The following is a 55,222-nucleotide window of genomic DNA, read 5'->3' on the forward strand; positions in this document are numbered from 1 at the left end:
GATCAGCGTCACCAGCGTCACCGTGAAGCCGGCGACGATGCCGGGCAGCGCTTCGGGCACCAGCACCTCGCGGATGATCGTCCAGCGGTTGCCGCCCATGGCGCGTGCCGCCTCGATCAGCCCGTGGTCGACCTCGCGCAGCGACACCTCGGCGATGCGCGCATAGTAGGGCGTGGCGGCAATCGACAGCGGCACGATGGCCGCCCACGTGCCGATCGAGGTGCCGACGATCAGCCGCGTCACCGGGATGAGCGCCACCAGAAGGATGATGAAGGGCACCGAACGGAAGCCGTTGATGACGGCTCCGAGCGCGCGGTTGACCCACGGGCTTCCGGCGATGCCGCCGCGATCGGTGGCGACCAGCGCCAGCCCGAGCGGCAGGCCGAAAACCAGCGAGATGAGGCCGGACGCGGCTGTCATCAGCACCGTTTCCCAGATCGAACGCAGCAGAAGCTCAAACAGAATGGGCGACATGGCCAAGCACCTCCACCCGCGCCTGGCGGGACTTCAGGAATGTGATCACTTCGGCGAGATGTCGTGCATCGTCGCCAGGAACTGAAAGGAACAGCGTGCCGACGGGCTGCTCCTGGATGTGGTCGATGCCGCCATGGACGAGGCGGAACGGACCGGGGACCATTGCCGCGAGATCCGAGAGCAGCGGGCCGCGCGCGGCCTCGCCGGCCACGTCGACGCGCAGGATCATTTCCGTGCCGACCCCCGGCGCCAGCCGGGCCGCCAGTTCGGCCGGCAGCTGCGGCCGGATGGTGCCGAGCAGGCTGCGGGTGATGTCAGAGCGCGGATCGGCGAACACCGACCAAACCGGCCCTTCCTCGACGATCCGCCCGGCGTCGATCACCGCGACCCGGTCGGCGATCGAGCGGACTACCTCCATCTCATGGGTGATCAGCAGGATGGTCAGGCCAAGCTGCCGGTTGATGTCCTTCAGCAGGGCAAGGATGGAACGCGTCGTCTCCGGATCGAGCGCCGAGGTGGCTTCGTCCGACAACAGCAGCGCCGGCCGGGCCGCCAACGCCCTGGCGATGCCGACGCGCTGCTTCTGGCCGCCCGACAGCGACGCCGGATAGGCTTTTGCCTTCTCCGACAGACCGACGAGATCGAGCAGTTCGGCCGCACGCCGCAGCCGTTCGGCCGTTGGCCGGCCCTCGATCTTGAGCGGCAGCGCCACATTGTCCTCGACGGTCTTGGCCGACAGCAGGTTGAAGTGCTGGAAGATCATGCCGATGCGCCGCCGCAGCGGCTGTAGGTCGCGCTCCCCGAGCCGGCTGATCTCGCGGCCTTCGATGAACACCTCACCGGAATCGGGTCGCTCCAGACCGTTCAAGCAGCGGATCAGCGTCGATTTGCCGGCGCCGCTGCGGCCGATGATGCCGAGAATCTCGCCCTTGCGCACCGTCAGCGAGACACCGTCGAGCGCCGCCGTCGCGCCGAAGCGGCGCTTCAGCTCGACAAGGCGTACGACGTCCTGCGACGCGTCAGGCCGGCCCTCGGTCGCATCGATGGTGTCCACGGATGCCGTGAAATGCTGGTTCATGCGTGTTCCTGTTCTCGCCATCCGAAAACGCAATCGCGGCCCGCGCTCAAGCGCGGACCGCCATTGCTCTCGAACCGGGCGTCCGGTCGCGGATGCTCTCAATAGGCGCTGAGGCCGGTGCCCTTGTAGACCTTGTCGAACTCGGCCTTCACAGCCTCGTTCTGATAGGAAGCCACCAGCGTCTTCACCCAGGCCTCGTTCTCATTGCCGGCCTTCACCGCGATGAAGTTGCGGTAGGGATTGTCGGCGATGGGCTCCTGCGCGATGCGGTTTTCCGGCGTCAGGCCGCTTTTCAGCGCCCAGTCGGTGTTGACCACGGCGGCATCGAGATCCTCGACCGAGCGGCCGACGATGCCGGCGTCGAGCTCCTTGATCACCACTTTCTTGGCATTCTCGGCGATGTCGGCGGTGGTGGCGAGAATGCCGGTGCCGTCCTTCAGCTTGATCACGCCCTCGTTCTGGAGGACGCGCAGCGCCCGGCCCTCGTTGGAAGGATCGTTCGGCACGCCGATCACCGCGCCCTCGGGCAGGTCGGCGACCTTGCTGTACTTCTTCGAGTAGAGGCCGATCGGCCAGACGCCGGTGTAGCCGACGCGGACGATGTGGTAACCTTGAGTCTTGATCTGGTTGTCGAGATAGGGTTGGTGCTGGAAGGCGTTGGCGTCGATTTCGCCACGCTCCAGTGCCTCGTTGGGCTGGGTGTAGTCGTTGAACACCACGGTCTCGACGGTGAGGCCCTTTTCGGCCGCCTGCGCGTCGACGACCCGCCAGACATCTTCATCCTCGCCGCTGATGATGCCGACCTTGATCGACTTCTTGTCCTCGGCGAACAACGCGTTGGGCGCCAACAGGCTGCCAATCGCCACGGCAGACGCGAACAGCAGAGCAAGACCACCGCGCCGGTTGAGGGTTGACCAAAGGGAAGATGGCAAAGTGTTTTTGAAGTCGGACATGATTGATCTCTGCGGTTGTAAAGTCATGGCAGCCAAACGGATTGCTCAGCCTTGATCGCATCGTCAGATATTCTATCGAATTTATCAAAGAACCGCGTTTCGTGGTTGCCCTCAATACCGGGAATATTCTCTCAAAAATTTCAAGGCAGCGAGCACAAGACACCGCCGGGGTCGACCCGCGCGCACCGTAGCGGCATCGCCTATGAGATCGGCTTCGACAACCCGGCCTATTCTCAAGGGTCTTCCGCGCACGGGTTGACAAGGCTCCGGCCGCGTGGCGCCGGATGCAGGTGGAGCAGGGTTGAGTTGAGCGTAGCACTTTTCCCGCTTGACTGACCCGCCGTACCGAATACGCTAGGGCAAAATACCGGCTCTGATCGCCGGGTGGCAAGAATGCCTCGTATGCCTCGCCTCGCCGGCGGTGGCTGCGGGGCATTGTTATTTTTGGGGATCTGTTTGAAACGGCGTATCGAGATCGGCATCCTCTATTCCCGCTCGGGGAGCTATCAGCTCGTGTCCGATGCGTGCCGGATGGGCGCCATGCGCGCGATCGCCGACATCAACGCCGATCGGAGCTCAGGCATCGAGCTTGTGCCGGTCGAACGCGACCCGCAAAGCAATGCCGATCGCTACGCGACCTTGTGCGAGGACATTTTCAAGACCAGCAGCGCGCGCCATGTCGTCGGCTGCGTCACCTCCTGGAGCCGCAAGGAGACCATCCCCGTCCTGGAGAAAGCCGGCGGGATGCTCTGGTACGCCTGCCCCTATGAGGGGTTCGAGGCCAATGAGCATGTCGTCTACATGCACGCTTGCCCCAACCAGCACCTGGTGCCGCTTATGGCTCATGTCGTGCCGCGCTTCGGCGCCAACGGCTTCCTGCTCGGCTCGAACTATATCTGGGGCTGGGAGATGAACCGCGTCGCGCGCGACCTGATCGCCGATGCCGGCGGCAAGGTCCTGGGCGAGCGCTATCTGCGCATCGGCGAGACCGACGTGTCGCGCCTGATCGGGGAAATCCGGGCCACGCGGCCGAACTTCATCCTCAACAATCTGATCGGCACCTCGTCTTACGCCTTCCTGGCGGCCTATCGCGACCTGGGCGACGAGGATTCCGCCTTCAGCCCCGAAACCTGCCCTGTCATCTCCTGCAACCTCACCGAGGGCGAGCTGCCGGCAATCGGTGAATCCGGCAAAGGGCACTTGTCGGTCGGGCCGTATTTCGCGCCGCGGCCGGCCGCTTTCGGCTCGTCCTTCGAGGCGTCCGCCTATGCGTCGGTGCAGGTGATGGCCGACGTGCTCTCCCGCGATCCCGACGCTGGTCCGGCGGAGTTTTCCAGGGCCTTCGCCGAGCGCCGCTTCTCCACCCGGCTCGGGCCGATCGCCATCGACGCCCACTCCCAGCACGCGACGCTGCCGGTGATCATCGGGCGGATCGCGGATGGCTTCTTCGAGGTCGTCAGCCGCGAGGACGAGGTCGCGCCGGACCCCTATCTGTCGCGTTACGACCCCGCCAGGACATTCGGCCGTCCCCGCCTGAGGGTCGTGTCGTGACCAGGACGCCGCGCATCCCCAATCTCGGTGGCGCCAGGGCCTTCATCCTGCATCGCCCGCATCCGACGGTGCAGGCGATCACCAGGCAATTGTCGGCCATCGGCCTGATCACGCTGGACTGCTGGCCGGAACTGCCGCCAGAAGCGCTGGCCGCCGATTTCGTCTTCTTCGACGCCGATCTCGGCTTCGACGAGCAGTTTCCATGGAAGCCGGGCGAGGCGCCGATGCCGCTGGTGGCGCTGATCGGCTCGGAGGCACCCGGCCGTATCGAGTGGGCGCTGTCGCACAAGGCCGATGCCCAGCTCTTGAAGCCGGTCGGCACTGCCGGCGTCTACAGCGCGCTGCTGATCGCGCGGCAGAGTTTCGAGGCACGCAAGCATCTGGCCAGCGAAATCGCGTCGCTTCGCCAGCGCGTCGCCGAACGCCAGACCATCGTGCGCGCCGTGACGGCGCTGTCGAAAGGCACCGACGACGACCGCGCCTATGCGCAACTGCGCTCGCTGGCGATGAGCTGGCAGATCAGCGTCGAGGATGCCGCGCGCCGGATCGTGGCGATGACAAGCGAAGAAGCAGCGGGGGAAGAAGGCGGCGATGACCAGTCCCATCGCGCCTGATCTCCCGGCCGCCGGGCGCATGCCGGTCAAGCCGCGTGCCGGCGTCTGGCGCCGGCTGGTCAAACGCCGCCTGGCAATGCTCGGCCTGGTGATCGTCGCCATCGTCGTTGCCGGCGCCGTGCTGGCGCCATGGCTGACCGGCTATGACCCCAACGAGCAGATGTTCGACGGCCTGACGCTGGAAGGCTCGCCCTTGCCGCCCAATGCGCAATTCTGGCTGGGCACCGACCTGCTCGGCCGCGACCTCTTGACCCGCATCCTCTATGGCGCCCGCACTTCGCTGATCATCGGCATCGTCGCCAATGGCGTGGCGCTTTTGATCGGCACCCTGGTCGGCGTTGTTGCCGGTTATTTCCGCGGCTGGGTCGGCGGCGCTCTGATGCGCTTCACCGACCTGATGATGGCGTTCCCGGCGCTACTGCTCGCCATTTGCCTGGCGGCGGTGTTCGAGCCCAGCCTGTGGATCGTCGCCATGGTCATCGCGCTGGTCAACTGGGTGCAGACCGCGCGCGTCATCTACACCGAGACCAGCTCGCTCGCCGAGCGCGAGTTCATCGACGCCGAGCGCACCATCGGGGCGAGCGCGCCACGCATCCTGTTTCGCCACATCCTGCCGCATCTCTTACCGACCATCATCGTCTGGGGCACGCTCGGCATTTCGACCACGGTGCTGCTCGAAGCGACGCTCTCCTTTCTCGGCATCGGCGTGCAGCCGCCGACGGCGTCCTGGGGCAACATCATCTTCGAGAACCAGACCTACTTCCAGGCCGCACCCTGGCTGGTGTTCTTCCCCGGTGCGGCGATCCTGGCGCTGGCGCTGGCCTTCAACCTGATCGGCGATGCGCTACGCGACATTCTCGATCCGACGCAGAGAGGCCGGGCATGATCGCCTATCTCGGCCGCCGCCTCATCCAGTCGCTGCTCATCCTGCTCGGCGTCTCGCTGATCACCTTCGCGCTGCTCTATCTGTTGCCGGCCGATCCTGTACGCCAAATCGCCGGCCGCAGCGCCACGCCGCAGACGGTCGAGAACATCCGCCAGCAGCTCGGCCTCGACCAGCCCTTCGTCATCCAGTACTGGCGCTATCTAGTGAAGCTCGCCAGCGGCGATCTCGGCCGCTCCTACATCCAGCGTTCCGAGGTCACCGAACTGATTGTCTCGCGACTGCCGGCAAGTCTGTTGCTGATGATCGGCGCCATCCTGTGCGAATTGCTGATTGGGCTCAGCATGGGGCTGATCGCCGCCGTCAAGCGCGGCACCGCCACCGACCAGACGCTGATGGTCGCTTCCTTCGTCGGCGTCTCGGCGCCGCAATTCGTCGTCGGCCTGCTGCTGCTCTACGTCTTTGCCGTGCGGCTGAGCTGGTTTCCGATCGGTGGCTACGGCACCTGGCGACATCTCGTGCTGCCGTCGCTGACCATGGGCATCCTCGGCGCCGGCTGGTACGCGCGCATGATGCGCTCGTCGATGATCGACGTGCTGCGCCAGGACTATGTGCGCACGGCCCGCGCCAAGGGCCTGGCGCGCGGCGCCATCCTTTTTCGCCATGCCCTGCCCAACGCCATCCTGCCGGTCATCGCCATGATCGGCATCGACATCGGCATCTTCATGGGCGGCATCGTCGTCGTCGAAAGCGTGTTCGGCTGGCCCGGCATCGGCCAGCTGGCGTGGCAGGCCATCCAGCGCGTCGACATCCCGATCATCATGGGCGTCACGCTGGTGTCGGCCTTCGCCATAGTGCTCGGCAACCTGCTCGCCGACATCATCGCGCCCTTCATCGACCCCCGTATCAAACTGAGATGAGCATCAAGCTCAGATGAAACCAAGAAAACAACCAGAGAAAGGGAACACGAAATGAGAAGATTTCTGGCCTCCACGGTAGCGGCATCGGCGCTGGCGCTGATGCTTGGCATGACGAGCGCCCGTGCCGAGGACACAATCGATCCGAACGCCAAGCAAGGCGGCGAAATCATCGCCACCTACAAGGACGATGTCACCACGCTCGACCCGGCGATCGGTTACGACTGGCAGAACTGGTCGATGATCAAGAGCCTGTTCGACGGGCTGATGGATTATGAGCCGGGGACGACCAAGCTGAAGCCCGACCTCGCCGAAAGCTATGACATCTCGCCCGACGGCAAGACCTTCACCTTCAAGCTGCGTCACGGCGTCAAATTCCACAATGGCCGCGAGATGACCGCCGACGACGTGAAATATTCGCTCGACCGCGTCACCAATCCGAAGACGCAGAGCCCCGGCGCCGGCTTCTTCGGTTCGATCAAGGGCTATGACGATGTCGCCGCCGGCAAGGCCGAAAGCCTGGCCGGCGTCACCGTGGTCGACCCCTACACCGTCAAGTTCGAGCTGACCCGCCCCGACGCCACCTTCCTGCATGTCATGGCCATCAACTTCTCGCATGTCGTGCCGAAGGAAGAGGTCGAGAAATACGGCGCCGATTTCGGCAAGCATCCGGTCGGCACCGGCGCCTTCAAGCTCGCCGAATGGACGCTTGGCCAGCGCATCGTCTTCGAGCGTAATCCTGATTATTGGCACAAGGGCCTGCCGCACCTGGACAAGATCACCTTCGAGGTTGGCCAGGAACCGATCGTGGCGCTGCTGCGCATGCAGAAAGGCGAGATCGACCTGCCCCTGGACGGCATTCCGCCGGCAAAATTCCAAGAGGTGATGGCCGATCCGGAGCAGAAGGCACGAGTCGTCGAGGGTGGCCAGTTGCACACCGGCTACATCACCATGAACACCACCATGGCGCCGTTCGATAATGTGAAGGTGCGCCAGGCCGTCAACATGGCGATCAACAAGGCCCGCATCATCCAGATCATCAACGGCCGCGCCGTGCCGGCCAACCAGCCGCTGCCGCCGTCGATGCCGGGCTACGACAAGGAGTTCAAGGGCTATCCCTATGACGTCGCCAAGGCCAAGGCATTGCTCGCCGAGGCCGGTCATCCCGATGGTTTCGACACGCAATTGTTCGCCATGAACACCGATCCCAACCCGCGCATCGCCCAGGCGATCCAGCAGGATCTGGCGGCCATCGGCATCAAGGCCAGTATCCAGGCGCTGGCCCAGGCCAACGTCATCGCCGCCGGCGGCGACAAGGCCGGCGCGCCGATGATCTGGTCCGGTGGCATGGGATGGATCGCCGACTTCCCGGATCCGTCGAACTTCTACGGCCCGATCCTCGGTTGCGCCGGCGCTGTGCCGGGCGGCTGGAACTGGTCATGGTATTGCAACAAGGATCTCGACGCCAAGGCGGCGGAAGCCGATTCGATCGTCGACCCGGCGAAATCCGCGGAGCGCAACAAGATGTGGAGCGCCATCTACGCCAAGATCATGGCTGACGCGCCGTGGGCGCCGGTCTTCAACGAGCAGCGCTTCACCATGAAATCCGCCCGCATGGGCGGCGCCGACAACCTCTATGTCGACCCGGTCCATGTCCCCATCAACTACGACAATGTGTACGTAAAAGATGTGCAATAACTGCGACTACACCATCCACGGGCGCCATCACCATTTCGGCTGGGACAATTCGTTTGTCCCAGCCGAGCGGGTGGCGCCCGGCTCGACCATCGAGTTCCAGTGCCTTGATGCGGGGGGCGGCCAGCTTCAGGCCGACAGCACGGTTGCCGATGTCGCCGGGCTCGACTTCGCCAAGGTCAACCCGGTGACCGGGCCGATCTTCGTCGAGGGTGCCGAGCCGGGCGACGCGCTCAAGGTGACGATCGAGATGTTCAAGCCGTCCGGCTTCGGCTGGACGGCGAACATTCCAGGTTTTGGCCTGCTCGCCGAAAACTTCAAGGAGCCAGCGCTGAACATCTGGAAATACGACGCCGCCTCGCTCGAGCCGGCGCTGTTCGGCAAGAATGCGCGTGTGCCGCTGAAACCCTTCGCCGGCACCATCGGCAACGCGCTGGCGGAAAAGGGCCACCACTCGGTGGTGCCGCCGAGGCGCGTCGGCGGCAATCTCGACATCCGCGATCTCGCCGCCGGCACCACGCTCTATCTGCCGGTGGAAGTGGCCGGTGCGCTGTTCTCGGTCGGCGATACGCACGCCGCGCAAGGCGACGGCGAGGTCTGCGGCACGGCGATCGAAAGCCCGATGGATGTCGTGCTCAAGCTCGACCTGGTCAAGGACGCCAGGCTGAAGACGCCGCGCTTCACCACCTCGGGCCCGGTGACGCGCCATCTCGACGCCAAGGGCTATGAGGTAACGACCGGCATCGGCCCGGACCTGATGGCCGGCGCCGGGGGGCTGTCGCGCAGATGGTCGACCTGCTCTCTGGCCGCTACGGAATAGATCCGGTCGAGGCCTACATGCTGGCCTCGGTGTGCGGCGATCTCCGCATCAGCGAGATCGTCGACATGCCGAACTGGGTGGTGTCGTTCTACTTCCCGCGCTGCGTTTTCGAATGAACGCACGCGCAGGCAAAAAGCGGACCGGAGCCGCCGCTCCGGCGGCGGCCGGGACGGTGCTCGACATCGCCAGCCTCTCCGTCAGCGTACGTGGCGAGGACGGCGAGCGCGAGGTCGTCTCCAACCTGTCGCTGACGCTTAAGCGCGGCGAGACGCTGTGCATTGCCGGAGAATCCGGTTCCGGCAAGTCGATGACCGCCCTGGCGATCATGCAGCTGCTGCCGCAGCCCGCAGCCCGCATTTCATCCGGTACGATCCGCCTCGGTGAGACCGAACTCACGACGCTCGACGAGCGCCAGATGCGCCGCATTCGCGGCGACCGCATCGCCATGATCTTCCAGGAGCCGATGACCTCGCTCAATCCGGTGCTGTCGATCGGCCGGCAACTGACCGAGTCCATCGAGGCGCATACCAGCCTGTCAAAGGCGCAGGCCCGCCAGCGCGCCATCGAGGCGCTGAAGGCGGTGCGCATCTCCGAAGCCGAAAGCCGGCTGAAGCAGTTTCCGCACGAACTGTCCGGCGGCATGCGCCAGCGGGTGATGATCGCCATGGCGCTGGCGCTTGAGCCCGATGCGCTGATCGCCGACGAGCCGACGACCGCGCTCGACGTCACCGTGCAAGGCGAGGTGCTGGAGCTGTTGCGCGACCTGCAGCGCCAGCATGGCACCAGCGTCATCCTCATCACCCACGACATGGGCGTGGTCGCCGAAATGGCCGATCGCGTCATCATCATGCGGCATGGCCGCATGGTCGAGGAGGGAAAGACATCAGACATCTTCGCACGGCCGCAAGCCGACTACACGCGCGAGCTGCTGGCCGCCGTGCCGCGCATCGGCGCCGGCGTCGGCCGGCAGAAATCCAGGGATGCCGAGACGGCAACGCCGGCCAATGTCGCCGTGGTCGATGATCTGCACGTCCGCTTCGATCTGCGCGGCGGCGTCTTTGGCCGGGTAATCCGTCGTGTTCACGCCGTCGAAGGCGTCAGCTTCTCGATCGCGCCCAACGAGACGCTGGCGCTGGTCGGCGAGTCCGGCTGCGGCAAGTCGACCACCGCCAAGGCGTTGGCCGGGCTGGTGCCCTACACCGGCGACATCGTCGTTGGCGGACGCAATTTGTCGGGCCTTGGCCGCGACGAGCGCAAGGCCGTGCGCCGCGACGTGCAGATGATTTTCCAGGACCCTTATGCCTCGCTCGATCCGCGCATGCGTGTCGGCGACCTCGTCGCCGAGCCGCTCGTCATCCATGGCATTGCCTCGAAGGAAGAGCGCAGGGAGCGGGTTGCGGCGCTATTCGAGCGCGTCGGCCTGTCGGCCGACCAGATGGAACTTTATCCGCACGAATTTTCTGGCGGCCAGCGCCAGCGCGTCTGCATCGCCCGCGCTCTCGCCTTGCGGCCGAAGCTGATCATTGCCGACGAAAGTGTCTCGGCGCTCGACGTCTCGGTGCAGGCGCGCGTGCTCGATCTGTTGAAGGAATTGCAGCGCGAATTCGGCGTCGCCTATCTCTTCATCTCGCATGACATGGCGGTGGTCGAAAACATCTCCGACCGCGTCGCCGTCATGTATCTCGGCCAGATCGTCGAGATGGGAACCCGCGACCAGGTGTTTTCCAACCCGCGCCACCCCTACACCAGGCGGCTGATCGAAGCCGTGCCGGTGCCCGACCCGGCCAAGCGAAGAAGCCGCTTCGCCCGCCTCGACCAGGAGATACCGAGCGCGACGCGAAAGATCGGCGAGATCCCACAGAGGCTGGTCCTAAGCGACGTCGGTGGCGGACATCTTGTTGCTGCCGGAAGCTGAGGGTTCTGCCCTGGACCGTCCGAGCCGTGCGTCCGCCTTCGGACGACACGGCTGCAATCACGCGATTGCGATCGCGTCACGCATCATGGCGCACCACGCGGCTGCCGCCGATCAATTCCTGATGAGCCCTTCATACGGCGCCGTATTCAGGATGTAAGCCACTTCGGTGCGATTCCGGGCGCGAAGTTTCTTCATGATATTGCGAACATGCACCTTGACCGTGCTCTCACACATATTGAGTTCATAGGCGATGATCTTGTTCGCTTTCCCGCGACGCAGCGCCTCTATGACCGAAATCTGGCGTGACGTAAAAACGTTGTCGTCTTGCGCCTGCTGTTTGATCGTCTGCTGGCTGTCCTTGGCGTTTTGCGCCGACTGGAAAAGCACACTCGGCGGGATGAAAATCCCCCCTGCCGCCACGAGATGAATGGCCTTGGCCGCAACCTGCAAGCTGACGCTCGTCGGAACGTAGCCGCGCGCACCATTTTCGATCGCCTTGAGAACATCGTCAAGGTTCTCGATATCGGCCAACATGATGGCATTCACCGAAGGTCTGGTCGCCTTGAGGTGGGCTATCCGGGCAAGATGGTGGTCTGCCTCGGAGTTTGACCACATAACGCACATCAAGACCGTCGAGATCCTTTGGGTCTCCTCCAAGTCCGCCGCGTCGAAGGCTTCGATGCTCGAGAAATGCTGGAAACGAAATGCGGGTTCGATTTCCGCGAGACCTCTTGCCAGGCAGTCGCACATCAGAGGTCGATCATCGATAATCGCGATCTCGATATCCGTCGCCGTGGATGCGGGGGGTTATCGGGATCGATATCGAAAGTGCACAGGCTTCGTTGGGCCGTCTCGTATGGTTGAATTGTCATAACTCCACCCCTTCCTGCCCCTCGCACCCATTGAGAACGAGGCCGCTGTTTTAGCTCCTCCTTAGTAAGCGTGGATTCGAGGCCGGCGTATGTGAAACAAGGCACACGGCGGAGCGAAGCCGATTTCGGCCACGATTTCGGCGATCCGAGAAACAACCGGCCCCGATATGCTGGCCCGACAAAGGCAATTGCTCTGCGCTTGAAAACGCCCAAAGCATGGTGAACCGGCTCAGGAATAGCAGCCGCGTTCGATGGCGAGGCGGCGCACCAGCGCCAGCACCGCATCGATGGTCGGGGTAGGCTTGTCCGTCAGCCGGCCGAGTTCCTGGACGGCCGTCACCAGCGCGTCGATCTCCATCGGTCGTCCACGCTCCAGGTCCTGCAGCATCGAGGTCTTGTGCTCGCCGACATCGCCGGCGCCCTTGATGCGCCGGTCGACCGCGATCGGAAAGCGCACGCCGAGGCTCTCGCCGATCGCCTGCGCTTCCAGCATCATGGTGCGGGCCAGCGTGCGGGTGCCCTCGTCGGCGACGATCGCCGCCAGCGTGCTGCCGGTCAGCGCCGAGATCGGGTTGAAGGAGAGATTGCCCCACAGCTTCACCCAGATTTCGCTGCGGATATCGTCGCGCACCGGCACCTGCAGTCCAGCCTTGACCATTTCCTCGGCCAGAAGCGTGACCCGTTCGCTGCGCTCCCCCGAGGGTTCGCCGAGCGAGAAGCGCTTGCCCTCGACATGGCGGATGAGGCCGGGCGCATCGACCTCGACCGCGGGATAGACGACCGAACCGATGACGCGCCGCGGCCCGATCCGCTGCCAGATCGCGCCGCCGGGATCGACCGCATTCAACCTCGTGCCTTCGAGCGGCCCGCCAACGCCGTGGAAATACCACCATGGCACGCCGTTCTGCATGGTGACGACAGCGGTATTGGACCCAAGCAGCGGTACGATCTGGGCCAGCGCTGGGGTGAGGGAATGGGCCTTCAGCGCCAGCACGACATAGTCCTGGGTGCCGAGCTCCTCGGGCTTCGCGGCGGCCCTGACGGCGGCGACCGATTCCTGGCCGTCCTCGATCAGGCGAAGTCCGCTTGTCTTGATCGCTTCGAGATGGGCGCCACGCGCGACGATCGAAAGATCGGTGCGGCCGGCGATCGCCAGCTTGGCCGCGAGATAGCCGCCGATCGCACCGGCGCCAAAAATGGTGATCTTCATCGTCAAAGTCCGAGTTTGGCGGCAAGCCCGATGCGCTGCAGCTTGCCTGTCGCGCCCTTGGGGATCTCGTCCAGGATCAGGATCTTGCGCGGCACCTTGAAGTCGGCGAGCCGCGTCGCGGCATGGCTGCGGATGTCGCCCTCGGTGGCGGTCATGCCCTCGCGCAGCACGACTGCCGCCGCCACCTCCTCGCCAAGCTTGTCATGCGGCATGGCGAAGGTGACGACCTGCGCCACCGCCGGATGGTCCATCAGCACGTCGTCGACCTCGAGCGGCGAGATCTTTTCGCCGCCACGGTTGATGATCTCCTTGAGCCGGCCGGTGACGCGCAGATAGCCATCCTCGTCCAGCACGCCCTGGTCGCCGGTGTGGAACCAGCCATGCGCGAAGGCCGTGGCGTTGGCGTCAGGGTTCTTCTCGTAGCCCGCCGTCACATTGGGTCCGCGAATGACGATCTCGCCGGTCTCGCCGGCTTCCTGCAACCGACCGTCAGGCGCCATGACCGCCACCTCCGGTCCGGCGGCCGCGCCAACGCTGCCCGGCTTGCGCAGGCCCGGCGGCAGCCGGTTCGAGGCCATCTGGTGCGCCGCCTCGGTCATCCCGTAGGATTCGATGACCGGACAGCCGAAAGTCGCCTCGAGCTCGGCCATCACTTGCGCCGGCAGCGACGCCGAGGACGAGCGGATGAAGCGCAGGCGCGCTGCCGCCAGCACTTCTGGATTGCGGGCTGCCCGGGACAGGATGGCCTGGTGCATGGTCGGCACCGCTGTGTACCAGCTTGGTTGTGCCTCGCCCAACCACTGGAAGAAGCGCAGCGCGTTGAAGCCAGGCGTGCAGAAGATGCCGCCGCCTGACGCCAGCGAGGACAGCACGGCCGCGATCAGGCCATGGATGTGGAACAGCGGCATGATGTTGAGGCAGCGGTCCTCGGCCGTCAGGCCGAGTGTCGCGCCGATATGGGTGGCGGAGGCGGCGATGTTGGCATGGCTGAGCGGCACCAGCTTGGGCCGCGACGTGGTGCCCGATGTGTGCAGCAGCAGCGCGATGTCGCTGTCCTGTGCCATGCCAGGCGCTGCCGGCGCACCGATCGCCGCACCCTCGATCCTGAAACTGCCGGCAGGTGCATTAGGCTGCGCGACAAGCCTGAGCACGCCGATGCCGAGGCGCTCGGCCACCATCACCGCCGGTCCGGTTTCGCCTTCGGCGACGAGGATCGCCTTGGCGCCGATGTCGGTCAGGTAGAAATCGAGCTCATCCGCGCGGTAGGCGGGATTGAGCGGCGCCGTCGAAGCAGTGGCCGCCACCGCGACAAAGGCCGTGGCCATCTCCGGCCCATTCGGCAGCACGATCGCCACCCTGTCGCCTCGACCGATGCCGAGCGCGTGCAGCTGTTCCGCCGTGGCGGCGATCAGGCTGCGCAACCCGCCATGAGTGAGCGGCGCCCTGTCGGGGGCCGAAATCGCCGGCGCGTCGTCCGCCCCTGCAACGAGGCGGCGGGAAAGCTCTTTGGGATTCGCAATGTTGGTCATGATCACCGACTGGATTTCGAACTATTGGCGGGAGCGCCGTGGGCGGGCTTGCCTCGATATGGATACGCCATTGGACAACGGATCGCCTCAGTAGCCAAGCGCCATCCCGTCCTTGCGCGGATCGGAGGCGCCGGTCAGCGTCCCCTTCTCCCAGTCGATCAGCACCGCCTGTCCGCCGCCGAGCGGGTGATTCGGTTCGGCTACGCGATGGCCGCGCTGGCGCAGGCCCTCGATCGCCTCGGCGGGAACGCTGCGTTCGGCCTCCACGATATCATCATTGTAGAACACTCTCGGCGCGTCCAGCGCCTGTTGCGGGTCCATGCCGAAGTCGAGCATGTTGGTCAGCAGATGGACGTGCCCAAACGGCTGGTAGCCGCCGCCCATGACGCCGAACGGCATCACCGCGCGGCCGTTCTTGGTCGCCATGCCAGGCATGATCGTGTGCATCGGCCGCTTGCCGGGCGCGATTGCGTTCGGGTGCGCCGGGTCGAGGCGGAAGCTCGAGCCGCGATTCTGCAGCACGACGCCGGTCTTCGGGCTGACCACGCCGCTGCCGAACGAATAATAGGTCGAGTTGATGAAGGAGACCGCATTGCGGTCGCGATCGACGATGGAGATATAGACCGTGTCGCTGCCCGGCAGGTCCACGCGCGGCAGATGCGTCATGGCGCGTTCACGGTCGATCTCGGCGCGCAGCCGGTCGGCATAGGCGCTGGACAGGAGCTGCTTCACCGGCACCGGGACATGGTCCTGGTCCGCAACGAAGCGGTCGCGGTCGCGATAGGCCAGACGCCCGGCCTCGATCTCCAGATGCAGGCGTTCGGCGCCATTGGGGTCGAGCCCGCCAAGCTCGAGCCCCGACAGCACATTCAGCATCAATAGTGCCGTCAGTCCCTGGTTGTTCGGAGGCATCTGATGAATCTCATGGCCGCCATAGGAGACGCTGACCGGTGCCACATAGTCGCCCCTGGTCACCGCGAAATCCTCGCGCGAATGAAGTCCGCCCAGTTCGTTGAGCCGGCTGACGATATCGTCGGCGACGGCGCCTTCGTAAAAACCGGCGCGCCCCTGTTTGGCGATTATCCGCAAGGTGGCGGCGAGTTCCGGCTGGCGGTGGACATCGCCGGCCTTGGGTGCCTTGCCGCCCGGCAGGAAGATGCGCGCGGCGTGCTCGTCGGCCGAAAGGTCTGTCTCCGGCTCGGCCCAGTCGAAGGCGACGCGGTCATGCACGACATAGCCGTTCTCGGCGTAATGGATGGCCGGCGCCAGCGCATCGGCAAGGCCCTTGCGGCCATGGTCCTCCAGCAGGCGGCACCAGGCGTCGACGGCGCCCGGCACGGTGACCGCGTGCGGTCCCTGCAGAGGGATACAGTCGAAGCCTTTTTCCAGATACCAGTCGACCGTCGCCTTGGCAGGGGCGCGGCCCGAACCGTTGAAGGCCAGCACGTTGCCTTGCCCCTTCGGACAATAGAGCACGAAGCAGTCGCCGCCGATGCCGGTCGACTGTGGTTCGACAACGGCCTGCACGGCGGCGGCGCAGACGGCGGCGTCCATGGCATTGCCGCCGGCGCGCAGCATCTCGATCGCGGCAAGGGTTGCAAGCGGGTGCGATGTCGCGGCAACCGCTTCCGTGGCACGAACCGGCGAGCGGCCGGGAAACTGGAAATCACGCATTCTGTCTTTGTATCCCTTGGTCTGATGGATGCGACGTTGCCGCCATGGCGTAACACGACACGGCAATGGATCGCTTCGGCTTCTCGACACTGCGCATTTTGCCAATTCTCCTCGTTACGCCAGACGCGTATCAGGCTCGGACCCGATAAGGCGTTAGCCAGGTTTCCAGCGCGTTCAGTGCCGAGATGATCGTGAAATTGATGGTGAGATAGATCGCGCCCGCGGCCACGAAAACCTCTACGGCGCGATAGGTCTGCGAAATAAGCCCCTGGGCGATGCCCGTCACTTCCATCAGGGTGACGATCGATGCAAGCGACGTACCCTTTACCATAAGGATGATCTCGTTGCTGTAGCTCGGTATGGCTTGGCGCAGCGCCAAAGGCAGAACGACGAGGCGCAGGGTCTGGAGCCGTGTCATGCCGAAGGCAGAGGCCGCCTCGACAAGGCCGCGCGGCACACCCTGTATCGCACCCCGCAGGATTTCGCTGCCATAGGCCGCGGTATTGAGACTGAGCGCGATGATGGCGCACCAATAGGGCTCGCGAAACAGCCACCAGAGCCCAACTGCCTGAAGTGTGGGGCGGAACTGGCCGAGGCCGTAATAGATGAGGAATATCTGGACGAGCAATGGCGTGCCGCGAAAGACGGCAACGAAGGAGCGTATGGGCCAGACCAGCATCCGATGGTTTCCCTGCTGCGCCAGTGCGAGCAACAGGGCCAAGGCAAAGCCTATTCCGATCGACAACCCCGCAAGTTGCAAGGTTAACGGCAAGCCGGAGAGAAGGGTGGGAATGATCTCTACAAAGAAGGCGAAGTCGATCATGCGTGGACCATGCCACGCCACGCCCGTGCCTCGCCGTAGCGGAAGACCGATCCGGTCACGGCAGCGATGAGGAAATACAGCGTCGCGGCTGCTATATAGAAGACGAAGGGCTCCCGCATCGATCCCGCGCCGATCTGAGATTGCCGCATCAATTCCACCAAGCCGATCACGGAGATCAAGGCCGAATCCTTGAGCACAAGCTGCCAGACATTTCCGAGGCCCGGCAGGGCGTGCCGCATCAGTTGAGGCACGATGACGAGACGCAGCGATTGGAACCGGGACAGGCCGAGCGCCTTGCTAGCCTCAAACTGGCCGAGATCGACGGCGAGATACGCTCCGCGATAGACCTCGGCTTGATAGGCGCCCGAAATGATGCCGATCGCCAGGACGCCAGTCGCAAATGTCGGCAGCCCGACGAAGCCTGCGCTGCCGAAGAATTTACCGATCTCAGTCAATGCTATGCTGCCGCCGTAATAAAGCAGGTAGATCGTCAACAGATCGGGCACACCCCTGAACACCGTGCCATAGCCCTTGGCGACCCATGACGGTAAAGCTCTCGTGGAGAGCCGGCCTCCTGCTGCAACCGCACCGAAGAGAGCGCCGAGCAGGAAGCCGAGGACTGACAGCGCAAATGTCACTCCAGCTGCCAGCAGCAGGGCTCCGCCCCAGCCGCCCTTGCCCACGGAAAGGATATGGAGTGTGTCCGTCATGTGAAACCTGATCGTTCAGCGCGGCACCCGGCCGATCGGTTGATACCAATCGGCCAGACAGAATACACACGTGGCTACTTGACCGGCGTCACGTCCGTTTTCACCCATTTTTCCGAGATGCGTTTAATGGTCCCGTCGGCAATGGCGGCGCTGATCGCGTCGTTCAGCATTTCCTTGAGCTTGGTGTCTTCCTTCCTGAGTCCCGCACCCGTTCCGGCGCCGAACAAGCCGCCGACAAAGCCCGGACCTGCAACCGTGAAGCCCGAGAATTCGGGTTTTGCGAGCGTCGCGGCGAGCGCTGTCTTCTGAGCGAATATTGCATCGATGCGGCCCGCGGCCAGATCGAGATCGTGCTGCTCGGTCGTCTTGTACTCACGAATCTCCACCGTGTCGCCGAAGTATTTCTTGAGGAATTCGAGCATGGCCGTGGCCGCCTGGACACCGACCACCTTGCCCTTCAGCAGGGGCTTCAACTTGTCGACCGCGGCCTTGGAAGCAGCCTCATCGTCCAGTTTGAATTTCTCGGTCGAAGGGCCGAGCTTCCCCAGATCGCTATCCTTGGCGGCTGCGAACCCGCCCGGGTCGATCGCATAAGGCTGGGTGAAGTCGATGGTCTCGAGGCGTTTCGGCGTGATGAACATGCTGGCCATGATCACATCGAACTTGCCGACCTTCAGCGAAGGAATAAGTCCGTCCCAGTCCTGAGCGATGATGGTGCATTTGACCTTCATCCGCTCGCAAAGATTGTTGGCGAGTTCGATCTCCAGTCCGTCGAGCTTGCCGTCTGCGTTGGTGAAGTTCCACGGAGCGTAGGCGCCCTCCGTGGCGATGGTTATGGCCTTGGGCGCGTCCTCGGCCAATGCGGTGTGCATGAAGCCGAGCATGCTGAGTGCGGCCGCAACTGCGGCCAAACGGCAAACTTTCATGTGGTTCCCCTTTTTTGATAGGCTGATAGATTTGTTCCTACGTCCGGCCGCATTGCCGGTTCGAGGCCATTCTTGTCCGGCCGGCGTTCGTCACCGGCTCGGACTCACGAACTCGGCCAGCATCGGTGCTGTGCTGAGAATGTGATCCTGCATCACCTTTTCCGCGTGAAGTTCGTCGCCTGAACGCAAGGCCGCGATCACGGCGGCATGCTCCTCGCGCGCAGAATGCGGCTTGTCACAGTCGTCGAACCAGATGCGCATGTAGGGCTCTATCACCACATGCAGCGCCGATATCTGGTGGATAAGCTTGGGCCTACGGCTTAGCGCACAGATACGGCCATGGAATTCCTGGTGGCGGACCACCCAGTCGCTGCTGCCGCTCTGGCCCGCGCGTTCCATGCGCTGGAGCAGGCGATCGAGTTCCTCGAACTCCTCCTCGTCGATCCGGGGCATCGCCAGCCTTACGGCCAGTCCCTCCAGAACCGAGCGAATTTCGAAAATCTCGTAAAGCTCATCGACCGTCAGGCCTGCGACCACGCATCCACGATTGGGCCGCAGAACCACCAGCCCGTCGGAGGCCAGGCGCCGAAAGGCTTCCCGCACCGGCATGCGACTCATGCCGATCTCGGCGGCAATCTCCTCCGGAATAAGCCTGTCGCCCGGTTTGTAGCGGCCGAGGCGAAGGGCTCTATGAACGTGCCTGTACGCCTCTTCCTCAGCAGTGGCGGACATCTGTGGCTCTGCCGGAAAGGCTGCTGGCATGGGGCACCTGAAAGTATTTTTGTATCCACGTATTATCAAATCCGCATTTTATTTCATCGTCAATACCCCGGCGACGACGTTCAGAAGCCGATACCGGTGCAGTGCACCACCGGCACGATCTATTTCGGGCCGGGCGAGTCTTTGGGATGGTGCCGCCCGATGCCTGGCAGGCCTTCAGCCCTTGCGCAGCCGAAGGCTGTTGCCGCCGTCGGCAACCGGCAGGGCGCCATCGACAAGGCTGGCGCCTTCCGATACCGGGAAGCCGGCCTTCTCCACTTCGGCAACCGGGAAGACGGCCTTCTCCACTTCGGCAAACGAGCGGCCATCCCTGGCTGGCTCATGCCTCGATTGTGCCGGCGACAATGGTCTTTCACGTGTCAGGCGACAACCGCGCGAGATCGACCGCGACATTGCGGCCTATGGCTTTTCGGATGATGATGGGGGGAAAGTTGACGCCGATTCCAGGCGCCCCTATAGACCGCCGATGGGCTTGGACAGTTTCGGTTACGTTGCGTTCGGCAAGGACGAATTGTACGCGCGCGGAGCGCTCTTCAGCGCACTTCGGCTGCTGCACTACCGCCCGAGCGCAAATATCAAGGTCTTGACCGACAGGCCTTCGATTTTTGATGGATACCCAATCGAAGCGATTGAACTTACCGCCAAGAAGAAAACCGAGATGTCATTTGGCGACCGATACATTTTCGGGATCAAGGCCGCCGGCATCATTCAGCTGTTGCAGCGCTGCGACCGCCTCTTCTTCATGGATACGGACATGTACCCGGTCGGTGACATTTCGAGCTGTTTCAGCCGGATTTCTCCGTCGCATTCCATCATGAGAAAATCCGAAGGAACGCCAAAGGCACCCTATCGCGCGATCGCGGACAAGGGGTTTTTGCTGGGCGACTATAAGCTCACGGGAAACGAACCGATGTGGAACAGCGGCGTCCTGGGTGTCCACAATTCCAATCTTCCCGCTTTGACCGACGCTTATCATGCCCTCGAACAGATGATTGGTGTCGTGAAGGCGCACACCACGGAACAATTCTGCATCGGCGTGGCGCTTTCCCGACATGGGCGGACAATCAGCCGCCACCGGCTACCCATCCGCAATTACAACACCAGGGGAAGGAAGCTTTTTGCCCGCAGGCGGCTGGAGGCTTTCTTCGCGGGCAATGGCCACCTCGGCGTAAGCCAGCAAATCGAGCAGGCGGCCAGATACCGGCTTTGGCGCGCCCCGATCGATCTGTGGAAGCAGCGGGACATATGGCACTTCTAGATTGGCCCGCGGGGGCGCATTGTTTTGCCCCCCGCCAATCTCGTCGGCGACGGAACCCGCCTCTGACTTGCCGCATGCCTTCAGGAGTTGAACGGCGCCCCAGCGTGGATGAAACCGGGAACCATGTCTCCGCTGGAGCGCCCTCAAATAGCTGCCGAGCGCGCATGAAAGGGCGGATCGAGATACGCGACAGCGCTACGATACATCGCCCCGACCGAGCGCCGCCGCCTGTTCCAGGCTGACGCCTTTGGCAAGGGGGTCGGCATGCCGATGTGCCAGCCGCCACTCGGAGCCTTGGCGGCGATAGACCAGGGTGACGCGCAGCGCCCAGTTCTGGGCCGGCAGGCCGCCGACCTCGACGTGGACCCGTTCGATGGTTACGAGGACGATCATGTCCGCCGTCCCGTAGGCCTGCACAACCTCCTGCGCGAAGGTGCCGTTCCTGAAGAACCGCCCCATCGCCTGCCATCGTTCGCGCGTCATGTCCGACTCGCGCGTGGGCGTTCCGCCGAATGGAGACATCAGCGTGAAGTCGTCCGTACGAGGGGTCAACGCGCGGTAGCTGTCGATATCGCCAAGCATCAGCGCTGAGTTCGCCTCGACGGATTGCCCGACGAGATCAGCGATCTGCCTGTCGATGACGGAACCCGTATCGGCGAGGGCCGAACCATTCGTCGCTTCGGCGATCTCCAGCGATGAGAGGTCTGCCGTGGCAGCAAGGACTGAATGCCTTGAGTTATGCATGCGGAATACTCCTAACCTATGGATGCGAAGCCGCTGGTGCCGCTTCGCCAGGTGGGAAGATCCAACTTCAATCATCATGAATACAGTGATATGATTTCAGCAATATGCTGAATCAAATTGATCTGTCGCGTGCCGACCTCAATCTGCTGGTCCTCTTCGAGGCCGTGCTGGAGGAGCGCCACGTCGGCCGGGCAGCGGCGCGGCTGAACCTTTCTGCGTCCGCCGTCAGCCACGGCCTCGGCAGGCTGAGGCAGTTGCTCAACGATCCGCTTTTCCTGAGGACACCGAAGGGCGTCGTTCCGACCGCGCGCGGCATGGAACTCGCAGAACCGGTCGCCGACATTCTCACCCGGATCAGGAGCGTCGTCTCGACCGCGGAACCGTTCAATCCGGCCACGTCCACGCGTCGGTTCACGATTGGGGCGCCAGACGGCATCTCCGCCGTGATCCTTCCCCAGTTTCTCGCGGCGATGCAGCGGGCAGGGCCCGGCATTGATATCAGCGTCCGTCAGATCCTGCCTACGCCCGCCCGCATCTGGGGGTCTGCCATGGTCGACCTGGAGGCGCGCGCAATGGATATCGCCATTATCCCGACCGACGATGTTCCGGCGCGTTTTGCCGAGCGGATCCTCTATGACGAGGATTTCGTCATCGCGATGCGCAAAGGGCATCCGTTTGGAGCCGAGCCCACGCTGGAACGATTCTGCACCATGCAGCATCTGGTGGTCTCGCTCACCGGGGATGCCCATGGCTTCGTCGATAAGTTTCTGGCCAAGCAGGGCTATTCGCGGCGGATCGCACTGACGGTTCCCAATTTCATGTTGGCGCTCGCGGTGATTGCCGAAACCAATCTGATTTCCGCATTGCCGAGAAAATTCGTCGCCATGCACGGCCGGCGCTTTGGAGTTGTGAGCACGGAGGCGCCGCTCCCGCTGGATCGTTTTCGGGTTCGCGCGATCGCGCCCAGGGTCGCCATGATGGATTCGGGCCTGGCCTGGCTCTTCAATGCACTTGCATGGGCAAAGCCTGTTGCAGGCAAAAGGCCGAAGCACTCCCCCGCGCAAAACCAGCGATCGTAAAGGAACGAGCTTTTGGCCACAAAAATGCACTTGCGGCGCCGCAGAAGATTTGGCGCGCCGGAGAGGGTGAAACTGAGAACTCCTATGTAATTGTTGTCGCTGTCGATTTCCAAGCGGGAGGTCTGCTTGCGTCATCTCTGGACCTTGCCGAGCGACGCTACGCAAGCCCCGACATAGCTCCGCGGAAATCTTGCAACTTCGCGAGGTTAGGAACATGGTTGTGGCGTAAGCCGGGCGGGATTTTTGTGACCTATGGGCATGCCGTTGTTCCAACGCAGCTTTTCAAATCACAAAGGACCACAATCATGTCGGACACTCTTAAAGAAGGCCTCGATCGCCGCGATTTCATAATCGCCTCCATCGCCACGGTTGGCGCGTCGGCTGCCCTCGCCGTCAGCGCTGGTGCTGCGAATGCCCAGGACAAAGCGGCTGCGTCCGCCGCCGCGGCATCTGGACAGGGAACGGTCTATACGGGCGATGTGATCCAGGGGAAGAAGGTCGTCAGCGCGCTCGACGTTAACGACCTCGAGCCCGGGCAGAAGCATCTCTTGTATTTTCAGGGCGTGGAGATGCCCACCGGACAGCACTGGTATGTATCCGTGACGGTCGCCAAGGGGGCGAAGCCGGGCAAGCGCGCCGTCCTGGTCAGTGGCGTGCATGGCGACGAGATGAGTTCCATCCATACCGTCCAGACCGTGATGAACCAGCTCGATCCGGCGCAGATGTCGGGTACGGTGATCGCGGTCACGGACGTGGCCCGCCCGGCCTTGGAAGGCATGCAGCGCAGATGGCCCAATTCGGGCAGGGGCAATGATCTGACCGACATGAACAGGGAATGGCCCGGGAACGAGAACGGCGTCACCGCGGCCAGCCGACACGCCGGGCTCCTGTTCAATCGGCTGCTCCGGCCGAACGCCGACTTCGCGATCGACTTCCATACCGGGACAACCGGTTTCGATGTCACCGCATTCAATATTGCCAGCATGGACGTGCCCGAGATCAAGGCGATGGTGGAACTTTACCCTGTCGGCCAGATCTTCGATAATCATACATATCCCGGTGTCCTCCATAACGCGTTTATCGACGCCGGCGTCCCATCCTTCTGTGCGGAGATCGGCGCTGCGCGCGTTCTGGACCTCGAGATGATCTCCCAGTTCGTGGAAGGCACGATGAACGTTCTCAAGCATCACGGCATCCTGGCCGGCCCAATGGGACGCACAGGCAAGGACTTGGATGTCTTTACCGGCACCAGCGCGTTCCCGATCCTGGCAAGCGCGGGTGGGCTGGTCGAGTATCTGGTCAAGCTCAACGACAAGGTCGAAGCCGGACAGAAGGTGGCAATCCAGCGCGACAGCTTCGGCGAAGTGGTTGCGGAGTATACAAGCGGCGTGGCTGGAGAGATGACGGGCAAGCGCAGCGACGCAATGTCCGAGCCTGGCAACCCCTTGGTATTCATCCTTTTCCATAAGGCGCCGCCGGAAGGCCGTGAGGTTTATCCCGAGTAATTCACCGTATGAGCGGTCTTTGCTTGTCTAAGCAGTCCAGCGTTTGCGACGGACGGGCACGCCGAAGGGCCTGGCGTCCATCAGCCACCTCATGGCCGAGAGGCGTGAGCGTTCTCGTCGGGTCGAAAGCGCAGGTCCGTGCCCATTTCTGGTGGAATGGTGGTGAGATGGCGCGCCCGAAGAGATTCGAACTCCTGACCCCCAGATTCGTAGTCTGGTGCTCTATCCAGCTGAGCTACGGGCGCGCAACAGGCCATGCTTTCCATGACCCACGATCCGATCCTGAGGACCGACCGCGAATGTGAGCTGTTCCCTAGCGACTGAATTTCCGAAAAGCAAGCCGATCCGGCAAAAGTTTTGTCGCAGGCATGTCAGCGCGTGATGACAGTCCGGGTTCCGGCGCTTCGAAACAGCTCGAAGTCAGGCAGGGCAGCGGTCCTGGGGGCAGGCAATCGGGGCGAAGACAGCGCCCGAACCGTCATGCCGGCCGGCGCAGGCCATTGCGGGCCTGATCGAGCCGCACCGGCTGGTCGGGAATGGTGACCGCGAATGTCGTGCGGCCGCCAATGCTCTCGACCAGTTCCACCGTGCCGCCATGCGCCCTGATCAGCTCGTGCGCGATCGCCAGGCCAAGGCCGGTGCCGCCGCTGCGCGCCGAGCCGCGAAAGGCCGCGAACAGGTTCTCGCGCGCCTTTGGCGGCAGGCCGGGGCCGGTGTCGGTGACGGCGATGCGGCTGACACTGCCCAGGCGTACGGCCGACACGGCCAGGCGGCGCACGATGGCGCTCTCCGTATCCGCCGCCATCGCCTGCACGGCGTTGCGGCAAAGGTTGGTCAGCACCCTGAACAACTGGTCGGAATCGGCGTCCACCTCGAAGGCCAGATCGACGGCGTTGACGAACTCGATGCCGCCTTCCGTGTCGAGCAGGCCATGGACGTCCTCCACCAGTTGATGCAGCCGCAGCCTGCGGCGCGCCGGCGGCGGCTCCTGGGTGCGACCATATGCCAGCACGCCTTCGGAATAGGACACGGCGCGATCGAGCGCGCGCAGCAGTTTCGGCGCGAAGGCCTGCACGGTCGGGTCCTTGACCTGGCGCAGGCGGTCCGACATCAGCTGCGCCGACGCCAGGATGTTGCGCATGTCATGGTTGATCTTCGAGACCGCGAGGCCAAGGTCGGCAAGGTGCTTCTGCTCGGCCAGCATCTTCTGCAGCCGTTCCTGCATCTGCGACAGTTCGCGCTCGGCAACGCCGATCTCGTCGGCGCGGGCGGCGGGGTGGATGATGCGTCCGGGATCGTCGGGAGCTTCGGAGAAGGACAGCATCGACCGTGTCATCGTCCGGATCGGCCCGATCATGATCAGGTCGATGGCGGCATAGACCAGCATTGCGGTGAACAGCGAGATCAGCAGCGACACGAAGGCGACGTTGCGTGAGTAGATGAGCATGGCGTTGCGCAGGGAGTAGTCCGGCATGATCAGCTCGAACTCCTTGTCGCTGTCACCGACCGGCCCGAAGACGCGCAGCATCCGGTTGCCGCCAAAAAACAGCGTGTCGAGCGCGCCGGTCATGCCCTTGATCATGCCGATGTTGGCGATATCGATGTGCTCGTCGACCTGCGGAGGCATCTCGGCCACAACCAGAAGGCGCGAGACGCCGCCGTCGCGCACCGCGATCGCCTTGGCGCCGATCGCCATCAGCACGTCGTTCTGGGCCGCGCGCGACAGCGAGGTGGGCTCACCTTGCACCAGCACGATCGACACCGCCGCGGCCGTGCTCAGCCGCTCCTTGAGCCAGCTCAGCCGGTAGCTGGCGATCCAGGGCAGGAAGATGAGCACCTCGGCCAGAAGCACGAAGACGATGGTCAAGAGCAGCAGCTTTGTCGACAGGCCGCGCGACAGCGGCACCGTGCGCAGGTCGCTGGCCGCCGCGCTGATCCTTTCCTCCGCTTGTGTGATTTCGTTCATCCGGCTCTGTCTTCACGATCACTTGATCAGCCAAGATTAGGCGATTACGGCTTTTTTGCCAATTTCATCCTTCGGCGGAAACATAAACGGCGCCGAGGCATGGCCGTATTCGGCCCGCCGACGCCGGATTGACTCCCAAACCCCTTCTTTCTATAAGCCCGCTCACGCTCGGGCCATTCGTCCCGGCGCGGTTTCGATCGCGCCAAAACCGGCCCGGCAAAGCTCCTGTTACAGCGTGACAGAATCAAGAAGGGCCGCACCCCGCGGTATTAAAACAAATGAAGCGTACCTACCAACCGTCCAAACTCGTCCGCAAACGTCGGCACGGCTTCCGTGCCCGCATGGCCACCAAGGGTGGTCGCGGCGTCGTCGCAGCTCGCCGCAATCGTGGCCGCAAGCGGCTCAGCGCCTGAACGGAAGACGAGATCGTTGCCCGCAACCGGCAAGCCAGTGGGACCCAATCCCAAGCGGCTTCTGAAGCGCGCGGAATTCCTGGCTGTCCGTCGTGGTGAAAAGCGACGCGGGCGGCTGTTTCTCGTTGAAGTTCTCGACCGCGGCGACGGCCTGTCGCCGCGCGTCGGCTATACCGTCACCAAGAAGGTCGGCAATGCGGTTGTCCGCAACCGTGTCCGGCGGCGGCTGCGAGAGGCCGTCCGTACGCATGCGGCAAGTGACATGGCGCCTGGCAATGACTATGTCATCGTCGGGCGCGAAGACGTGCTTACCATTCCGTTCGGCCAGTTGAAGGCCGAACTCTCCCGCCGACTGCGCGGAACACGATAGGCCAAGGGCTTTCGATGGAAAACAACCGGAACTTCTTCATCACCATCGCGCTGTCGGTGCTGATTCTGGCGGTGTGGCAATATTTTTACGTGTTGCCACGCAGCGAAGCACAGCGCGAGGCGGCCCGCATCGAGCAGCAGCGCGTCGAAGAGCAGAAGAAGGCCGCCGGGGGGACCAATCCTGGCGACACCGCGACACCGGTGGCGCCAGGCGCCATTCCCAACGCTCCGGGCACCGACGCCGTGACGCCGGCCGGCCGTGAACAGGCCTTGGCGACCAGCAAGCGCGTCAAGATCGACACACCGAGCCTCGAAGGTTCGATCAACCTGACCGGCGCGCGTCTCGACGACCTCAGGCTCAAGCACTACACCGAGACGGTCGACAAGAACTCGCCCGAGATCAGCCTGCTCAACCCGGCGGTGCTGCCCAATGGCTATTATGCCGAGATCGGCTTTGTCGGCAACGACAAGACCGGCGCGGTGCCGGGTCCGGAGACCGTGTGGTCCGTCGATGGCAACGCGACGCTGACGCCGACAACACCGGTCACGCTGACCTATTCGAACGACAAGGGCCTGACCTTCAAGCGCACCTTTTCCGTCGATGCCAACTACATGTTCACGGTTTCCGATACGGTGCAGAATTCGGGCGCGGCTGCCGTCTCGTTGTCCAACTACGGCCGCGTTACCCGTTTCGACAAGCCGGCCGTCGCCAGCACCTACGTGCTGCATGAAGGCCTGATTGGCTTCACCGGTGCGGAAGGCCTGCAGGAACACAAATACGCGTCCATCGAAAAGGACAAGCAGGCCACCCCAGGCAAGTCGACCGACGGCTGGCTCGGCATCACCGACAAATACTGGGCGGTGACCCTGGTGCCTTCCGAAAAGCAGCCGTTCCAGCCGCGCTTCGCCTTTTTCGAGGACGGCCGCCATCGCTATCAGTCCGACTTCCTGACCGACCCGATCACCGTCGATGCAGGCCAATCGGCGACTGTGGAAAGCGAAATTTTCGCCGGCGCCAAGGAAGTCGCCAAGATCAACGCGTATGCGGAAGACCGCCACATCAAGCGGTTCGACCTCTTGATCGACTGGGGCTGGTTCCACTTCATCACCAAGCCGATGTTCTGGCTGATCGACACGCTCTACAAATTCTTCGGCAATTTCGGCCTGGCGATCCTGGCCACCACCGTCATCGTCAAGGCCATCTTCTTCCCGCTCGCCAACAAGTCCTACGCGTCGATGGCGAACATGAAGAAGGTGCAGCCCAAGATGCTCGAGATCCGCGAGAAATACGCGGACGACAAGATGAAGCAGCAGCAGGCGATGATGGAGCTGTACAAGACCGAGAAGATCAACCCGCTGGCCGGCTGCTGGCCGGTGGCGTTGCAGATCCCGGTCTTCTTCTCGCTCTACAAGGTGCTCTACATCACCATCGAGATGCGGCACGCGCCCTTCTTCGGCTGGATCCAGGATCTGGCGGCACCCGATCCGACGTCGATCTTCAATCTGTTCGGCCTCGTTCCGGTCACCTTGCCGCACATGCTGATGATCGGCGTCTGGCCGCTGATCATGGGCGTCACCATGTTCCTGCAGATGCGCATGAACCCGACGCCGCCGGACCCGACGCAGGCCGCGATCTTCACCTGGATGCCGGTCATCTTCACCTTCATGATGGCGGGTTTCCCGGCCGGCCTCGTCATCTACTGGGCCTGGAACAACACGCTGTCGATCCTCCAGCAAGGCGTGATCATGAAGCGCCAGGGCGCCAAGATCGAGCTGTGGGACAATCTGGTCGCACTGTTCCGAAAGAAACCGTCGCCAGCCGAATAGCCGCCGCCTCTCTTGTGAAAAGCCCCGGCTCGTCGGGGCTTTTGCATTTGGGCAAGCATCGGTTCACGTTCCCGTGATCGGCGAAACTGCGAGCGGTCGCGGGGCGTGACTGCGTGTGCATTTCCAAAAGGCTGTCAATTCCGATCAGCCCTCACACGGAGGAAGAACACATGCGTTTGCCATCATTCAGGATCATCGCGCTTTCCGCACTCGTCGCCGGTGCGGCGATCGCCGCCCCGGCCTATGCCAAGAACCCGGTGGTTGGCGGCGCGCCGATGTATGCCACCAAGAACATCGTCGAGAACGCCGTGAACTCGAAGGACCACACGACCCTGGTCGCCGCCGTCAAGGCCGCCGGCCTGGTCGACACGTTGCAGGGCGCCGGTCCGTTCACCGTCTTCGCGCCCACCAACGAGGCGTTCGCGGCACTGCCCAAGGGCACCGTCGATACGCTGCTGAAGCCCGAGAACAAGGATCAGCTCACCAAGGTGCTGACCGCGCATGTCGTGGCTGGCAAGATCTCCGGCAAGGACATGATGACCAAGGCCAAGGCGATGGGCGGCAAGTATGAGATGAAGACCGTTTCCGGCGACACGCTGACCGCCGAGGTCAAGAACGGCAAGCTCTACGTCGTGGATGAGTCCGGTGGCGAGGCCAAGGTGACGATCGCCGACGTCAATCAGTCGAACGGCGTCATCCATGTCGTCAACAAGGTGCTGTTGCCGAAGTAGCGGCTTCCGGCAAAGGGGATCAAGGCAAGTCCGTTGGGGCTTTCTCGGCTTGCCCTCCCCGCCTCATGACGAGGCGCCATGTTTCTCGGGAAGCCGCATCGGCAAAGGCCGGGGTCCTGTAGTCCCTCACAGGGCCCCGGTTCCTTTGTCGTCCCGCGCATTGTCCGCTGTCATCGCTGTCGGGGATCCCGCCGCCTGGGTAGACGCCAGCTCCACGCATGCCTATAAGCTCGCTCTCGTTCGGGAGTGCTCCATCGATGAACAGGTAGGTTGATGCGTTCCGCAGGCCGTTGGTGCCGCCGAGCGGATCGCGCTATTTTGACCTGTGCGGCTTGAGCCCGAAATTCGCGCGTTGCGTTGCAGCCGATGCGAATTTCAATTTTCGCCGTACCGCCGGCCACATCATTCGACGGAGCCAGACCCCATGACCGGACCCAACCCCGACATCAAGCACCCGATCCCGATGCACACCCGGGTCGGATTCCTCAAGGGGCTGGTAAGCGCGCCGAACATCGAGATCGGTGACTTCACCTATTATGATGACCCGGACGGACCGGACAAGTTCGCTGAAAAATGCGTGCTGCATCACTACCCCTTCATCGGCGACAAGCTGATCATCGGCAGGTTCTGCGCCATCGCCGAAGGCGCGCGCTTCATCATGAACGGCGCCAACCATGCCATGTCCGGTTTTTCGACCTACCCGTTCAATATCTTCGGCCATGGCTGGGAAAAGGGTTTTGACTCCGTCACCTGGTCGAAGGAAGTGCGCGGCGACACAATCGTCGGCAACGATGTCTGGGTCGGCATGGAGGCGGTGATCCTGCCCGGCGTCGAGGTCGGCGATGGCGCCATCATCGCGGCGAAATCGGTGGTGACGCACGACGTGCCGCCCTATGCGATCGTCGCCGGCAACGCCGCCAAGGTAGTGAAGATGCGTTTCGACGACAGGACGATCCGGCGGTTGCTCGCGGTGGCATGGTGGGACTGGCCGGTGGACAAGATCAGCCGTAACCTCGATGCTATCAGAGGCGCCGATATCTCTCTTCTGGAGGCAGCAGCTTGAACGCCCTGAACAGCAGCACGATCGGAATCGACCTGTTTACGCGCGGGTGGATCTTCATCCGCGGCGTGCCGGCAATGAAGTTCCTGCCACCGGAAGGACCGCCGGAAATCGCCTTTGCCGGCCGCTCGAATGTCGGCAAATCGTCGCTGATCAACGCGCTGGTCAACCAGAAGGGGCTGGCACGCACATCCAACACACCGGGACGGACGCAGGAGCTCAACTATTTCGTGCCGGATGGTTTTTCGGGCGAGGGTACCGACCTGCCGCCCTTGGCGCTGGTCGACATGCCGGGCTATGGCTACGCCACCGCGCCGAAGGAGAAGGTCGACGAGTGGACCAAGCTGGTCTTCGACTATCTCAAGGGCCGCGTCACGCTGAAGCGCGTCTATGTGCTGATCGACGCCCGCCACGGCATCAAGGCCAAGGACGACGAGGTGCTGTCGCTGCTCGACAAGGCGGCGGTGTCCTACCAGATCGTGCTGACCAAGACCGACAAGATCAAGGCCGCCGGCGTGCCGCGGCTGATCGAGGAGACGCTGGCCAAGATCAAGAAGCGGCCGGCGGCGTTTCCGTTCGTTCTGGCGACGTCGTCGGAAAAGGCCGAGGGCCTCGAGGAATTGCAGGCCGCGATCGTGCTCGCGGCCAATGGCGGCTAAGCCCCCAAGTCAGGCTTTTGCCTCCAGGGCAATCATCTGGTGGCTTTCTTCCTCGGCAAGCCTTTCGGTGCCGTAAGCCTTCAGGAACATGCCGACGCCCGATCTGACGATGTGGTCGATTTCATCCTGGCTCGGCGCCTTGGTGCGGTAGGCGAAGATGCACTGGCGGAACAGGCCGGCCAGGCACAGTTCGGTGAATTGATAGGCGGCAAGATCGACATCGTCGATCTTGAGCAGGCCGCGTTCGATGGCGGCGTTGAGAAACGCCGCGACCTTGTCATGACCGCGTTTGGGGCCGCGTTCGTAAAAACGGGCGCCCATGTCGGGTATCCTGTCGGATGCGCCGATCACCGTGCGTTGCGCCTGGATGACCTTGGCCGAGGTGATCTTCATGGACAGCACCTTGCCGAACTTCACCAGCGTCTGGCGCAGATCGTCGGCGCGGTCGAGCATGTCGTACATGTTCTTGAATATGGTGCCGCGCTCTTCCTCGATCAGCGCCTCGAACAGCTCTTCCTTGTTGGCGAAGTAGACATAGATGGTGCCTTTGGAGACGCCGGCTTCGCGGGTGATGTCGTTCATCGAAGCGGCCTCGAAGCCCTTTTCGATGAAGACACGGCGGGCGCCTTCGATGATCTGGTTGCGCTTGACCGGGTCCTGCCCGGCCGCCGGGCGGCCACGGCGGATGGTGTCCAGAAGACCGCTGCAGTTGTCGGTTTCGGCGTCGGGCGTTGTCTCGGCCATCAAAGTCACACCTCGAAAATAATTCGAACCAACCGGTTCGATTGCCTCTTGATATGGTCCTCTTTCCGCGCTATGTCAACGCCCGGATCGAACCGAACGGTTCAGTATTGTTATTTTAGAGAGATGTCATGTCCTCGAATGCACCCACCACCGCCGAAGTCCGTCCCTTCCCCAACGCCAAGGTTGCCCCGGCGACGGAAGCGCCAAGCGCACCGGTCGAGCCCGTAACCACGGCTCCGGTGGAAACGCCGGCCAAAAAGAAGCGTTCCGTTCGCTCTTTCCTGCTGCCGATCATCGGCGTTGCCCTGCTGAGCGCCGGCGCCTGGTACGGCTACAACTACTGGACCACGGGCCGCTTCATGATCTCGACGGACGATGCCTATGTCCAGGCCGACATGGCGTTCATCTCGCCAAAGATTTCCGGCTATGTCGATCAGATCAAGGTAAGCGAGAACCAAAAGGTCAAGGCTGGCGACCCGTTGCTCGTCGTCGATGACGGCGACTACAGAATAGCCGTCGCCCAGGCCGAGGCGCAGATCGCCACCTTGAGCAAGACGCTCGACCGCATCGACGCCCAGACCGAAGCGGCGCGGGCCTCGCTGCAGCAGGCGCAGGCGCAGAAGACAGCCGACCAGGCCGCCGCCGACAATGCGGCGAAGGTCGCCGCGCGCGCCTCGCAACTGCTCAAGACGCATGTCGGCACGCAGGCGCAGCTGGATGATGCCCAGACGGCGGTCCAGCAAGCCAATGCCGCGCTTGTCGGCGCCGACGCGCAGATCGCCGCGGCGCAGGCCAATATCGGCGTGCTGCAGGCGCAGCGAGCCGAATCGGCAAGCACGCTGGCATCGCTGCAGCTCGGCCGGGACAAGGCGGTGCGGGACCTTTCCTTCACCGTGCTCAAGGCGCCTTATGACGGCGTCGTCGGCAACCGTTCGGTCGAGCAGGGCGACCTCGTCAGCCCCGGCCAAAAGCTCGCCGTCATCGTGCCGATGGACAAGCTCTACATCGTCGCCAATTTCAAGGAGACCCAGCTTGCCCGGCTGGTTCCCGGCGAGAAGGTCAAGATCTCGGTCGATGCGACCGACGGCCAGGATTTCGAGGGAACCGTCTCGTCGCTGGCGCCGGCTTCGGGTGCTGTGTTCTCGCTGCTGCCGCCCGAAAACGCCACCGGCAACTTCACCAAGGTCGTGCAGCGCGTTCCGGTCCGCATCGACGTGCCGGCAGACGTGCTGAAGAGCGGCAGGCTGCGCGCCGGCTTGAGCGTCGTCGTCGCCGTCGACAGCCGCACCGCGCCAACCGCGTCGAACTGATCGGACGCCGGGGAGCAATGCCATGGCAACCGCAACCCTGACCGCAGGATCGCTGCCGGCGAGGCCGGCCGTGCCTGATACCATTTCCACGCGCCGCGTCATCGCCTTCCTGGCGATGGTGTTCGGCATGTTCATGGCGATCCTGGACATCCAGATCGTCTCGGCCTCGCTGTCCGAGATCCAGGCCGGCCTGAGCGCCAGCTCCGACGATATCCCTTGGGTGCAGACGGCCTATCTGATCGCCGAGGTGGTCATGATCCCGCTGTCGGGCTTCCTCAGCCGGATGCTGTCGACGCGCGTGCTGTTCACGGCCGCGGCGGCGGGCTTCACCGCCGCCAGTGCGCTGGCGGCGACCGCCACCAACATCGACCAGATGATCGTCTACCGCGCCGTCCAGGGCTTCATCGGCGGCGGCATGATCCCGAGCGTCTTTGCCGCGGCCTTCACCATCTTTCCGCCCTCGCGCCGCGCCATCGTTTCGCCGATGATCGGCCTGGTGGCGACGCTGGCGCCGACCATTGGCCCGACCGTTGGCGGCTATATCAGCCATGCCATGTCCTGGCACTGGCTGTTCCTGGTCAATGTCGTGCCCGGCATCCTGGTGACGACGGCGGCCTGGTCGCTGATCGATTTCGACAAGCCCAATCTCAAGCTGTTCAGCAAGTTCGACTGGTGGGGCCTCGCCGGCATGGCTGCCTTCCTCGGCTGCATGGAGTATGTGCTCGAGGAAGGCCCGAACAATGACTGGCTGCAGGATCAGGCAGTGCTCATCTGTGCCGTCATCATGACCGTCGGCGCGGTGCTGTTCTTCTGGCGCGCCTTCACCGCCGAGGAGCCGATCGTCGACCTGAAGGCGTTCAGCAATATCAACTTCGCTTTCGGCTCGCTGTTTTCGTTCGTCATCGGCGTTGGCCTCTATGGCCTGACCTATCTCTACCCGGTGTTCCTCGGTCGCATCCGCGGCTACGATTCGATGATGATCGGCGAGGCGCTGTTCGTCAGCGGCCTGGCCATGTTCTTCACCGCGCCCATCTCCGGCATCCTGTCGAGCAAGATGGACCTGCGGCTGATGATGATGATCGGCTTCTTCGGCTTCGCCACCGGCACCTGGTGGATGACGCATCTGACCGCCGACTGGGACTTCTATGAGTTGCTCATTCCGCAGATCCTGCGCGGCTGTTCGATGATGCTGTGCATGGTGCCGATCAACAACATCGCGCTCGGCACTTTGCCGCCCGAGCGGCTGAAGAACGCTTCGGGCCTGTTCAATCTCACCCGCAACCTCGGCGGCGCCGTCGGCCTTGCCATCATCAACACCGTGCTGATCGATCGCAATGCCTTCCACTACGCAAGGCTCTCCGAGCACGTGCAGTGGGGCAGTGCGGCCGCGCAGACCAAGCTGCAGACCATGACGCTCAACTTCGAGCAGACCGCCGGTCTGGACGCCACGAGTGCTGCGATCTCCAAGCTGTCGGGCATGGTCCAGCAGCAGGCGGCGCTGCTGTCCTTCATGGACGTGTTCTATCTGCTGACGTTGCTGTTCGCGACGCTCGGCCTGTTCACCATGCTGATCAAAAAGCCGGCTCCGGCCGGCGGCGGAGGCGGTGGCGGCCACTGATACCGAACGTGGACAGAAATTTCGGGAAGCTCCTCCAGTCCACGCCCGAAAATGCCTGACCACGCAAAAAACTCCGGGCCACAAAGCCCGGAGTTTTTTGTTTCGCGGTTGAATCTCGTCAGGCCGTAGCGGGCTTGAAGGTCAGTGCCACGCCGTTGATGCAGTGACGCAGGCCGGTCGGCGCCGGGCCATCGTCGAAGACGTGGCCGAGATGGCCGCCGCAACGGCGGCAGTGCACCTCGGTGCGGGTCATGCCGAGCGACCTGTCTTCGGTCTTGCCGATGGCATTGGCGATCTCTTGCCAGAAGCTCGGCCAGCCGGTGCCGGAATCGAACTTCGTCTCGGACGGATAGACCGGCAGGTCGCAGCCGGCACAGGCGAAAATGCCCTTGCGGTGTTCGTTGAGCAGCGGGCTGGTGCCGGGATATTCCGTGCCTTCCTTGCGCAGCACGTCAAAGGCGGCCGGCGACAGGATGGCTTTCCACTCGGCCTCGGTCTTGGTGACCTCGAACTTTTCGGCGGCCTGCGCGGCCTGCGGATTGCCCATGCGCAGCACGGTGGCCGCGGCCCCGACGACGCCGATCGCGGCGACACCGCTCAAAAGAAAGTCGCGACGGTTCATGACCAGGTTCCTCCTGTTGTCTCTTTGCCAAACTATACCGCCGCGCGGAAATCAAAAGCCGGTGACGATGGCTCCCTCGCACGAACACTCCGCGCCGTTCCACATCTGAACGTGGACGGCACGGAGTGCGCGGGTCGGTTGCGGATCACGGGAGCGAGACCATGCAATCGACGAAGAGCCCATGCCGCAATTTCGCTCGCGGCAAGCCCCTTGTTACATCTTCGGCAAAAGAACCTTGTCGATGACGTGGATGACGCCGTTGGACTGCTCGACATCGGCGATCGTCACATTGGCGACATTGCCGTTCTCGTCGGTCACGGTGACCTTGCCGCCATCCGCCTTGAGCGACAGTTCGCAGCCGCCAGCCGTCTTGACCTTGTGGGTGCCGCCATCAGCCTTGGCCATCGCGGCCACATCCGCCCCCATCGCCTTGGCGCCGATGACATGGCAGGTCAGGATCTTGGTCAGCTTGTCCTTGTTCTCGGGCTTCAGCAACGTCTCGACCGTGCCGGCCGGAAGGGCTGCAAAGGCCTCGTTGGTCGGCGCGAACACGGTGAACGGACCGGCGCCCTGCAGCGTCTCGACCAGGCCGGCTGCCTTGACGGCGGCGACCAGCGTCGTGTGATCCTTCGAATTGACGGCATTCTCGACGATGTTCTTGCTGGCATACATGGCGGCGCCGCCAACCATCGGGTTTTCGGCGTAGGCCGCGGTGGCAAGCGCGGAAACAGCGATCGTACCGGCAAGCAAAAGGGTGGCGAATTTACGCATGATGTCTAACTCCTCGGGTTTTCTCTTCCCATTCTTGGGGACGCGAGGAGATACGGAGCACAAATGCATGAGTTTCAGAATATCGGTATTTTTTTGATTTTATTTGCCTGCGACGAGATTTCGGCGGGAAACGCTTTGCCGGCACACAAGCTTCCGACAGCGCGTGAAGAAGCAGATAGACTTTCAGTCTTCATTGTGATGTTGGTAGCGTGGGTCAGATGCTCTTCAGATCGCCCGCCGCGACCACCGGTCCGGTCGGCTGGCCGGTCGGCGAACCGCCTGCCGGCTCGAGGCTGACGGCGAGCACCGCGCCCTGGGCGAGCTTCTGCTGGGCGGCCGGCGAGACGACGATATGCGCCGTCGAGCCGACGGGGATGACGCCCATCGAGACAGGCGGGTTCTTGCCCTCGATCATCCACAGTTCGAAGTCCTTGCCGGCGGCGCGCTCACCGGAGACGTGCGACAGGTCGACCTCGTGATGCGCGGCATCATAGATGGCAAGATATTTGACATCGCTGCCATCGGCGGCCAGCGAGGCGACGAGGCGCGCCTGCGGCTGGACGACCGGCGGATTGAGGTAGGGCACGGCAATGTAGATCGCCAGCGCGGCGACCGCGGCTGCCGCGAGGCCACGCCAGAAGGCCAGACTGGACCACAGCCCAGCGCGCGCTTCAGCGGGCGCGGTCGCGGTTGACGCGAACAGCCGGCGATCGAGTGCGATCTTGACGGAAGCCGGCGGCTCGATTTCCGGGTATGCGGCGGCCATGGGCGAAAGGCGGACCTCCCAGCCGTCGACAAGCCGCGCGAAATCCGTGTCCGCGTCGATGCGTCGGGAAACGATCTGCCGCTCGTCCGCCGACAGCACGCCGAGAACGTATTCGGCGGCGAGCAGGTCGTCGCCTCCGCGTTCCGGTCCGTTGTCTTCCGCGAGCGTCATCTTTCCAGACATTCTCTGAGTTTCAGCAGGCTGCGGCGCAGCCAGGTACGCATGGTGTTCAACGGCACGCCATGGCGCTCCGCCAGTTCGGCATAGCTTTCGCCCTTGAGATAGGCGCCCCGGACCGCCGCTGCCCGGTCCTTTTCCAGCTCATCGAGACAATGATGGATGCGTTCGGATTCGCCGCCCGCCACCACCATCGCCTCCGGCCCCGGCGCCGGATCGGCCACGTCGAGCGCGGCATCGATATCGACGGCAGGCTTGCGCCGCGCTCTTATGCGATCGATCGCATGGTTGCGCGCGATCGCCACCAGCCAGGAGATCGGGCTCAGATCGGAGACGGCAAAACGGTCCGCCTTCATCCATATCTTGACGAAGACCTCCTGCAGCGCTTCTTCGGCATCTCCCCGGTCATTCAATACACGAAGGCAGACGCCGAAAAGTTTCGCGCTGGTCTGCCGGTAGAGCAGATCGAACGCGGCCCGATCCTTCATCGAAGTCCGGACGATCAGCTTGGTGATGTCCTGCGGCGTCATGCAGGCAAATTAGGGGATCGCACTGTATTTGCAACGGCGGAAATCGGCTTGTGCACGCCAAACCCTGCCGCGTTTGCCGCTGCGGTCGGTCCATCGATTGCCAACGGAATCACGACTGGCTAGCTTGCCGGTTGTGATGGGGGAGCGCGCATGTCGGTTGGGCATACATTGTGGGCGCAAGACGCAACCGGCCTTGCCGACCTGGTCCGCAAGGGCGAGATTTCGCCGATCGAACTGACCGAAGCGGCGATTGCACGCGCCGAAGCCACCCGTCCCGACATCAATGCCACGGCCGAGCCGCTATATGAGGCCGCACGGGCGCGGGCGAAGACCATCGACCGCTCGCTGCCGCTGGCCGGCGTTCCCTTCGCCATCAAGGACCTCGGCATCGCCATCAAGGGCGTACCGACACATGGCGGCAGCCGCATTCCGGCATGGCTGGCCGATGTCAATTCGGTGCTGACCGACCGCTATCTCGCCGCCGGGCTCGTTCCGATCGTCACCTCGACATCGCCGGAGCACGGGCTGCGGCTGATGACCGAATCCAAAGCCTTCGGCATCACCCGCAATCCGTGGAACACCGGTCACACCAGCGGCGGCTCGTCGGGCGGCGCGCGGCGGCGCTGGTCGCCGCCGGCGTCGTGCCGGTGGCGCATGCCGCGGATGGCGGCGGCTCGATCCGCGTGCCTTCCGCCTGCACTGGGCTTGTCGGCCTGAAGACGTCGCGCGGCCGTATACCGCTGACGCCATTGGTGAGCGAAAGCTGGTACGGCATGGTGGTCGACCATGCCGTCACCCGCTCGGTGCGCGATTCGGCGTTGTTGCTCGATCTCACCCACGGGCCCGACCCGTTGTCGCCCTATGCGGCGCCACCGCCGAAAGGCACATTCGCCGCCGCCGCCGCGCGCGATCCCGGCAAGCTCAAGCTGGCCGTGTACCGAAAATCGCCGCTCGACCTGCCGGTTTCTTTGGAGACGTTGAAGGCGCTGGACACGGCGGTGGCGCTTGCCCGCGAGGGCGGCCATGCGGTCGAGGAAATCGACCTGCCCTTCATCGGGCGCGATTTCATCTCCGACTTCTGCAGGACGGTTGCCTCGGCCGTCGCCGGCACGATGCGGGCCGAAGCGCTGCGCGTCGGCCGTTCGGTTGCCGGCGACATCGAACGCGCCACGCGGGTGCTCGGCCGATTGGGCGAAATGGTCTCGGCCGGCGAGACCTATGCCGGCCTGCAGCGGCTGCATGCCACCTCGCGACGCCTGATCGAGGAGACCGCGCGGTATGATGCCGTGCTGATGCCGATCATTGCCCACCCGCCGCTCGCCTGCGGCGCCATGGATCCGAAGGGCGCCGATGACCTCATCGAAAACCTGCTCGACAAGCTGCACCTCACGCCCTTGTTGAGGTTGAAGCCGTTGTTCGGCCAGCTGATGGACAAGAGCCTTTGGTTCACCCATTGGCCGGCGATCCAGAATGTCAGCGGCCAGCCGTCGATCGCGCTGCCCGTCCATGTCACCGACGCCGGCCTGCCGCTTGGCATCCAGGCGGCCGGCCGGCCGGGTGACGAGGAGACGCTGCTGTCGCTTGCCGCGCAGATGGAGAAGATCTCGGGTTGGCTGGGCCGCAGGGCGCCGCTGATGGTGCCATCATGATGACGACGTCGTGAGGCGCTCGAATATGACAGCAAAGCCATTTGCGGGCCGCCGCAATTCCCGCTAAGACGCCGCCGTTCTTTCCAAGTGCATGTCGCCCAAAAGTGCCTAGCGGTCTTGGGACAACGGCATGCATGAAACCAGAAGCCAGGAACCACGCCGATGACGGAGATAACCGCCACCGCCGAAATGCAGGCCGCCCTGCTTTCGCGGGCGCTGCCCTACATGCAGCGCTACGAGAACAAGACGGTCGTGGTGAAGTATGGCGGCCACGCCATGGGCGATATCGAACTCGGCAAGGCCTTCGCCCGCGACATCGCGCTGTTGAAGCAGTCCGGCGTCAATCCGATCGTCGTCCATGGCGGCGGTCCGCAGATCGGCGCCATGCTGGCCAAGATGGGCATCGAATCCAAGTTCGAAGGCGGCTTGCGCGTCACCGACCAGAAGACGGTGGAGATCGTCGAGATGGTGCTGGCCGGCTCGATCAACAAGGAGATCGTGGCGCTGATCAACGCCGAGGGCGAATGGGCGATCGGCCTGTGCGGCAAGGACGGCAACATGGTGTTCGCCGAAAAGGCGCGCAAGACGATGATCGATCCCGACTCCAACATCGAGCGCGTGCTCGATCTCGGCTTCGTCGGCGAACCGGTCGAGGTCGACCGCACTCTGCTCGACCTTCTGGCGCGCTCCGAAATGATCCCGGTGCTGGCGCCGGTGGCGCCGAGCCGCGACGGCCACACCTACAACATCAATGCCGACACCTTCGCCGGCGCCATTGCCGGCGCCTGCAAGGCCACGCGCCTGCTGTTCCTCACCGACGTGCCGGGCGTGCTCGACAAGAACAAGAAACTGATCGACGAACTGACCGTCGCCGAGGCCAAGGCGCTTATCAAGGACGGCACGGTGTCGGGCGGCATGATCCCCAAGGTCGAAACCTGCATCGAAGCGATCGAGCGCGGCGTCGAAGGCGTCGTCGTCCTCAACGGCAAGACGCCGCATGCGGTGCTGCTCGAACTGTTCACCGAACACGGCGCCGGCACGCTGATCGTTCCCTGAGGTGTATTGATATTCAGGTGATGCTGGCCTGCAAACGACGGCTTTTTCGGCTTCCGGTGCTCACGGACCCGAACGTCCGCTGCGCTCCGGTTCTCGAAAGCCACCGTTTTCGGCTCGGCCTGACCTGAAACTCAACACACCTTAACCGAGGGCAATAACAGTCAGGGGCTCGGCAAAATCGTGATCCCGGATGATGTCAGCTTTCGCGCTGATCGTTGAACGGTCATCGATTCCTCCTCGGCGTCCTGCGGCGCGCCCCAGAACTCGGCAAGCGTCGGGCCGTCCTGCACCCGGCGGTCGCGGACCAGAAAGCCCCAGACCTCGCGGAACCAGACGCGGCGGCCCATTTGCGTGTACCAGCGCATCGAGTGCCGCTGCTCGGGGTCCTTGTGGAACAGGATGCGGGCCAGCGCCTTCGGCCGCGACTGCACCGCCAGCTCGATCAGCTTGACGCTGAAGAACAGCATCCACGGCTTCAGCCGCGTCATGTGCAACACCTGGTGCTTGTAGTCCCACAGCCGGGCATCCCTTTGGATCACCTTGCGGTCCCGCGCGATCCTGAAGAACGGTGTCCAGCGGTGTGGCGTCACATAAAGCGCCTGGATCTGGTCCGGATCATAGGCAAGGAGCTGGCGGAAGCCGCGCCACAGATCACGAAAGCCTTCATCCTCGAAGCCAGCCACCCAGGTCGCCATCGACAGGATGCCATGCTGGCGCAGCAGCCTTATCGCCTCGCGGTCGGATGAGGTGCTGCCGCCCTTGCGGATCAATTGGAGCGTCTGTTCGTCGGTGTTTTCCATGCCGAGCAGCCAGCGGATGATTCCGGCCTTGCGGTAGAGATGCAGGATGTCGGCGTCGCGCACGATGTCGTCGGCGCGGGTCGAGCCGACGATCAGCACCGGCACGTTCTGCGCAATCATGGCATCGAGGAAGGCGCGCCAGGCCTTCTTCGAAACCGTCGGATTCTCGTCGGCGAGGTTGATCAGCTCGACGCCGTGTTCCCGGTGCAGCCAGGCAATCTCCTTGGCGAATTTCACCGGATCGCGATGCCGCCAGCGGGTCCAGAAGCCGCGCTGGCCGCAATAGTTGCACAGATGCGGGCAGCCGCGTGAAAACTGCATCACCACGGCACGTTTGCCGCCCCAATAGCTGTAGCGGCGGTGATCGATCAGCTCCCAGCCGACGCGGTAGGCGTCGAGTTCCGAAATGGTCATTGCCGGCGGCGTCGCGAAGGGGCGGCGCAGATCGTCGCGAAAGGCGATGCCGGCCACGCTCGCCGGCGGCTGGTGCATCTCCAGCGCCTCGACCAGCGCCACGACGGTCGCCTCGCCCTCGCCACGCACGATGAAGTCGAAGACTTCCGTCGCCGTGAGGATGTCGCGCCAGTGATAGGTCGGGAAAACGCCGCCATAGATGATGATGGTCGCCGGTTCGCGATCCTTGATCATGCGCGCGATGAGCAGGGCGGTCGGATGCGCCGAGGTCGAGCCGGAATGGCCGATCAGGACGAAGTCGGGACAGTCGTGGAGCGCGTTGCGCACCACCATGTCGAGCGGCATCGGCCCGAATTCGGCATCGACGAGCCGCACCTCGTGGCCGGCATCGATCAGCGGACCGCCGAGCGCCAGCAGGCCGAGCGGCGGCAGGTGGTCGTCCGGCACGCGGCTGCCGATGGCGGTGTGCGGTGGATTGATCAGGACGATTTTCACGGCGGACCTCCTGGGAAGTTGGTCCGCGCATGCTGGCCGGCGATATGGACGCGCGCTTGGCCCGTTTCAGCAGTTTGCGTGCAGCTTTTCCGCAGGAATGCCGAGCACCATCATCGCCTGAGATGGCCGAGCGGCACGTGGCCTGGTCCCTTGATGTTCTGCAGCACCAGTTGCGTGTGCACGTCGCGCACGCCGTCGAGCCGCATCAGCCGGTGCATGACGAAGGCGTTGAGCTCGTCGACCGACGGCACCATGACATGCAGCAGGAAATCATGGTCGCCGGTCATCGTCCAGCACGAGGACACCTCGTCCATGCGCTGGACGGCGGCAATGAAGGTTTCGGGCGAGCCGTCGCTGTGGCTGACAAGGCGAACCTGGATGAACACCTCGACCATCAGGCCGACCGCCCGGCGGCTGATCACCGCGGCAAAACCCTTGATGATGCCGGCATCCTGCAGCGCTTCGAAACGTCGCGCGCAGGGCGTCGTCGACAGGCCGATCTCTTGCGCCAGTTCGGAGACGGGCTTGCGTCCATCGCGTTGCAGGACATCGAGCATCTTGATCTCGAAATCATCGAATTGAGGCATTTTCACTCCCGGTAGGCATTAATTGAGTGAATATTATCTCGAATATTCCGTTCGAGCCATCATCAAAACCGATTTGCCTCGGCAGATCCGGTTAGCCTCATGGCACCGTTCGCCACTCATGATTTGCGAGGAGAAAAACCATGACGACGATGAGCGTTGCCGAATACGCCCGCGATTGCGCGGCGCAAGGGTTGCGCGGCGACTATTCTGTCTGCCGTGCCGATTTCACCGTGGCGCAGGGTTACGATTACAGCGCCGAGGAACAGGCGGTGTGGCGCACGTTGTGCGACCGCCAGACCAAACTGACGCGCAAGCTCGCCCACCACTCCTATCTCGACGGTGTCGAAAAACTCGGCCTTCTCGACCGTATCCCCGACTTCGAGGAGGTCAGCGGCAAGCTGCGCAAGCTGACCGGCTGGGAGATCGTCGCCGTTCCGGGTCTCATTCCCGCCGCGCCCTTCTTCGACCATCTCGCCAACCGCCGCTTTCCGGTCACCAACTGGCTGCGCACCAGGCAGGAACTCGACTACATCGTCGAGCCGGACATGTTCCATGACTTCTTCGGCCACGTGCCCGTGCTGTCGCAACCGGTGTTCGCCGACTTCATGCAGATGTATGGCAAGAAGGCCGGCGACATCATCGCGCTGGGTGGCGACGAGATGATCACCCGGCTCTACTGGTACACGGCCGAGTATGGCCTGATGCAGGAGACAGGCCAGCCGCTGAAGGCCTTTGGCGCCGGCCTGATGTCGTCCTTTACCGAGTTGCAGTTTGCCGTCGACAGCAAGGACGCCCATCACGTGCCCTTCGACCTCGAAACCGTGATGCGCACCGGCTACGAGATCGACAAGTTCCAGCGCGCCTATTTCGTGCTGCCGTCCTTCGATGCGTTGCGCGATGCCTTCCAGACCGCCGATTTCGAAGCGATCGTCGCGCGCCGCAAGGGCCAGCCGGCGCTCGATCCGGCGACGGTCTAGCTGTGGTGATCTCCCGCCCTCAAACGGGCGGGAGGCATCGGCACCCCTATCGCCCGTTTGGGGTGTCCGGCCCTTCGGCCTTCAGTCGCGCCAGCTGGTCGCGCTGCAGGTCGAGCGCGGCGTTGACGAAGCGCGATATGGTAGCGAGTTCGGCGTCGCTGAAGGTGGCGATGACCTTTTCGCCTTCCCGCGCGATGGCGCCGTAGTAGCGCGCCGACAGTTTCCGCGTCGCCTCGGTCGCCTCGATCACCACCTTGCGCCTGTCTTCCAGACTGCGCGTGCGCGTCAGCAGGCCGCGCGCCTCAAGCCGGTCGATCAGCGCGGTCACCGCGGCCGGCGTCAGCCCGGTCGCGGTCGCGACCGCGCCGGCCGATTGCGGGCCGCCATGGAGCAGCCCGATGCAATGGCGTTCGGCCATGTTCAGCCCGAGTCTCGCCCCCACCGCTTCGTCATAGGCCTGGGTCGCGTCCTGCCACTGCATGATGGCCAGGCCGATAGCCCTCGCCGTCTGGTCGCGATTCCCGCTTGACGAATTTATTTCGATCATCTAATTATCAATCTGTCTAACATTTAGACTGTAACAGCAATATGCGGCTCCAGCTCGGACAAGGCAAGGGCGAGCCGCCGACCAGGAGTGAAAAAATGAGCTTGATTCAACAGCGGCAGCCCCCCTCGCATGAGGACGAGTTCAAATACGCCAAGCTGGCGATGGAATGGTACGGCTGGGGCTCCCCCATCGGCCTCGGCATTCTGCTTGTGGCGCTGGCCGCCGCTGCCGTGCTGCTGCGCATCGCCGTCTACGGTTTTTGAAACCATGCCGGGTTTCTGCCGGCCCCGGCATCGGCGCCGGCAGGCATGACATTGCAATGATAAAGGACGAGCCTGTCTCGGCAAGCCGCTCAGACGGCGACCACCTTGCTCAGATGCTCGCCCAGCCGGCAGGCCAGCGCGGTAATCGTCGTCGTCGGGTTGGCTTGACCGGATGTGCAGAACACCGAGGAGCCGCCGACATAGAGATTGTCCATGCCGTGCACCTTGCAGTTGGCGTCCACCACACTCTTGGTGATGTCGGTGCCCATGCGCGTGCCACCCATGTGATGGTGCCCCGCGGTCTCCTCGTTGGTCGGATAATCCTCGCCGTTGGCAATCCAGTCGATCAGACGAACACGACCGAGATCCTTCTCGATGAGTGTCGTGCCGAACAGCTTCAGGCCTTCGACAAGCGTGCGGCGTTCCAGCTCCGACTTCTTCCAGTGCAGCTCGATGCGCGGCACGCCGGCATGGTCGACATCGGTCTTCGACAGTTCGATCTGGTTGGAGGCCAGCGGCGCCTGTTCCCAGGCGACATAAAGCTGGGCCGCGCAGCGCAGGTTCTGGCTGAGCTGATAGGCGACCCACTCGGCCATGTCGGGCGCCGTGCAGGCGAGGTCGGCGATCACGTGCTTGATCCCGGCGTAAGGCGTCTCGATCAGCCTGATGCCGAAATTCATGATCCGCAGCCGTTCCATGGCGGCCAGCGTCGGCGAGAAGAAGGCCTCGTTGACGGCATCGACCTCGAACTCGCCATAGTCGGCCAGGATGGCATTGCCGCCCTCGAAGGTCGGGTGCTCCATCCAGTAGCGGCCAAGCGCCGTCGCATTCGGCACGACGCCACCGTTCGAGCGCTGGTTCGACCACAGAAGCAGACGTGAATTCTCCAGCCCGCCGGTGCAGACGATGAAATAGTCGGCGCTGAACGAGCCGGCATCCTGCCCGTTCGACCACAGCCTGGCCCCTGTCACTCGCTTGCCGTCGCCGGCAAGCTCGGTGGCATAGGTGTTGAGCACCACCGCGATGTTCCTGCTCTTGTCGAGCTCGTCGGCGAATTTTTCGGCAAAACGCACCGCCGGGCTCTTGATCAGCTGCACCCAGCGAATGTCGTCCGAGATCGGCACATCCGGCCGGAAATCGGGAAGTTCGAGGATGTCGTGCACCTCAGGCAAATAGGGTTCGATGTCGGCGCGGCGGATCGGCCAGCCGGTATCGGGTGCCCAGGCCTTTGGCTCGAAATCCTGTTTGTCGAGGACGCGGCACCAGCCGGCCCAGTGGTTCGAGCTGCCACCCATGAAGCGCAGCCGGGTGATATCGAGATCGAAGTAGAAATCACCGACCGTGGTGCCACGATAGAAATCCTGCGACTCGTCGCTGAACTCCCTCGATCCAGCCTCCAGCACCACGACCGGAATGCCGGCGGCGCCAAGCTTGCGGGCAATGGTGGTGCCGGCCGGTCCGGAGCCGAGGATGCAGACCTTGGGCTTGAAGTTGGTGGCGCGATACCCCTCGTAGCTGTCGAAGATCATGCCAGGTCGCTCCGCTTCAGGATCCAGCCATTGACCTCCACGATTTCATTCGGGTCGGCGTGGGATGGATCGCTATCGGACGCGTTGGCATCAGGCAGCTTGCGGAACAACGACAGGGCAGGCAGTGCGATCAGCGCCTGCACGATGCTGCGGCGCGACATTTTCTTGAAGAAACTCATGACAGGTCTCTCGATGGGGCCTCGACTGCGCATGGCATTCCCTGAACGGCACATGCCCTGAAGGAAAAGCCAATTTCGTGCCAAGCTTGCCCACAAGTCAGCGAAAACCGGGTAAACGGCGCAACCGGATGCAAACAGTGTTAGAAATTCGTTAACAGGCCGGCTGTACCGGATCGGCGGACTAATCACGCCGCCGCGGAGATATCCGTGTCGAGGATCGTCAGGTTGCGGCCCCCGTGCTTGGCCTGGTAAAGGCGCCGGTCGGCGGCACGCATCAGGTCCGATACGTTGGCCTCCTCGCCGCAGACGGTGCCGCCGATGCTGACAGTGAGCGGGATGGTCCGCTCGTCGATGGGCCGGAAACGGATCAGTTCGACTTCGCGGCGGATGCGCTCGGCGACGCGCTTGGCCTCCTGTTCGGTGGCACCGACCAGGAAGGCGCCGAACTCCTCGCCGCCGATGCGGCCGAGCACATCGCCGCTGCGCACGCCGCGCTCGATCGCGCTGGCGATCAAAAGCAACGCGTCATCGCCGGTCAGGTGGCCGAAGCTGTCATTGATCCTCTTGAAATGGTCGGCGTCGATGATCAGCAACGCGCCGCGATCGGACTTGCGCCTGGAGCCGTCGAGTGCGGCAAAGAAACTCTCCCGGTTGAGCATGCCGGTCATGTCGTCGCGGCTCGCCTTTTCCTCCAGGCGGCGATGCGCGGCGGCGAGCTGGGCGTGCGCCCGGGCGAGATCGCGATGCGCGTTCTTCAGCCTGTCGCTCTGCCAGAATGTGCTGGCGCCGGCGATCCAGGCAATGACGAGCGGGCAAACCGTCGAGGTCAGCCAGATCGTCCGGTTGATGGGAAATCCCATTGCCGGAACGATGATCAGCGTCAGCAGGAGAGAGGCGGCGACGGAGGCGAAGGCGATCGCGGCGGACTTCAGAAATATACGACTCATCGCTTGCTCCCACAGGACTGCCTCTCTGCCAGCAAGCCCTGAAGGCCACCTTTCCCGGTTGTCTAAAATTTGAATCGTGACGGCATTTTCTGCCCCCTCGACGCGCATAGGTTGTGGATAAAGTCGCTTTCAGAATGCCCGTTTCATGCCATAAGGATCGCATGACAACGCTCCCCGATCCCGCCCGCTTCGCCCACGTCACCGACTGGGTGTTCGACCTCGACAACACGCTCTATCCGCACCATTCGAATCTGTTCTCGCAGATCGACGTCAAGATGACCGCCTATGTCGGCGAGCTCCTGGCGCTGCCGCGCGACGAGGCGCGCAAGCTGCAAAAGGAGCTCTATCTGGAATACGGCACGACGCTCAACGGGCTGATGACGCGTCACGGCATAGACCCCGACGATTTCCTCGAGAAGGTGCATGACATCGACTATTCATGGCTGGTGCCCGATCCCGTTCTCGGCACCGCCATCCGCCAGCTACCGGGCCGCAAGTTCATCTTCACCAATGGCGACCGCAAGCACGCCGAACGCACGGCGCGCCAGCTCGGCATCCTCGACCATTTCGACGATATCTTCGACATCGTCGCCGCCGGGCTCAATCCCAAGCCGGCGCGCCAGACCTACGAGAAGTTCGCCGCGCTCCACGCCGTCACCGGCCACAATGCGGTGATGTTCGAGGATCTTGCCCGCAACCTTTCGGTGCCGAAGTCGCTGGGCATGACCACGGTGCTCGTGGTGCCGCGCAATTTCGAGCCGACCTTTTCCGAAATCTGGGAGCGCGATCCCGCCCAGGAAGACGATGTCGATTTCGTCACCGACGATCTCGCCGCCTTCCTGACGGCGATCGTCGAGGTCGCTGCCTGAGGGTTGTCGATATTCAGGTGATGCCGGCCTGCAATCAGGGGCTCCGCCACGCTCTCACAGATTGTAGAAGCGGCTGATGATGCCCCAGGCCTCGTCGGCGGTGTCGACGAAATCGATGATGTCCTGGTCGCCGGGGCTGATCGTGCCCTGCTCGGCGAGGAAGTCGAGGTCGATCGCCCGTTTCCAGAACGATTTGCCGAACAGGATCACCGGCACGCGCTCCATGCGACCGGTCTGGATCAGGGTCAGCGTCTCGAAGAACTCGTCCATCGTGCCGAAGCCGCCGGGAAACACCGCCACGGCCTTGGCGCGCATGACGAAATGCATCTTGCGGATGGCGAAATAGTGGAAGTTGAAGCAGAGCTCCGGCGTCACATAGGCGTTTGGCGCCTGCTCGTGCGGCAGCACGATGTTGAGTCCGATCGACGGCGCACCGACATCGTCGGCGCCACGGTTGCCGGCTTCCATCACGCCGGGCCCGCCGCCGGTCACCACGACATACTCGCGGTAATATGAGGTCGCCGACTGCTGCGAGCAGAGGCGGGCGAATTTGCGCGCTTCCTCGTAGTATTTGCTGTTTTCCTCGAGGTTCTTCTTCTGCGTCTCGTTCTTGGCCGCCCAGGCCTCACCACCGGGCTCGGGCAGGCGCGCGCCGCCGAACAGGATCACCGTCGAACGGATGCCGCGCTCGGCCAGGATCATTTCCGGTTTCAAGAGTTCGAGCTGCAGCCTGACCGCGCGCAGTTCGCGCCGCGTCATGAAGTCGGGATCGTTCCACGCCAGCCGGTATGTCTCGGCCCGCGTCTGCGGCGTGTCCGGCACGCTTCTTGACCGCTCCAGATCCTCATCCGAATGCGGCAGCGGCGTCCATCCCGCCTTTTCCATAGGAGTCATAGTTGCGTTACCCGTCCAGTTCTTCACTTGCGCCGTCCCATGACGCAGCCGCGATTGACCCTCACCAGGGCTTCACTTAAGCAGGTTCCGCAAAAGTGTCCTGCGGTTTTGCGACAAGAACCTGTTACAGGCAAAGACCTGGGCAGGCGAAGCATGCCCAGGGTCCGCGCGACTTTCAAAACAGGTTAAGGCGCAGCCCCTTAACAGCTTGGTAATGGAGCGAATTCATGTCGAACGCCGATCTGGCAAGCCTCGAGAAGACCATCGAGAAGGCCTTCGAGGAACGCGATGCCATTTCGACGGCGACCCGCGGCGAGACGCGCGACGCCATCCAGTCGGCGCTCGACCTGCTTGATCGCGGCACAGCCCGCGTCGCCGAGCGCCAGGCCGACGGCAAGTGGCATGTCAACCAGTGGCTGAAGAAGGCGGTGCTGTTGTCCTTCCGGCTCAACCCGATGGAGATCATCAAGGGCGGTCCCGGCCAGGCCGTGTGGTGGGACAAGGTGCCGTCGAAGTTCGACGGTTGGAGCGCCGTCGATTTCGAAAAGGCGGGCTTCCGCGCCGTGCCGGGATCGATCGTGCGCCGCTCGGCCTATATCGCGCCGGGCGCCGTGCTGATGCCGTCCTTCGTCAATGTCGGCGCCTATGTCGACTCAGGCACCATGATCGACACCTGGGTCGGGGTCGGTTCCTGCGCCCAGATCGGCAAGAACGTCCATCTGTCGGGTGGCGTCGGCATCGGCGGCGTGCTGGAGCCGATGCAGGCCGGCCCGACTATCATCGAGGACAATTGCTTCATCGGCGCGCGCTCCGAGGTGGTCGAGGGCTGCATCGTGCGCGAAGGCTCGGTGCTCGGCATGGGCGTCTTCATCGGCCAGTCGACCAAGATCGTCGACCGCGCCACCGGCGAGGTCTTCTATGGCGAGGTGCCGGCCAATTCCGTCGTCGTCGCCGGATCGCTGCCCGGCAAGCCCTTGCCCAACGGTGAGCCTGGCCCCAGCCTCTACTGCGCCGTCATCGTCAAGCGGGTCGATGCCAGGACCCGCTCCAAGACCTCGATCAACGAATTGCTGCGCGATTGATCTTTGCCGCAAGCGAGTGCACCTTCCCCGGCGCGACAATCGGTCGCGCTGGTTCAACATGGAGGGGTGACATGGACTGGAAATATCTGCTGACGAGTTTTGACGGCCGCATCAATCGGGCCAAGTTCTGGGCCGGCATCGGCATATTCATCGTTATCGGCATTGTTGCCTTCATTCTCGACGCGATCCTCGGCCGCGTTTCACCACCGCCAGTGGTGGCCAGGTCGGCATCATCGGCATCCTCTTCGCGCTGGCATCTATCTATTTCGCGATTGCTCTCTATGCCAAACGCTGGCACGACCGGAATAAGTCGGGCTGGTGGACGCTGATCGGCCTCGTACCCGTCATCGGCGGCATCTGGCTGCTGGTCGAACTGGGCATTCTCGAAGGCACCAGGGGTGCCAATCAATACGGACCGGACCCGCTTGCCTGACAGATCAAATCTCACTTGGCTTTTCTTCAAAACCTCGGGCCGCGTCAGCCGCGCGGCCTATTTTCTTGGCGGGTTGCTCGTCGCCATCATCCAGGCCTTTCCGCTCTATCGCTTCACGCTGGTGCCGGAAGGCTCGGCGGAGAGCAACATGTGGTCGTTCATCTTCTTCATCGCCTTCATCGCCTCGCTATGGTCGAACATCGTGCTGGCGGTGAAGCGCCTGCACGACCTCGACAAGCCGGGCATTGCCGCGCTGATCCTGTTCGTGCCGGTCGTCTCGATCGTCGCCTTCCTTGTGTTGTGCCTGTTTTCAGGGCAGCCTGGGCCCAACCGCTATGGCCGGCGCACCAACGAGCCGGCCCAGTCATGAGGGCCGGCCGGATATCTCGCCATGCGCTACCGCACGCTTGATCCGAAACTGATCGTCGAAACCGCCGAACGGCTGGAAGAGCGGATCGCCGACCGTTTTCCCGAAGCCGGACTGCGCGGCGTTGCCGCCGAGCTGGTCTCGCTGTCGCGCGATCTGGCCAAGGCGGCGAAGGCGCTCGAAGCGCCGATCTGGTGGCTGCGCGGGCTCATCATCGCTGCGGTCGTCGCGGGCGCGCTGATCTTTCTGTTTGTCGGCACCATCCTGCCGCTCATTCACATTTCCCAGGCCGACGATGCGGTGCAGTCGGTGCAAGGCATCGAGGCCACGATCAACATGATCATCCTTGCCGTGCTCGGTTTCCTGGCGTTGATCCGCACTGAGGAGCGTATCAAGCGCAAGCAGGTGTTTCGCCAGCTGCACGGCCTCAGATCGCTGATCCACGTCATCGACATGCACCAGCTGACCAAGGATCCGGCGGCGCTGTCGGCCAATTTCAAGCCGACCGAACATTCGCCGGCCCGCATCACCAACGCCGCCGACCTTGCCCGCTACCTCGACTACTGCTCCGAAATGCTGTCGATCACCGGCAAGATCGCCGCGTTGTTCGCGCAATCGGTCAATGACGATGTGGTCATTGACGGCGTCAACGACATCGAGAACCTGGCGTCCAACCTGTCGCGCAAGATCTGGCAGAAGATCACCCTGATCGACGGCCGTCTGGCCGCGCGTTGACCTGTTCCGGCGCCAGGCCGGGTGGTCCTCGTTTTTCCTGTTCGGCGGTGCGCACCAGCGCCGCGACCCGTTTTGTCAGAGGCGCCGATGTGCCCGCCTTTTCAGCCAGCCGCAGGATCGCGCCCTGCAGGTCGTCGATCTCCGTCGGCCGCCCGCGTTGCAGATCGTCCCACATCGACGAGCGCGCCTCGGGGGCGATGGCGAGCATGCGTCGCGCCAGCAGCCTGAACAGCCAGTCCGGCAGCCGGAGCACCTTCGGCAGCAGTGCTGGCCGCAGGCCGGCGATCCGCGCCGGCGCGATGCCCGACGCGTTCATCGCCTGCAGCGCCTCGTCGATCTGACCCGCCAGGATCAGGCGCCAGCGACGGTCGGCGAGTTCCCTCGCCAACGGCAGGCCCGACAACGCGACCAGCGCGTTGTTCAAATTCATCAGCAGCTTGCCCCACAGCACGGCCTGCATGTCGCCATGGGCTTCGACCGCAAGCCCTTCGACGCCGAGGAGGCCGATCAGGCCGGCGTCGCCGTCCTCGATCATCACCTTGCCGTCGCTGGCGCGATGCACGCGCAGCGGCAACTCGCCGTCCGGCGACTGCACGACATTGAATGGCACCATGCCGGCCAGCACCCTTCGCCCGTCAAGCCCGGCACGCAGCCTGTCGGCATTGTCGACCCCATTCTGCAGGCTGACCACGACAGCATCAGGACGGGCATGGGCCTTGATGAGGGCGGCCATATCCGTGGTCGCACCGCTCTTGACCGTGACCAGGATCACATCCGCCTTCGGCAAGGCAACGGCGGGATCGGTGGTGACGATAAGTGCTTCCGCCTTGAGGGAACGGTCGTGGCCATCGAGGTCGCTGACCCGCAATCCGCCTTGCCGCAATGCCGCCTCGACACGCGGCCGGGCGAGCAGAATCACCCGGCGTCCAGCGAGCGCCAAGCAGCCGCCGGCATAGCAGCCAATGCTGCCGACGCCGGCAATGACGATTGTTTTGTCCCCGTCTGTCATCCTGTCGCTCCCCCCGGAGCCCACAATTATACGACATGAAAACCATAATGTCGGCGGTATCGTCGGCCATTAACCTGGCCTCTATGTCTGGCCGTGACAGGCCTTCCGCTTTCGACTATCGCTTTTGCCATGACGCTGCCGACCGATCCCGCCGAAAACCTCGCCACCCTTATCCGTTGTGCTTCGGTGACGCCCGCTGAGGGCGGCGCGCTGACCGCGCTGGAAACGATGCTGAAGCCGCTCGGCTTCCTGGTCGACCGGCCGGTGTTCTCCGAGGACGGCACGCCCGATATCGAGAACCTCTTTGCGCGGCGTTCCGGCAACGGCCCGCATCTGATGTTCGCCGGCCATACCGACGTGGTGCCGGTCGGCGACGAAGCCGCCTGGACGCATCCGCCTTTCGCCGCCGAGATCGCCAATGGCGAGATCTATGGCCGCGGCGCGGTGGACATGAAGGGCGGCATTGCCTGTTTCATCGCCGCCGTGGCGCGCCATGTCGAGACAAAGGGTGGTCCGAAAGGTTCGGTCTCGCTGCTGATCACCGGCGACGAGGAGGGCCCTGCCATCAACGGCACGGTCAAGCTGCTCGAGTGGGCGGCTTCCAAGGGCGAGAAGTGGGATGCCTCGATCGTCGGCGAGCCAACCAACCCGGATGCGCTTGGCGACATGATCAAGATCGGCCGGCGCGGCTCCATGTCGGGCGCCATCACCGTCAATGGCCGCCAGGGCCATGCCGCCTATCCGCAGCTTGCCGACAATCCGGTGCGCGGGCTGATGGGCCTTGTCGACGCCTTACTGCATCCCGTCTTCGACAAGGGAACAAAGGATTTCCAGCCGACCAACCTGGAAGTGACGTCCATCGATGTCGGCAACCCGGCCACCAATGTCATTCCGGCAAAAGCGACCGCCACCTTCAACATCCGCTTCAACGACACCTGGACGGCCGAGACGATCCAGGCTGAAATTCACAACCGCCTCGACCAGGCGGCGAAGCGCAAGAAATACCGGCCGGGCAAGAAGACGCCGGTCGACTACGACCTTGTCTGGCGCGATCGGCCGAGCCATGTCTTTCTGACCCGCGACGACAGGCTGATCGAAACGCTGAGTGGTTCGGTCAAGGCGGTGGTCGGCAGGAAGCCGGCGCTGTCCACCTCGGGCGGCACCTCGGACGCGCGCTTCATCAAGGATTACTGCCCGGTGGTCGAGTTCGGCCTGGTCGGCAAGACCATGCACATGGTCGACGAGCGTGTCGCCATTGCCGATCTCGAAACGCTGACGCAAATCTACCAGCGCTTCATCGACGACTGGTTCGGACAGGGCTGAGCAGCATGCTTTCGGCGGACGAGACCCAAGCTTCGCTGACCGGCGCCTGGCGGCTTATGCTCGGCAAGGTCGACGGATTGCGTCTGCTCGACCTGTCGGCCGACGGTTTCTGGAACTCCTTTTTCGCCATCGTCGTTGCCGCACCGGCGCTGATCGTCGGCTGGGTCGGCATTGCCAACGAGATCGGCGATCCCAATGCGTTCGCGGGACGCTTCGGCATGCTCGTCCGCCTAGCTACGGTCGATATCAGCTCCTGGGTGCTGCCGCTGATCGCTCTTGCCCTGGTCGCGCGGCGTGCCGGCATAGGCAGCCGCTTCGTCCACTATGTCGTTGCCAGCAACTGGGCTTCGGCCATCACCGCCTGGCTGATGCTGCCCTCGGCGCTGATCAGGCTTTTCCTGACGTCCGCGAGCCAGATCTCGAGCCTTGTGTCGCTGCTGTTGTTCGCGCTGTCGATGGTGCTGACCTGGCGCATGACCAATGCCTCCATCGGCAAGGGTGCCGCGGTCGGCACCGCCGTTTTCGTTGGCATGTTCATCGCCTCGCTGATGGTGCTGTTCGGGCTGCAGATGCTGCTCGGCATCACCGTGCCGGCTGACATCTAGGCCTGGGCCACCGCCATATCAGGGTGTTCATAACATTCCTGCGCGATCCAGCCGAGGCAACGCGCGTCGAGTGCCGGGATCGCGGATATCGACCCGTCCGGGTGAGCCCGGCCTGGCATTCGCATGCCCACCAAATCTCGTCGGCGCCATTCGGACAGAGCCGCAATCCCGACTTGCCTCAGCCGAAAGGGCTGAGAAGGGCCGTGATTTGAGACATTTGCCCACCCCTGCGGGATGAAGGGCATTGCCGGGCACGATGCTCATCTTGGCAGCTTCCGTTTTGCGATCGATCACTCCTGGAAAGTCTTCCAACGAATGCTTTGCGCCAGATCAACGATGAAGTGCGGACTCCAGAGTATATTTATCATGACAAGATTATGATAGTGCTTCGATCTCCTTTAGTAAGCCGGCTTCTGATTTCGATAAACTTTGGAACGCGGACAACGAGGCAGTGAATCTAACAATGTATCATTCTGGCAGGATGGATGGCTGATAGATGGAAAAGGTGGATGTTGTCGCCGCGCTCGGCCAATCGAAGCTGCTACTGCCGGCCCGGATCACCGGCGCGCTTGCGGCCAATGACCGGCTGAAATTCGCACTGACCGCGCTTCAGGCCGCGGCTGCCCATGCCGCGGATGGCGCGGCTCCGCTATCCAACCTGCGTCGCGACTATGCGGCCGCCCATATCAACGCGCCGTGGCTCATGGAGATGCAGGCGACAGCCTGGCTGGAGGGCGGGATGTTGCATCTTGCCGACCTGGCGCGACTTGGCAAGCTGCTCGGGGAGGACATCCGCCTGATGGCCCGGCCGCTGGAAGGCAGCGCGGATGCCGACCACAAGGCGCAAATCGCGCGGGTCGATCATTGGTGCGACTGGCTGGACCAGTTG

General features: G+C 63.4%; 57 protein-coding genes, 1 tRNA gene and 1 pseudogene (2 of these 59 running past the window's edge). 31 read left to right on the top strand and 28 right to left on the bottom strand.

All coding sequences use genetic code 11. The features are described 5' to 3' along the window. From AC56QQ_RS00765 to AC56QQ_RS00775, 3 genes are all read right to left on the bottom strand, one after another. Positions 1-474, bottom strand: the 5' portion of a protein-coding gene (locus tag AC56QQ_RS00765) for a methionine ABC transporter permease (RefSeq protein WP_497125175.1). Its footprint begins 183 nt before the window's first position; only the first 474 of its 657 coding nucleotides appear in the window; it begins with the start codon at positions 472-474; the stop codon falls past the left edge of the window. After that, positions 455-1,552 (bottom strand): methionine ABC transporter ATP-binding protein, encoded by a 1,098-nt coding sequence (locus AC56QQ_RS00770; protein ID WP_497125176.1) that lies wholly within the window; start codon positions 1,550-1,552, stop codon positions 455-457. Before AC56QQ_RS00770 ends, AC56QQ_RS00765 begins: the two co-directional genes overlap by 20 nt. A 98-nt stretch (positions 1,553-1,650) precedes the next feature. Continuing rightward, a complete protein-coding gene (locus tag AC56QQ_RS00775; protein WP_497125177.1) occupies positions 1,651-2,505 on the bottom strand; it encodes a MetQ/NlpA family lipoprotein in 855 nt (284 codons plus the stop codon). A gap of 456 nt (positions 2,506-2,961) precedes the next feature. On the opposite strand from AC56QQ_RS00775, the gene AC56QQ_RS00780 reads away from it, so the two are divergent. The 7 genes and pseudogenes from AC56QQ_RS00780 (at position 2,962) to AC56QQ_RS00810 (ending at position 10,900) form a co-directional block, all read left to right on the top strand. After that, positions 2,962-4,056: a transporter substrate-binding protein gene (locus tag AC56QQ_RS00780; protein ID WP_497125179.1), complete on the top strand. Its 1,095-nt coding sequence runs from the start codon at positions 2,962-2,964 to the stop codon at positions 4,054-4,056. Beyond that, entirely contained in the window at positions 4,053-4,670 is a 618-nt protein-coding gene (locus AC56QQ_RS00785) for an ANTAR domain-containing response regulator (protein WP_497125180.1), read from the top strand. Before AC56QQ_RS00780 ends, AC56QQ_RS00785 begins: the two co-directional genes overlap by 4 nt. 19 nt (positions 4,671-4,689) lie before the next feature. After that, positions 4,690-5,556: an ABC transporter permease gene (locus AC56QQ_RS00790; protein ID WP_497129261.1), complete on the top strand. Its 867-nt coding sequence runs from the start codon at positions 4,690-4,692 to the stop codon at positions 5,554-5,556. After that, positions 5,553-6,473 carry an ABC transporter permease gene (locus AC56QQ_RS00795; protein ID WP_497125181.1) on the top strand — a complete coding sequence of 307 codons (921 nt, stop codon included), beginning with the start codon at positions 5,553-5,555 and terminating at the stop codon, positions 6,471-6,473. Before AC56QQ_RS00790 ends, AC56QQ_RS00795 begins: the two co-directional genes overlap by 4 nt. A 51-nt stretch (positions 6,474-6,524) precedes the next feature. Continuing rightward, entirely contained in the window at positions 6,525-8,168 is a 1,644-nt protein-coding gene (locus AC56QQ_RS00800; protein WP_489858985.1) for an ABC transporter substrate-binding protein, read from the top strand. Beyond that, positions 8,158-9,101: pseudogene (locus AC56QQ_RS00805) on the top strand (acetamidase/formamidase family protein). The gene AC56QQ_RS00800 and the pseudogene AC56QQ_RS00805 overlap by 11 nt, the downstream one beginning before the upstream one ends. Beyond that, a complete protein-coding gene (locus tag AC56QQ_RS00810) occupies positions 9,098-10,900 on the top strand; it encodes an ABC transporter ATP-binding protein (RefSeq protein ID WP_497125182.1) in 1,803 nt (600 codons plus the stop codon). The pseudogene AC56QQ_RS00805 and the gene AC56QQ_RS00810 overlap by 4 nt, the downstream one beginning before the upstream one ends. Before the next feature lie 111 nt (positions 10,901-11,011). Here the strand turns inward: AC56QQ_RS00810 and AC56QQ_RS00815 are convergent, their stop codons facing one another. The 9 genes from AC56QQ_RS00815 to AC56QQ_RS00855 form a co-directional block, all read right to left on the bottom strand. After that, positions 11,012-11,650 (bottom strand): LuxR C-terminal-related transcriptional regulator, encoded by a 639-nt coding sequence (locus AC56QQ_RS00815; protein ID WP_497100429.1) that lies wholly within the window; start codon positions 11,648-11,650, stop codon positions 11,012-11,014. Between the two features lie 351 nt (positions 11,651-12,001). Further along, a complete protein-coding gene (locus AC56QQ_RS00820; protein ID WP_497125183.1) occupies positions 12,002-12,982 on the bottom strand; it encodes a 2-dehydropantoate 2-reductase in 981 nt (326 codons plus the stop codon). 2 nt (positions 12,983-12,984) lie between these two features. Beyond that, on the bottom strand, positions 12,985-14,511 hold the full coding sequence (locus tag AC56QQ_RS00825; protein ID WP_497125184.1) for an acyl--CoA ligase: 1,527 nt from the start codon (positions 14,509-14,511) through the stop codon (positions 12,985-12,987). An 87-nt stretch (positions 14,512-14,598) separates the two neighbouring features. Further along, positions 14,599-16,185 (bottom strand): gamma-glutamyltransferase, encoded by a 1,587-nt coding sequence (gene ggt / locus AC56QQ_RS00830; RefSeq protein ID WP_497125185.1) that lies wholly within the window; start codon positions 16,183-16,185, stop codon positions 14,599-14,601. Positions 16,186-16,315: 130 nt separating this feature from the next. Continuing rightward, entirely contained in the window at positions 16,316-17,008 is a 693-nt protein-coding gene (locus AC56QQ_RS00835) for an ABC transporter permease (protein WP_023777791.1), read from the bottom strand. After that, a complete protein-coding gene (locus tag AC56QQ_RS00840; protein WP_091575745.1) occupies positions 17,005-17,718 on the bottom strand; it encodes an ABC transporter permease in 714 nt (237 codons plus the stop codon). The genes AC56QQ_RS00835 and AC56QQ_RS00840 overlap by 4 nt, the downstream gene beginning before the upstream one ends. Positions 17,719-17,792: 74 nt before the next feature. After that, on the bottom strand, positions 17,793-18,644 hold the full coding sequence (locus AC56QQ_RS00845; RefSeq protein WP_497125187.1) for a transporter substrate-binding domain-containing protein: 852 nt from the start codon (positions 18,642-18,644) through the stop codon (positions 17,793-17,795). 90 nt (positions 18,645-18,734) lie between these two features. Then, entirely contained in the window at positions 18,735-19,406 is a 672-nt protein-coding gene (locus AC56QQ_RS00850; RefSeq protein WP_497125188.1) for a GntR family transcriptional regulator, read from the bottom strand. A 174-nt stretch (positions 19,407-19,580) separates the two neighbouring features. Continuing rightward, positions 19,581-19,769, bottom strand: coding sequence for a hypothetical protein (locus AC56QQ_RS00855; RefSeq protein ID WP_497125189.1), 189 nt, complete (start codon positions 19,767-19,769; stop codon positions 19,581-19,583). A gap of 121 nt (positions 19,770-19,890) precedes the next feature. On the opposite strand from AC56QQ_RS00855, the gene AC56QQ_RS00860 reads away from it, so the two are divergent. After that, positions 19,891-20,682 (top strand): hypothetical protein, encoded by a 792-nt coding sequence (locus AC56QQ_RS00860; RefSeq protein ID WP_497125190.1) that lies wholly within the window; start codon positions 19,891-19,893, stop codon positions 20,680-20,682. Positions 20,683-20,877: 195 nt separating this feature from the next. Here AC56QQ_RS00860 and AC56QQ_RS00865 read toward each other — a convergent pair whose 3' ends face one another. Continuing rightward, the gene (locus AC56QQ_RS00865) at positions 20,878-21,426 is read right to left on the bottom strand and encodes a YybH family protein (RefSeq protein WP_489858976.1); all 549 of its coding nucleotides are present in this window, start codon (positions 21,424-21,426) and stop codon (positions 20,878-20,880) included. 104 nt (positions 21,427-21,530) lie between these two features. Here AC56QQ_RS00865 and AC56QQ_RS00870 point away from each other — a divergent pair, with 104 nt between their 5' ends. Both AC56QQ_RS00870 and AC56QQ_RS00875 read left to right on the top strand, forming a co-directional pair. Continuing rightward, positions 21,531-22,505, top strand: a complete 975-nt coding sequence (locus AC56QQ_RS00870) for a LysR family transcriptional regulator (protein WP_497125191.1) — start codon at positions 21,531-21,533, stop codon at positions 22,503-22,505. A gap of 305 nt (positions 22,506-22,810) precedes the next feature. Next, complete coding sequence (locus tag AC56QQ_RS00875) at positions 22,811-24,010, top strand: M14 family metallopeptidase (protein WP_489858974.1); 1,200 nt, start codon at positions 22,811-22,813, stop codon at positions 24,008-24,010. A gap of 168 nt (positions 24,011-24,178) precedes the next feature. Here AC56QQ_RS00875 and AC56QQ_RS00880 read toward each other — a convergent pair. After that, a tRNA-Arg gene (locus AC56QQ_RS00880) sits at positions 24,179-24,255 on the bottom strand. 233 nt (positions 24,256-24,488) lie between these two features. Next, a complete protein-coding gene (locus tag AC56QQ_RS00885) occupies positions 24,489-25,976 on the bottom strand; it encodes an ATP-binding protein (RefSeq protein WP_497125193.1) in 1,488 nt (495 codons plus the stop codon). 278 nt (positions 25,977-26,254) lie between these two features. On the opposite strand from AC56QQ_RS00885, the gene rpmH reads away from it, so the two are divergent. The 6 genes from rpmH (at position 26,255) to yihA (ending at position 31,035) form a co-directional block, all read left to right on the top strand. Next, positions 26,255-26,389, top strand: a complete 135-nt coding sequence (gene rpmH / locus AC56QQ_RS00890) for a 50S ribosomal protein L34 (RefSeq protein ID WP_008833937.1) — start codon at positions 26,255-26,257, stop codon at positions 26,387-26,389. Between the two features lie 16 nt (positions 26,390-26,405). Next, positions 26,406-26,759, top strand: a complete 354-nt coding sequence (rnpA, locus tag AC56QQ_RS00895; RefSeq protein ID WP_091575737.1) for a ribonuclease P protein component — start codon at positions 26,406-26,408, stop codon at positions 26,757-26,759. Positions 26,760-26,773: 14 nt separating this feature from the next. Then, positions 26,774-28,585, top strand: a complete 1,812-nt coding sequence (gene yidC, locus AC56QQ_RS00900; RefSeq protein ID WP_497100428.1) for a membrane protein insertase YidC — start codon at positions 26,774-26,776, stop codon at positions 28,583-28,585. 170 nt (positions 28,586-28,755) lie between these two features. Beyond that, entirely contained in the window at positions 28,756-29,316 is a 561-nt protein-coding gene (locus tag AC56QQ_RS00905) for a fasciclin domain-containing protein (protein ID WP_497125194.1), read from the top strand. A 424-nt stretch (positions 29,317-29,740) separates the two neighbouring features. Then, on the top strand, positions 29,741-30,379 hold the full coding sequence (locus AC56QQ_RS00910) for a CatB-related O-acetyltransferase (RefSeq protein ID WP_497125195.1): 639 nt from the start codon (positions 29,741-29,743) through the stop codon (positions 30,377-30,379). Between the two features lie 74 nt (positions 30,380-30,453). Beyond that, positions 30,454-31,035 carry a ribosome biogenesis GTP-binding protein YihA/YsxC gene (gene yihA / locus AC56QQ_RS00915; protein ID WP_489863577.1) on the top strand — a complete coding sequence of 194 codons (582 nt, stop codon included), beginning with the start codon at positions 30,454-30,456 and terminating at the stop codon, positions 31,033-31,035. 9 nt (positions 31,036-31,044) lie between these two features. On the opposite strand, the gene AC56QQ_RS00920 is transcribed toward yihA, so the two are convergent. Next, positions 31,045-31,779, bottom strand: a complete 735-nt coding sequence (locus AC56QQ_RS00920; RefSeq protein ID WP_497125196.1) for a TetR/AcrR family transcriptional regulator — start codon at positions 31,777-31,779, stop codon at positions 31,045-31,047. Between the two features lie 128 nt (positions 31,780-31,907). Between AC56QQ_RS00920 and AC56QQ_RS00925 the strand changes: the two genes are divergently transcribed. Together AC56QQ_RS00925 and AC56QQ_RS00930 are read left to right on the top strand one after the other, a co-directional pair. Next, the gene (locus tag AC56QQ_RS00925) at positions 31,908-33,089 is read left to right on the top strand and encodes an HlyD family secretion protein (RefSeq protein WP_497125198.1); all 1,182 of its coding nucleotides are present in this window, start codon (positions 31,908-31,910) and stop codon (positions 33,087-33,089) included. Positions 33,090-33,111: 22 nt separating this feature from the next. After that, positions 33,112-34,707, top strand: coding sequence for a DHA2 family efflux MFS transporter permease subunit (locus AC56QQ_RS00930; protein ID WP_497125199.1), 1,596 nt, complete (start codon positions 33,112-33,114; stop codon positions 34,705-34,707). A gap of 118 nt (positions 34,708-34,825) precedes the next feature. Here AC56QQ_RS00930 and msrB read toward each other — a convergent pair whose 3' ends face one another. The 4 genes from msrB to AC56QQ_RS00950 form a co-directional block, all read right to left on the bottom strand. Then, the gene (msrB, locus tag AC56QQ_RS00935; RefSeq protein ID WP_489858966.1) at positions 34,826-35,329 is read right to left on the bottom strand and encodes a peptide-methionine (R)-S-oxide reductase MsrB; all 504 of its coding nucleotides are present in this window, start codon (positions 35,327-35,329) and stop codon (positions 34,826-34,828) included. 213 nt (positions 35,330-35,542) lie between these two features. Further along, positions 35,543-36,100, bottom strand: a complete 558-nt coding sequence (locus AC56QQ_RS00940) for a fasciclin domain-containing protein (RefSeq protein WP_497125200.1) — start codon at positions 36,098-36,100, stop codon at positions 35,543-35,545. Positions 36,101-36,314: 214 nt separating this feature from the next. Then, complete coding sequence (locus AC56QQ_RS00945; RefSeq protein ID WP_497125201.1) at positions 36,315-37,037, bottom strand: anti-sigma factor; 723 nt, start codon at positions 37,035-37,037, stop codon at positions 36,315-36,317. Continuing rightward, positions 37,034-37,573, bottom strand: a complete 540-nt coding sequence (locus AC56QQ_RS00950) for a sigma-70 family RNA polymerase sigma factor (protein ID WP_091575726.1) — start codon at positions 37,571-37,573, stop codon at positions 37,034-37,036. Before AC56QQ_RS00950 ends, AC56QQ_RS00945 begins: the two co-directional genes overlap by 4 nt. A 150-nt stretch (positions 37,574-37,723) precedes the next feature. Here AC56QQ_RS00950 and AC56QQ_RS00955 point away from each other — a divergent pair, with 150 nt between their 5' ends. From AC56QQ_RS00955 to argB, 3 genes are all read left to right on the top strand, one after another. Continuing rightward, positions 37,724-38,290 carry an amidase family protein gene (locus AC56QQ_RS00955; protein WP_497125203.1) on the top strand — a complete coding sequence of 189 codons (567 nt, stop codon included), beginning with the start codon at positions 37,724-37,726 and terminating at the stop codon, positions 38,288-38,290. Continuing rightward, positions 38,221-39,222: an amidase gene (locus tag AC56QQ_RS00960; RefSeq protein ID WP_497125204.1), complete on the top strand. Its 1,002-nt coding sequence runs from the start codon at positions 38,221-38,223 to the stop codon at positions 39,220-39,222. Before AC56QQ_RS00955 ends, AC56QQ_RS00960 begins: the two co-directional genes overlap by 70 nt. Positions 39,223-39,384: 162 nt before the next feature. Then, positions 39,385-40,278 carry an acetylglutamate kinase gene (argB, locus tag AC56QQ_RS00965; protein ID WP_497125206.1) on the top strand — a complete coding sequence of 298 codons (894 nt, stop codon included), beginning with the start codon at positions 39,385-39,387 and terminating at the stop codon, positions 40,276-40,278. 161 nt (positions 40,279-40,439) lie between these two features. Here the strand turns inward: argB and bchE are convergent, their stop codons facing one another. Together bchE and AC56QQ_RS00975 are read right to left on the bottom strand one after the other, a co-directional pair. Continuing rightward, entirely contained in the window at positions 40,440-41,987 is a 1,548-nt protein-coding gene (gene bchE / locus AC56QQ_RS00970; RefSeq protein ID WP_497125207.1) for a magnesium-protoporphyrin IX monomethyl ester anaerobic oxidative cyclase, read from the bottom strand. A 110-nt stretch (positions 41,988-42,097) separates the two neighbouring features. Beyond that, positions 42,098-42,574 (bottom strand): Lrp/AsnC family transcriptional regulator, encoded by a 477-nt coding sequence (locus AC56QQ_RS00975; RefSeq protein ID WP_091575722.1) that lies wholly within the window; start codon positions 42,572-42,574, stop codon positions 42,098-42,100. A 140-nt stretch (positions 42,575-42,714) separates the two neighbouring features. Here AC56QQ_RS00975 and phhA point away from each other — a divergent pair, with 140 nt between their 5' ends. Continuing rightward, positions 42,715-43,551, top strand: coding sequence for a phenylalanine 4-monooxygenase (gene phhA, locus AC56QQ_RS00980; RefSeq protein WP_497125208.1), 837 nt, complete (start codon positions 42,715-42,717; stop codon positions 43,549-43,551). Positions 43,552-43,597: 46 nt separating this feature from the next. Here the strand turns inward: phhA and AC56QQ_RS00985 are convergent, their stop codons facing one another. Beyond that, entirely contained in the window at positions 43,598-44,098 is a 501-nt protein-coding gene (locus AC56QQ_RS00985) for a MarR family winged helix-turn-helix transcriptional regulator (RefSeq protein WP_497125209.1), read from the bottom strand. A gap of 95 nt (positions 44,099-44,193) precedes the next feature. Here AC56QQ_RS00985 and AC56QQ_RS00990 point away from each other — a divergent pair, with 95 nt between their 5' ends. Further along, complete coding sequence (locus AC56QQ_RS00990; RefSeq protein ID WP_497125210.1) at positions 44,194-44,361, top strand: hypothetical protein; 168 nt, start codon at positions 44,194-44,196, stop codon at positions 44,359-44,361. Between the two features lie 89 nt (positions 44,362-44,450). Here AC56QQ_RS00990 and AC56QQ_RS00995 read toward each other — a convergent pair whose 3' ends face one another. The 3 genes from AC56QQ_RS00995 to AC56QQ_RS01005 all read right to left on the bottom strand — a co-directional run bounded on the left by AC56QQ_RS00995 (position 44,451) and on the right by AC56QQ_RS01005 (position 47,016). Next, positions 44,451-45,890 carry a GMC oxidoreductase gene (locus tag AC56QQ_RS00995; RefSeq protein ID WP_497125211.1) on the bottom strand — a complete coding sequence of 480 codons (1,440 nt, stop codon included), beginning with the start codon at positions 45,888-45,890 and terminating at the stop codon, positions 44,451-44,453. Further along, positions 45,887-46,069, bottom strand: a complete 183-nt coding sequence (locus tag AC56QQ_RS01000) for a hypothetical protein (protein WP_256752417.1) — start codon at positions 46,067-46,069, stop codon at positions 45,887-45,889. Before AC56QQ_RS01000 ends, AC56QQ_RS00995 begins: the two co-directional genes overlap by 4 nt. Before the next feature lie 185 nt (positions 46,070-46,254). Beyond that, positions 46,255-47,016, bottom strand: a complete 762-nt coding sequence (locus AC56QQ_RS01005; RefSeq protein WP_489858958.1) for a GGDEF domain-containing protein — start codon at positions 47,014-47,016, stop codon at positions 46,255-46,257. Positions 47,017-47,177: 161 nt separating this feature from the next. On the opposite strand from AC56QQ_RS01005, the gene AC56QQ_RS01010 reads away from it, so the two are divergent. After that, positions 47,178-47,885, top strand: a complete 708-nt coding sequence (locus AC56QQ_RS01010; RefSeq protein WP_489858957.1) for a pyrimidine 5'-nucleotidase — start codon at positions 47,178-47,180, stop codon at positions 47,883-47,885. 54 nt (positions 47,886-47,939) lie between these two features. Here AC56QQ_RS01010 and AC56QQ_RS01015 read toward each other — a convergent pair whose 3' ends face one another. After that, entirely contained in the window at positions 47,940-48,779 is an 840-nt protein-coding gene (locus tag AC56QQ_RS01015; protein ID WP_489858956.1) for an LOG family protein, read from the bottom strand. A gap of 227 nt (positions 48,780-49,006) precedes the next feature. On the opposite strand from AC56QQ_RS01015, the gene dapD reads away from it, so the two are divergent. The 4 genes from dapD to AC56QQ_RS01035 all read left to right on the top strand — a co-directional run bounded on the left by dapD (position 49,007) and on the right by AC56QQ_RS01035 (position 51,396). Further along, complete coding sequence (gene dapD, locus AC56QQ_RS01020; RefSeq protein ID WP_497125212.1) at positions 49,007-49,861, top strand: 2,3,4,5-tetrahydropyridine-2,6-dicarboxylate N-succinyltransferase; 855 nt, start codon at positions 49,007-49,009, stop codon at positions 49,859-49,861. Between the two features lie 271 nt (positions 49,862-50,132). After that, complete coding sequence (locus tag AC56QQ_RS01025) at positions 50,133-50,294, top strand: DUF805 domain-containing protein (protein ID WP_497129263.1); 162 nt, start codon at positions 50,133-50,135, stop codon at positions 50,292-50,294. Then, positions 50,287-50,664, top strand: a complete 378-nt coding sequence (locus AC56QQ_RS01030; RefSeq protein WP_497125214.1) for a DUF805 domain-containing protein — start codon at positions 50,287-50,289, stop codon at positions 50,662-50,664. Before AC56QQ_RS01025 ends, AC56QQ_RS01030 begins: the two co-directional genes overlap by 8 nt. 21 nt (positions 50,665-50,685) lie before the next feature. Next, positions 50,686-51,396, top strand: a complete 711-nt coding sequence (locus AC56QQ_RS01035; RefSeq protein WP_489858952.1) for a hypothetical protein — start codon at positions 50,686-50,688, stop codon at positions 51,394-51,396. Here the strand turns inward: AC56QQ_RS01035 and AC56QQ_RS01040 are convergent. After that, positions 51,362-52,405 (bottom strand): 2-dehydropantoate 2-reductase, encoded by a 1,044-nt coding sequence (locus AC56QQ_RS01040; protein WP_497125215.1) that lies wholly within the window; start codon positions 52,403-52,405, stop codon positions 51,362-51,364. The two genes, AC56QQ_RS01035 and AC56QQ_RS01040, sit on opposite strands and share 35 nt — an antisense overlap. A 129-nt stretch (positions 52,406-52,534) precedes the next feature. Between AC56QQ_RS01040 and dapE the strand changes: the two genes are divergently transcribed. From dapE to AC56QQ_RS01055, 3 genes are all read left to right on the top strand, one after another. Further along, a complete protein-coding gene (dapE, locus tag AC56QQ_RS01045) occupies positions 52,535-53,728 on the top strand; it encodes a succinyl-diaminopimelate desuccinylase (protein WP_497125216.1) in 1,194 nt (397 codons plus the stop codon). A gap of 5 nt (positions 53,729-53,733) precedes the next feature. After that, a complete protein-coding gene (locus tag AC56QQ_RS01050) occupies positions 53,734-54,333 on the top strand; it encodes a transporter (RefSeq protein WP_497125217.1) in 600 nt (199 codons plus the stop codon). A gap of 496 nt (positions 54,334-54,829) precedes the next feature. Further along, on the top strand, positions 54,830-55,222 hold the start of the coding sequence (locus tag AC56QQ_RS01055; RefSeq protein ID WP_497125218.1) for a DUF47 family protein. 1,569 nt of this gene lie beyond the right edge of the window; only the first 393 of its 1,962 coding nucleotides appear in the window; its start codon is at positions 54,830-54,832; its stop codon lies off the right edge, out of view.

This window comes from Mesorhizobium sp. RCAM 05099, from assembly GCF_059683685.1.

What these genes read in the sequence shown, in the direction of transcription:
- AC56QQ_RS00770 (WP_497125176.1), bottom strand. Translation starts at nt 1,552, where the DNA reads ATGAACCAGCATTTCACGGCATCCGTGGACACCATCGATGCGACCGAG.
- AC56QQ_RS00775 (WP_497125177.1), bottom strand. Translation starts at nt 2,505, where the DNA reads ATGTCCGACTTCAAAAACACTTTGCCATCTTCCCTTTGGTCAACCCTC.
- AC56QQ_RS00790 (WP_497129261.1), top strand. Translation starts at nt 4,690, where the DNA reads ATGCCGGTCAAGCCGCGTGCCGGCGTCTGGCGCCGGCTGGTCAAACGC.
- AC56QQ_RS00795 (WP_497125181.1), top strand. Translation starts at nt 5,553, where the DNA reads ATGATCGCCTATCTCGGCCGCCGCCTCATCCAGTCGCTGCTCATCCTG.
- AC56QQ_RS00800 (WP_489858985.1), top strand. Translation starts at nt 6,525, where the DNA reads ATGAGAAGATTTCTGGCCTCCACGGTAGCGGCATCGGCGCTGGCGCTG.
- AC56QQ_RS00810 (WP_497125182.1), top strand. Translation starts at nt 9,098, where the DNA reads ATGAACGCACGCGCAGGCAAAAAGCGGACCGGAGCCGCCGCTCCGGCG.
- AC56QQ_RS00815 (WP_497100429.1), bottom strand. Translation starts at nt 11,650, where the DNA reads ATGTGCGACTGCCTGGCAAGAGGTCTCGCGGAAATCGAACCCGCATTT.
- AC56QQ_RS00820 (WP_497125183.1), bottom strand. Translation starts at nt 12,982, where the DNA reads ATGAAGATCACCATTTTTGGCGCCGGTGCGATCGGCGGCTATCTCGCG.
- AC56QQ_RS00825 (WP_497125184.1), bottom strand. Translation starts at nt 14,511, where the DNA reads ATGACCAACATTGCGAATCCCAAAGAGCTTTCCCGCCGCCTCGTTGCA.
- ggt (WP_497125185.1), bottom strand. Translation starts at nt 16,185, where the DNA reads ATGCGTGATTTCCAGTTTCCCGGCCGCTCGCCGGTTCGTGCCACGGAA.
- AC56QQ_RS00835 (WP_023777791.1), bottom strand. Translation starts at nt 17,008, where the DNA reads ATGATCGACTTCGCCTTCTTTGTAGAGATCATTCCCACCCTTCTCTCC.
- AC56QQ_RS00840 (WP_091575745.1), bottom strand. Translation starts at nt 17,718, where the DNA reads ATGACGGACACACTCCATATCCTTTCCGTGGGCAAGGGCGGCTGGGGC.
- AC56QQ_RS00845 (WP_497125187.1), bottom strand. Translation starts at nt 18,644, where the DNA reads ATGAAAGTTTGCCGTTTGGCCGCAGTTGCGGCCGCACTCAGCATGCTC.
- AC56QQ_RS00850 (WP_497125188.1), bottom strand. Translation starts at nt 19,406, where the DNA reads ATGCCAGCAGCCTTTCCGGCAGAGCCACAGATGTCCGCCACTGCTGAG.
- AC56QQ_RS00860 (WP_497125190.1), top strand. Translation starts at nt 19,891, where the DNA reads ATGGGCTTGGACAGTTTCGGTTACGTTGCGTTCGGCAAGGACGAATTG.
- AC56QQ_RS00865 (WP_489858976.1), bottom strand. Translation starts at nt 21,426, where the DNA reads ATGCATAACTCAAGGCATTCAGTCCTTGCTGCCACGGCAGACCTCTCA.
- AC56QQ_RS00870 (WP_497125191.1), top strand. Translation starts at nt 21,531, where the DNA reads ATGCTGAATCAAATTGATCTGTCGCGTGCCGACCTCAATCTGCTGGTC.
- AC56QQ_RS00875 (WP_489858974.1), top strand. Translation starts at nt 22,811, where the DNA reads ATGTCGGACACTCTTAAAGAAGGCCTCGATCGCCGCGATTTCATAATC.
- AC56QQ_RS00885 (WP_497125193.1), bottom strand. Translation starts at nt 25,976, where the DNA reads ATGAACGAAATCACACAAGCGGAGGAAAGGATCAGCGCGGCGGCCAGC.
- rpmH (WP_008833937.1), top strand. Translation starts at nt 26,255, where the DNA reads ATGAAGCGTACCTACCAACCGTCCAAACTCGTCCGCAAACGTCGGCAC.
- yidC (WP_497100428.1), top strand. Translation starts at nt 26,774, where the DNA reads ATGGAAAACAACCGGAACTTCTTCATCACCATCGCGCTGTCGGTGCTG.
- AC56QQ_RS00905 (WP_497125194.1), top strand. Translation starts at nt 28,756, where the DNA reads ATGCGTTTGCCATCATTCAGGATCATCGCGCTTTCCGCACTCGTCGCC.
- AC56QQ_RS00910 (WP_497125195.1), top strand. Translation starts at nt 29,741, where the DNA reads ATGACCGGACCCAACCCCGACATCAAGCACCCGATCCCGATGCACACC.
- yihA (WP_489863577.1), top strand. Translation starts at nt 30,454, where the DNA reads ATGAAGTTCCTGCCACCGGAAGGACCGCCGGAAATCGCCTTTGCCGGC.
- AC56QQ_RS00920 (WP_497125196.1), bottom strand. Translation starts at nt 31,779, where the DNA reads ATGGCCGAGACAACGCCCGACGCCGAAACCGACAACTGCAGCGGTCTT.
- AC56QQ_RS00925 (WP_497125198.1), top strand. Translation starts at nt 31,908, where the DNA reads ATGTCCTCGAATGCACCCACCACCGCCGAAGTCCGTCCCTTCCCCAAC.
- AC56QQ_RS00930 (WP_497125199.1), top strand. Translation starts at nt 33,112, where the DNA reads ATGGCAACCGCAACCCTGACCGCAGGATCGCTGCCGGCGAGGCCGGCC.
- msrB (WP_489858966.1), bottom strand. Translation starts at nt 35,329, where the DNA reads ATGAACCGTCGCGACTTTCTTTTGAGCGGTGTCGCCGCGATCGGCGTC.
- AC56QQ_RS00940 (WP_497125200.1), bottom strand. Translation starts at nt 36,100, where the DNA reads ATGCGTAAATTCGCCACCCTTTTGCTTGCCGGTACGATCGCTGTTTCC.
- AC56QQ_RS00945 (WP_497125201.1), bottom strand. Translation starts at nt 37,037, where the DNA reads ATGACGCTCGCGGAAGACAACGGACCGGAACGCGGAGGCGACGACCTG.
- AC56QQ_RS00950 (WP_091575726.1), bottom strand. Translation starts at nt 37,573, where the DNA reads ATGACGCCGCAGGACATCACCAAGCTGATCGTCCGGACTTCGATGAAG.
- AC56QQ_RS00955 (WP_497125203.1), top strand. Translation starts at nt 37,724, where the DNA reads ATGTCGGTTGGGCATACATTGTGGGCGCAAGACGCAACCGGCCTTGCC.
- argB (WP_497125206.1), top strand. Translation starts at nt 39,385, where the DNA reads ATGACGGAGATAACCGCCACCGCCGAAATGCAGGCCGCCCTGCTTTCG.
- AC56QQ_RS00975 (WP_091575722.1), bottom strand. Translation starts at nt 42,574, where the DNA reads ATGCCTCAATTCGATGATTTCGAGATCAAGATGCTCGATGTCCTGCAA.
- phhA (WP_497125208.1), top strand. Translation starts at nt 42,715, where the DNA reads ATGACGACGATGAGCGTTGCCGAATACGCCCGCGATTGCGCGGCGCAA.
- AC56QQ_RS00985 (WP_497125209.1), bottom strand. Translation starts at nt 44,098, where the DNA reads ATGATCGAAATAAATTCGTCAAGCGGGAATCGCGACCAGACGGCGAGG.
- AC56QQ_RS00990 (WP_497125210.1), top strand. Translation starts at nt 44,194, where the DNA reads ATGAGCTTGATTCAACAGCGGCAGCCCCCCTCGCATGAGGACGAGTTC.
- AC56QQ_RS00995 (WP_497125211.1), bottom strand. Translation starts at nt 45,890, where the DNA reads ATGATCTTCGACAGCTACGAGGGGTATCGCGCCACCAACTTCAAGCCC.
- AC56QQ_RS01000 (WP_256752417.1), bottom strand. Translation starts at nt 46,069, where the DNA reads ATGAGTTTCTTCAAGAAAATGTCGCGCCGCAGCATCGTGCAGGCGCTG.
- AC56QQ_RS01005 (WP_489858958.1), bottom strand. Translation starts at nt 47,016, where the DNA reads ATGAGTCGTATATTTCTGAAGTCCGCCGCGATCGCCTTCGCCTCCGTC.
- AC56QQ_RS01010 (WP_489858957.1), top strand. Translation starts at nt 47,178, where the DNA reads ATGACAACGCTCCCCGATCCCGCCCGCTTCGCCCACGTCACCGACTGG.
- AC56QQ_RS01015 (WP_489858956.1), bottom strand. Translation starts at nt 48,779, where the DNA reads ATGACTCCTATGGAAAAGGCGGGATGGACGCCGCTGCCGCATTCGGAT.
- dapD (WP_497125212.1), top strand. Translation starts at nt 49,007, where the DNA reads ATGTCGAACGCCGATCTGGCAAGCCTCGAGAAGACCATCGAGAAGGCC.
- AC56QQ_RS01035 (WP_489858952.1), top strand. Translation starts at nt 50,686, where the DNA reads ATGCGCTACCGCACGCTTGATCCGAAACTGATCGTCGAAACCGCCGAA.
- AC56QQ_RS01040 (WP_497125215.1), bottom strand. Translation starts at nt 52,405, where the DNA reads ATGACAGACGGGGACAAAACAATCGTCATTGCCGGCGTCGGCAGCATT.
- dapE (WP_497125216.1), top strand. Translation starts at nt 52,535, where the DNA reads ATGACGCTGCCGACCGATCCCGCCGAAAACCTCGCCACCCTTATCCGT.
- AC56QQ_RS01050 (WP_497125217.1), top strand. Translation starts at nt 53,734, where the DNA reads ATGCTTTCGGCGGACGAGACCCAAGCTTCGCTGACCGGCGCCTGGCGG.